This is a genomic window from Amycolatopsis speibonae, assembly GCF_042647925.1.
Taxonomy (GTDB): Bacteria; Actinomycetota; Actinomycetes; order Mycobacteriales; family Pseudonocardiaceae; genus Amycolatopsis; species Amycolatopsis speibonae.
On the sequence record NZ_JBHRWK010000025.1, the window covers coordinates 160683 to 217790 of the forward strand.

50 protein-coding genes and 1 pseudogene (2 of these 51 running past the window's edge) are annotated in these 57108 nt (G+C 68.1%); 19 read left to right on the forward strand and 32 right to left on the reverse strand.

Annotation, left to right across the window (positions count from 1 at the left end; translation table 11 throughout):
* The 3 genes in view from ACFOSH_RS19485 to ACFOSH_RS19495 are tightly spaced (at most 10 nt apart) and all read left to right on the forward strand, a layout consistent with a single transcriptional unit that may run on beyond the window.
* Positions 1-111, forward strand: partial view of an NAD(P)-binding domain-containing protein gene (locus ACFOSH_RS19485; protein WP_378240390.1) — the end only. It extends 657 nt beyond the left edge of the window; 111 of the gene's 768 nt are visible here — the last part of the coding sequence; its start codon lies off the left edge, out of view; its stop codon occupies positions 109-111.
* Entirely contained in the window at positions 108-866 is a 759-nt protein-coding gene (locus ACFOSH_RS19490) for a putative protein N(5)-glutamine methyltransferase (protein ID WP_378240391.1), read from the forward strand. Before ACFOSH_RS19485 ends, ACFOSH_RS19490 begins: the two co-directional genes overlap by 4 nt.
* 10 nt (positions 867-876) lie before the next feature.
* A complete protein-coding gene (locus ACFOSH_RS19495) occupies positions 877-1518 on the forward strand; it encodes a class I SAM-dependent DNA methyltransferase (RefSeq protein ID WP_378240392.1) in 642 nt (213 codons plus the stop codon).
* Position 1519: 1 nt separating this feature from the next.
* Here ACFOSH_RS19495 and ACFOSH_RS19500 read toward each other — a convergent pair whose 3' ends face one another.
* The gene (locus tag ACFOSH_RS19500) at positions 1520-2359 is read right to left on the reverse strand and encodes a class I SAM-dependent methyltransferase (protein WP_378240393.1); all 840 of its coding nucleotides are present in this window, start codon (positions 2357-2359) and stop codon (positions 1520-1522) included.
* 49 nt (positions 2360-2408) lie between these two features.
* A complete protein-coding gene (locus ACFOSH_RS19505; RefSeq protein WP_378240394.1) occupies positions 2409-3248 on the reverse strand; it encodes an SDR family oxidoreductase in 840 nt (279 codons plus the stop codon).
* A gap of 93 nt (positions 3249-3341) precedes the next feature.
* Between ACFOSH_RS19505 and ACFOSH_RS19510 the strand changes: the two genes are divergently transcribed.
* Positions 3342-3707, forward strand: a complete 366-nt coding sequence (locus ACFOSH_RS19510) for a winged helix-turn-helix transcriptional regulator (RefSeq protein ID WP_378240396.1) — start codon at positions 3342-3344, stop codon at positions 3705-3707.
* On the opposite strand, the gene ACFOSH_RS19515 is transcribed toward ACFOSH_RS19510, so the two are convergent.
* On the reverse strand, positions 3696-4289 hold the full coding sequence (locus ACFOSH_RS19515; protein WP_378240397.1) for a CGNR zinc finger domain-containing protein: 594 nt from the start codon (positions 4287-4289) through the stop codon (positions 3696-3698). The genes ACFOSH_RS19510 and ACFOSH_RS19515 overlap by 12 nt on opposite strands.
* Positions 4290-4372: 83 nt before the next feature.
* Between ACFOSH_RS19515 and ACFOSH_RS19520 the strand changes: the two genes are divergently transcribed.
* Positions 4373-5569 (forward strand): epoxide hydrolase family protein, encoded by a 1197-nt coding sequence (locus ACFOSH_RS19520; protein ID WP_378240398.1) that lies wholly within the window; start codon positions 4373-4375, stop codon positions 5567-5569.
* Here the strand turns inward: ACFOSH_RS19520 and ACFOSH_RS19525 are convergent.
* Positions 5551-6075, reverse strand: a complete 525-nt coding sequence (locus ACFOSH_RS19525; RefSeq protein WP_378240399.1) for a DUF4303 domain-containing protein — start codon at positions 6073-6075, stop codon at positions 5551-5553. The genes ACFOSH_RS19520 and ACFOSH_RS19525 overlap by 19 nt on opposite strands.
* A 637-nt stretch (positions 6076-6712) precedes the next feature.
* Here ACFOSH_RS19525 and ACFOSH_RS19530 point away from each other — a divergent pair.
* Positions 6713-7693 carry a tyrosine-type recombinase/integrase gene (locus tag ACFOSH_RS19530; protein ID WP_378240447.1) on the forward strand — a complete coding sequence of 327 codons (981 nt, stop codon included), beginning with the start codon at positions 6713-6715 and terminating at the stop codon, positions 7691-7693.
* 1 nt (position 7694) lies between these two features.
* On the opposite strand, the gene ACFOSH_RS19535 is transcribed toward ACFOSH_RS19530, so the two are convergent.
* A complete protein-coding gene (locus ACFOSH_RS19535) occupies positions 7695-8078 on the reverse strand; it encodes a hypothetical protein (RefSeq protein WP_378240400.1) in 384 nt (127 codons plus the stop codon).
* Positions 8079-8144: 66 nt separating this feature from the next.
* Here ACFOSH_RS19535 and ACFOSH_RS19540 point away from each other — a divergent pair, with 66 nt between their 5' ends.
* Complete coding sequence (locus tag ACFOSH_RS19540) at positions 8145-8924, forward strand: glycerophosphodiester phosphodiesterase (protein ID WP_378240401.1); 780 nt, start codon at positions 8145-8147, stop codon at positions 8922-8924.
* 61 nt (positions 8925-8985) lie between these two features.
* Here the strand turns inward: ACFOSH_RS19540 and ACFOSH_RS19545 are convergent, their stop codons facing one another.
* Entirely contained in the window at positions 8986-9660 is a 675-nt protein-coding gene (locus ACFOSH_RS19545; protein ID WP_378240402.1) for a transglycosylase family protein, read from the reverse strand.
* A gap of 270 nt (positions 9661-9930) precedes the next feature.
* On the opposite strand from ACFOSH_RS19545, the gene ACFOSH_RS19550 reads away from it, so the two are divergent.
* The 3 genes from ACFOSH_RS19550 to ACFOSH_RS19560 all read left to right on the forward strand — a co-directional run bounded on the left by ACFOSH_RS19550 (position 9931) and on the right by ACFOSH_RS19560 (position 12694).
* On the forward strand, positions 9931-11331 hold the full coding sequence (locus ACFOSH_RS19550) for an MFS transporter (protein WP_378240403.1): 1401 nt from the start codon (positions 9931-9933) through the stop codon (positions 11329-11331).
* A 30-nt stretch (positions 11332-11361) separates the two neighbouring features.
* The gene (locus ACFOSH_RS19555; RefSeq protein ID WP_378240404.1) at positions 11362-12120 is read left to right on the forward strand and encodes a thymidine kinase; all 759 of its coding nucleotides are present in this window, start codon (positions 11362-11364) and stop codon (positions 12118-12120) included.
* Between the two features lie 226 nt (positions 12121-12346).
* On the forward strand, positions 12347-12694 hold the full coding sequence (locus tag ACFOSH_RS19560) for an RNA polymerase-binding protein RbpA (RefSeq protein WP_005151365.1): 348 nt from the start codon (positions 12347-12349) through the stop codon (positions 12692-12694).
* Positions 12695-12829: 135 nt separating this feature from the next.
* Here the strand turns inward: ACFOSH_RS19560 and dapA are convergent, their stop codons facing one another.
* Complete coding sequence (dapA, locus tag ACFOSH_RS19565; RefSeq protein ID WP_378240405.1) at positions 12830-13729, reverse strand: 4-hydroxy-tetrahydrodipicolinate synthase; 900 nt, start codon at positions 13727-13729, stop codon at positions 12830-12832.
* Between the two features lie 73 nt (positions 13730-13802).
* On the opposite strand from dapA, the gene ACFOSH_RS19570 reads away from it, so the two are divergent.
* On the forward strand, positions 13803-14687 hold the full coding sequence (locus tag ACFOSH_RS19570; RefSeq protein WP_378240406.1) for a LysR family transcriptional regulator: 885 nt from the start codon (positions 13803-13805) through the stop codon (positions 14685-14687).
* On the opposite strand, the gene ACFOSH_RS19575 is transcribed toward ACFOSH_RS19570, so the two are convergent.
* Positions 14684-15064, reverse strand: coding sequence for a DUF4406 domain-containing protein (locus ACFOSH_RS19575; protein WP_378240407.1), 381 nt, complete (start codon positions 15062-15064; stop codon positions 14684-14686). The genes ACFOSH_RS19570 and ACFOSH_RS19575 overlap by 4 nt on opposite strands.
* A 51-nt stretch (positions 15065-15115) precedes the next feature.
* Here ACFOSH_RS19575 and ACFOSH_RS19580 point away from each other — a divergent pair, with 51 nt between their 5' ends.
* Entirely contained in the window at positions 15116-15913 is a 798-nt protein-coding gene (locus ACFOSH_RS19580; RefSeq protein WP_378240448.1) for a DeoR/GlpR family DNA-binding transcription regulator, read from the forward strand.
* Here ACFOSH_RS19580 and ACFOSH_RS19585 read toward each other — a convergent pair.
* The 3 genes from ACFOSH_RS19585 to ACFOSH_RS19595 are packed head-to-tail and all read right to left on the reverse strand — an operon-like array spanning position 15867 to position 19873.
* The gene (locus ACFOSH_RS19585) at positions 15867-16634 is read right to left on the reverse strand and encodes a polyprenol monophosphomannose synthase (RefSeq protein WP_378240408.1); all 768 of its coding nucleotides are present in this window, start codon (positions 16632-16634) and stop codon (positions 15867-15869) included. The two genes, ACFOSH_RS19580 and ACFOSH_RS19585, sit on opposite strands and share 47 nt — an antisense overlap.
* A gap of 26 nt (positions 16635-16660) precedes the next feature.
* Positions 16661-18253 carry an apolipoprotein N-acyltransferase gene (gene lnt, locus ACFOSH_RS19590; RefSeq protein WP_378240409.1) on the reverse strand — a complete coding sequence of 531 codons (1593 nt, stop codon included), beginning with the start codon at positions 18251-18253 and terminating at the stop codon, positions 16661-16663.
* 9 nt (positions 18254-18262) lie between these two features.
* Positions 18263-19873: an amidohydrolase gene (locus ACFOSH_RS19595; protein ID WP_378240410.1), complete on the reverse strand. Its 1611-nt coding sequence runs from the start codon at positions 19871-19873 to the stop codon at positions 18263-18265.
* A gap of 52 nt (positions 19874-19925) precedes the next feature.
* On the opposite strand from ACFOSH_RS19595, the gene ACFOSH_RS19600 reads away from it, so the two are divergent.
* From ACFOSH_RS19600 to ACFOSH_RS19610, 3 genes are all read left to right on the forward strand, one after another.
* On the forward strand, positions 19926-20606 hold the full coding sequence (locus ACFOSH_RS19600) for a hypothetical protein (protein ID WP_378240411.1): 681 nt from the start codon (positions 19926-19928) through the stop codon (positions 20604-20606).
* Positions 20607-20690: 84 nt separating this feature from the next.
* The gene (locus ACFOSH_RS19605) at positions 20691-22079 is read left to right on the forward strand and encodes a KamA family radical SAM protein (RefSeq protein ID WP_378240412.1); all 1389 of its coding nucleotides are present in this window, start codon (positions 20691-20693) and stop codon (positions 22077-22079) included.
* Positions 22080-22647: 568 nt separating this feature from the next.
* Positions 22648-22776, forward strand: a complete 129-nt coding sequence (locus ACFOSH_RS19610) for a hypothetical protein (RefSeq protein ID WP_378240413.1) — start codon at positions 22648-22650, stop codon at positions 22774-22776.
* Positions 22777-23025: 249 nt separating this feature from the next.
* On the opposite strand, the gene ACFOSH_RS19615 is transcribed toward ACFOSH_RS19610, so the two are convergent.
* The 4 genes from ACFOSH_RS19615 to ACFOSH_RS19630 are packed head-to-tail and all read right to left on the reverse strand — an operon-like array spanning position 23026 to position 26569.
* Positions 23026-23187, reverse strand: a complete 162-nt coding sequence (locus ACFOSH_RS19615) for a hypothetical protein (protein ID WP_378240414.1) — start codon at positions 23185-23187, stop codon at positions 23026-23028.
* Between the two features lie 32 nt (positions 23188-23219).
* Positions 23220-24482: an SGNH/GDSL hydrolase family protein gene (locus ACFOSH_RS19620; protein ID WP_378240415.1), complete on the reverse strand. Its 1263-nt coding sequence runs from the start codon at positions 24480-24482 to the stop codon at positions 23220-23222.
* 44 nt (positions 24483-24526) lie between these two features.
* Positions 24527-25027 carry an anthrone oxygenase family protein gene (locus ACFOSH_RS19625; protein ID WP_378240416.1) on the reverse strand — a complete coding sequence of 167 codons (501 nt, stop codon included), beginning with the start codon at positions 25025-25027 and terminating at the stop codon, positions 24527-24529.
* A 45-nt stretch (positions 25028-25072) separates the two neighbouring features.
* On the reverse strand, positions 25073-26569 hold the full coding sequence (locus ACFOSH_RS19630) for an amidohydrolase family protein (protein WP_378240417.1): 1497 nt from the start codon (positions 26567-26569) through the stop codon (positions 25073-25075).
* 94 nt (positions 26570-26663) lie between these two features.
* Here ACFOSH_RS19630 and ACFOSH_RS19635 point away from each other — a divergent pair, with 94 nt between their 5' ends.
* Entirely contained in the window at positions 26664-27230 is a 567-nt protein-coding gene (locus ACFOSH_RS19635; RefSeq protein ID WP_378240418.1) for a TetR/AcrR family transcriptional regulator, read from the forward strand.
* A gap of 267 nt (positions 27231-27497) precedes the next feature.
* Here the strand turns inward: ACFOSH_RS19635 and ACFOSH_RS19640 are convergent, their stop codons facing one another.
* The 6 genes from ACFOSH_RS19640 to ACFOSH_RS19665 form a co-directional block, all read right to left on the reverse strand.
* Positions 27498-28019: a hypothetical protein gene (locus tag ACFOSH_RS19640; RefSeq protein ID WP_378240420.1), complete on the reverse strand. Its 522-nt coding sequence runs from the start codon at positions 28017-28019 to the stop codon at positions 27498-27500.
* A 3-nt stretch (positions 28020-28022) separates the two neighbouring features.
* On the reverse strand, positions 28023-28175 hold the full coding sequence (locus tag ACFOSH_RS19645; protein WP_378240421.1) for a hypothetical protein: 153 nt from the start codon (positions 28173-28175) through the stop codon (positions 28023-28025).
* Between the two features lie 373 nt (positions 28176-28548).
* On the reverse strand, positions 28549-29901 hold the full coding sequence (locus tag ACFOSH_RS19650; RefSeq protein WP_378240422.1) for a lanthionine synthetase LanC family protein: 1353 nt from the start codon (positions 29899-29901) through the stop codon (positions 28549-28551).
* 138 nt (positions 29902-30039) lie between these two features.
* Positions 30040-37968: a toxin TcdB middle/N-terminal domain-containing protein gene (locus ACFOSH_RS19655; RefSeq protein WP_378240423.1), complete on the reverse strand. Its 7929-nt coding sequence runs from the start codon at positions 37966-37968 to the stop codon at positions 30040-30042.
* Positions 37955-38401, reverse strand: coding sequence for a SpvB/TcaC N-terminal domain-containing protein (locus tag ACFOSH_RS19660; RefSeq protein WP_378240424.1), 447 nt, complete (start codon positions 38399-38401; stop codon positions 37955-37957). The genes ACFOSH_RS19655 and ACFOSH_RS19660 overlap by 14 nt, the downstream gene beginning before the upstream one ends.
* A gap of 841 nt (positions 38402-39242) precedes the next feature.
* A complete protein-coding gene (locus ACFOSH_RS19665; protein ID WP_378240425.1) occupies positions 39243-39932 on the reverse strand; it encodes a nitroreductase in 690 nt (229 codons plus the stop codon).
* A 102-nt stretch (positions 39933-40034) separates the two neighbouring features.
* Here ACFOSH_RS19665 and ACFOSH_RS19670 point away from each other — a divergent pair, with 102 nt between their 5' ends.
* Positions 40035-40628: a TetR/AcrR family transcriptional regulator gene (locus tag ACFOSH_RS19670; protein ID WP_378240426.1), complete on the forward strand. Its 594-nt coding sequence runs from the start codon at positions 40035-40037 to the stop codon at positions 40626-40628.
* 4 nt (positions 40629-40632) lie between these two features.
* Here the strand turns inward: ACFOSH_RS19670 and ACFOSH_RS19675 are convergent, their stop codons facing one another.
* The 3 genes and pseudogenes from ACFOSH_RS19675 to ACFOSH_RS19685 form a co-directional block, all read right to left on the reverse strand.
* Positions 40633-41481 carry a fumarylacetoacetate hydrolase family protein gene (locus ACFOSH_RS19675; protein ID WP_378240427.1) on the reverse strand — a complete coding sequence of 283 codons (849 nt, stop codon included), beginning with the start codon at positions 41479-41481 and terminating at the stop codon, positions 40633-40635.
* Between the two features lie 37 nt (positions 41482-41518).
* Positions 41519-42220, reverse strand: a pseudogene (locus ACFOSH_RS19680) (MFS transporter).
* On the reverse strand, positions 42154-42381 hold the full coding sequence (locus ACFOSH_RS19685) for a hypothetical protein (protein WP_378240428.1): 228 nt from the start codon (positions 42379-42381) through the stop codon (positions 42154-42156). The pseudogene ACFOSH_RS19680 and the gene ACFOSH_RS19685 overlap by 67 nt, the downstream one beginning before the upstream one ends.
* A 337-nt stretch (positions 42382-42718) precedes the next feature.
* Between ACFOSH_RS19685 and ACFOSH_RS19690 the strand changes: the two genes are divergently transcribed.
* Positions 42719-43609: a helix-turn-helix transcriptional regulator gene (locus ACFOSH_RS19690; RefSeq protein WP_378240429.1), complete on the forward strand. Its 891-nt coding sequence runs from the start codon at positions 42719-42721 to the stop codon at positions 43607-43609.
* Between the two features lie 21 nt (positions 43610-43630).
* Here the strand turns inward: ACFOSH_RS19690 and ACFOSH_RS19695 are convergent, their stop codons facing one another.
* The 8 genes from ACFOSH_RS19695 to ACFOSH_RS19730 are packed head-to-tail and all read right to left on the reverse strand — an operon-like array spanning position 43631 to position 51262.
* Positions 43631-44827 (reverse strand): cytochrome P450, encoded by a 1197-nt coding sequence (locus ACFOSH_RS19695; protein ID WP_378240430.1) that lies wholly within the window; start codon positions 44825-44827, stop codon positions 43631-43633.
* A gap of 37 nt (positions 44828-44864) precedes the next feature.
* Complete coding sequence (locus tag ACFOSH_RS19700) at positions 44865-46151, reverse strand: cytochrome P450 family protein (protein WP_378240432.1); 1287 nt, start codon at positions 46149-46151, stop codon at positions 44865-44867.
* A gap of 43 nt (positions 46152-46194) precedes the next feature.
* Positions 46195-47064 carry an acyl-ACP desaturase gene (locus ACFOSH_RS19705; protein ID WP_378240433.1) on the reverse strand — a complete coding sequence of 290 codons (870 nt, stop codon included), beginning with the start codon at positions 47062-47064 and terminating at the stop codon, positions 46195-46197.
* Positions 47061-47930: an SAM-dependent methyltransferase gene (locus tag ACFOSH_RS19710; protein ID WP_378240434.1), complete on the reverse strand. Its 870-nt coding sequence runs from the start codon at positions 47928-47930 to the stop codon at positions 47061-47063. Before ACFOSH_RS19710 ends, ACFOSH_RS19705 begins: the two co-directional genes overlap by 4 nt.
* Positions 47927-48202: an acyl carrier protein gene (locus ACFOSH_RS19715; RefSeq protein WP_378240435.1), complete on the reverse strand. Its 276-nt coding sequence runs from the start codon at positions 48200-48202 to the stop codon at positions 47927-47929. Before ACFOSH_RS19715 ends, ACFOSH_RS19710 begins: the two co-directional genes overlap by 4 nt.
* A complete protein-coding gene (locus ACFOSH_RS19720; RefSeq protein ID WP_378240436.1) occupies positions 48199-48729 on the reverse strand; it encodes a PaaI family thioesterase in 531 nt (176 codons plus the stop codon). The genes ACFOSH_RS19715 and ACFOSH_RS19720 overlap by 4 nt, the downstream gene beginning before the upstream one ends.
* The gene (locus ACFOSH_RS19725; protein WP_378240437.1) at positions 48726-49595 is read right to left on the reverse strand and encodes a ferritin-like domain-containing protein; all 870 of its coding nucleotides are present in this window, start codon (positions 49593-49595) and stop codon (positions 48726-48728) included. The genes ACFOSH_RS19720 and ACFOSH_RS19725 overlap by 4 nt, the downstream gene beginning before the upstream one ends.
* Positions 49592-51262 (reverse strand): AMP-binding protein, encoded by a 1671-nt coding sequence (locus ACFOSH_RS19730; RefSeq protein ID WP_378240438.1) that lies wholly within the window; start codon positions 51260-51262, stop codon positions 49592-49594. The genes ACFOSH_RS19725 and ACFOSH_RS19730 overlap by 4 nt, the downstream gene beginning before the upstream one ends.
* Before the next feature lie 330 nt (positions 51263-51592).
* Between ACFOSH_RS19730 and ACFOSH_RS19735 the strand changes: the two genes are divergently transcribed.
* On the forward strand, positions 51593-57108 hold the 5' portion of the coding sequence (locus ACFOSH_RS19735) for a type I polyketide synthase (protein WP_378240439.1). It continues 1273 nt past the right edge of the window; 5516 of the gene's 6789 nt are visible here — the first part of the coding sequence; its start codon is at positions 51593-51595; the stop codon falls past the right edge of the window.

Consider the following 57108-nt stretch of genomic DNA (forward strand, 5'->3'; position numbering starts at 1 on the left):
ACCCCCGGCGGGCTCAACGAACACTTCCTCACCGACCTGCGCACCAACGGCGTCCCCGACACCGTCCGCCAGGCCCTCGACGCGATCCTCACCAGGCTGCGCGACAAGTGACCATCGTCGCCAGGCTCCGGGCAGCCGGGTGCGTCTTCGCCGAAGACGAAGCCCGGCTCCTCAGCACCGAAGCCCGCTCGGCCGACGAACTCGACACCATGGTCCGACGCCGTATCGACGGCGAACCACTCGAAGTCATCCTCGGCTGGGCGGAATTCCACGGACTCCGCATCACCGTCGCACCCGGCGTCTTCGTGCCACGCCAACGCTCCGAACTCCTCGTCCGCCACGCCCTCACCCTCGCCGAGCCGGGAGCGATCGTCCTCGACCTCTGCTGCGGAACCGGCGCACTCGGCGCCGCCATCGCCACCGAACTCGGCGAAATCCGGCTCTACGCGGCCGACATCGAACCCGCCGCCGTCCGCTGCGCCAGAATCAACGTCGCCGAAGCCGGGGGAGAGGTCTTCGAAGGCGACCTCTACGCACCCCTGCCCGTGTCACTGCGAGGCCGCGTCGACCTCCTCGTCGTCAACGCCCCCTACGTCCCCACCGACGCCATCGCGATGATGCCGCCCGAAGCACGCGACCACGAACCCCGCGTCGCCCTCGACGGCGGGCACGACGGCGTCGACGTCCACCGCCGTGTCGCCGTCGAAGCCCCGCAGTGGCTCGCACCCGGCGGGCACCTGCTGATCGAAACCGGGGAGAGCCAAGCCGCGAACACCGCGGAAGCCATGGCACACAACGGATTGCGGCCCGAGGTGATCACCGACGACGACCTGTACGCGACGATTGTTGTCGGAGCCAGCGGCTAGGGTCCGCGCCGTGACCCACTACCTCGACACCACCCGCACCGCCTACGACACCGTCGCGGCCGACTACGCCGAACTCCTCCGCGACCACCTCGCCGGATCCACCTGGGACCGGGCCATGCTCGGCGCTTACGCCGAGATCGTGCAGGCCGCCGGCGGCGGACCTGTCGCCGAAATCGGCAGCGGACCCGGCCGTATCACCGACTACCTGCACGGACTGGGGCTCGACATCCGCGGCGTCGACCTCTCCCCGGAGATGGTCGCCGTCGCCCGGAAGTGGTACCCGCACCTCGACTTCGAGATCGGGGAGATGCCCGGTTTGTCCATTGAGGACGGTGCGCTGACCGGCGTCGTCGCGTGGTACTCGATCATCCACACCCCACGGGAACGACTGCCGGAGATCTTCGCCGACTTCCACCGGATCCTCGCGCCCGGCGGCCACCTCCTGGTGGCGTTCCAGGTCGGTGACGAAGTCCGCCACATCGAGCACGCCTACGGGCACGACATCACCTGCGACGCGTACCGCCTCTCGCCGGAGAAGATCGCCGGGCAACTGGGGGAGAAGGGGTTCAGCGTGCTGTCCACCCTCGTCCGCGAGCCGTCCGAGGAGTTCGAGAGGACACCACAGGCCTACCTCATCGCCCGCAAGCCGTAGGTCAAGGACGCCGGGCCTCGACGAGCCAGGCCGCCGAGCCGTAGAAGACGCCTCGGTCGGTCTGGTGCCCGGCGAGATCGGCACGCAAAGCCTCGACAGCATCCGTGCGGGCGGCCTCGTCCAGGTCACTCAACCGCCCGCCGTGCTGCTCGACGATGAACTCGGCCGCGTCATCGACGTCCTGACCGAAGTACATCGGCTTGCTCACCGCGCTGCACCGGACATCGGTGTACCCGGCGGAGGTGAGCAGCGCTTCGGTCTCGAGCGAGTCGCTGAGCGCGAGATTCGACGTCGGCACCTCACGGCCGGCGGCGAAGATCGTCCGGAACGTCGTGATCCACTCATTGAGCCCGAACGGCTGCCACGTCAGCAGTACAAGATGGCCCCCTGGCCGGGTCGCCTTGGCCAGATTGGCGAACGCGGCCAGGGGAGTGCCGAAGAACATCGATCCATGCCTGCTGATCACCACATCGAAGCCCGCTTCGGGAAACGCATGGACCTGAGCGTCCACCTGCACGAACGAGACGTTCGGAACACGCTCCTCTCCGGCGATCCGACGAGCGACGCCGAGCATCTCACCGGAGAGGTCGACACCCAGCACGGAACCGTCAACGGCAAGCCGCGCCGCGTCCCGCGTCGTCTGACCGGCACCGCAGCCGACATCGAGAACGTTGTCAGCCGGTCGGATGTCCGCCGCGGAGAAGAACGTGTCGCGGTACGCGGCGACACCGTCGTCGAATCGCTGCGCGCGCCTCGCCCAAAGCGCGCCTTCGTTGCCATTCCACGCCGTCAGCATCCGTTCGTTGGACGGATCGACGCGCACAGCGGTGCTCTCGGACATTTCGGTGACCCCCAGGTTCGATTTCCAGGGATGACCCTAGCGCGACCCGTCAGCGGAACGCGGCGACGTTCCTCGCGGCCCAAACAGCGAACGACCGCGGAGCCCGGCCGAGCACCTGCTCCACGTCCGGACTCACCCGCAACTCGGCCGGACTCGGCGAACTCAGGATGTCCAACGTGTCATCCGCGAGCTCCGCCGGCATGCTCTGGACCATCCCCGCCTTCGCCTCGGCCCGGGTGAGCTCACGGAAACGCACCGGCGAACCCAGCGCCTCGGCGAGCGCCGCGGCCTGCTCGCGCGGCGTGATCACCGCCGGACCGGTCAGTTCGTACACCGCACCGAGATGCCGGTCGTCCACCAGGCAAGAGGCCGCGACCTCCCCGATGTCCGCCGGATCGATGATCGGCACCCCGGTGTCACCGAACGGCGCGGCGACCACCCGCTGCGAGCGGACGGACTCCGCCCACCACAGCGCGTTCGAAGCGAAGCCACCCGGCCGCAGGATCGCCCAGTCCAAACCGGACCCCCGCACCACGTCCTCCAGCTCGCGCATCGCGATCCGTGTCGCGCCGAAAGGCCTGGTCGCCACACCCAGCGTCGAAAGCAGGACAACCCGGCGAACCCCGCTCGCCGCGGCCTGACCGATGATCTCGGCCGGGTTGGCCACGGCGGCATGCAGATCACCGGAAAGCAGGAGGAACAACGCTTTCGCCCCGGCGAGCGCGGGCGCCAGGCCGGCGGGCTCCGCCAGATCGGCCACCACATGCCGCCCGCCTGACGGTGCCGCTGCGGCGTGCCGCGACACCGTCGTCACCTCCTGACCGGCCCTGACCAGCGCCTCGGTCAACGGCCGGCCGATGTTCCCGGTAGCCCCGGTCACCACGATCATGAACAGCTCCTTCGTACGATGTCCTTTGTGGTCCGTGACGTTAGAACCCGGGCTAACTTTTGGTAAGGACATACCTGGAGGTAAGCTCCCGACATGGCAGGAGGCTCGCAGATCACCCAGGCCGACACCGAGACGCGGTATGAGGTGTTTCACACCGACTGCCCCGCCCGGGACGTGGTCGACCACATCACCAGCCGGTGGGGAATCTGGGTGCTGATCTCCTTGCAGGGCAACGACCTCCGGTTCTACGAGCTCCGCGAAAGCATCCGGGGCATCAGCGAGAAGATGCTGGCCCAATCCCTGCGCGCACTGGTCCAAGACGGCCTGATCTGGCGGCACGTCGAGCCGACCACGCCGCCCCAGGTCACCTACGGGCTGACCGAATTCGGCCGCGAGGTCGGCGAGCCGCTGGGGGAGCTGTTCGACCGGATCACCCAGCGACTCGGGTCACGCCCCTAGCGGCGGCGCAGGATCCGAACCGGGGTTCTTGCGCTGATTGGCGTTGAAGCGCGCCTTCTTCTGACGATTCCCGCAGGTACCCATGTCGCACCATTTGCGGGTGCGGCTTTGGCTGGTGTCGAAGAAGGCGGCTTGGCAGGTCGGCGAAGCGCACAGGGCCAATTTTCCGTCTCGTTCGCCGGAGATGATGCCGACCGCGTCCGCGGCGATCACGCTGAGGGCGTCTTCCACGCATGAAGCCGAACTCAGCCGCCATTCACGCTTGCGCTCGGGCGTCAGGATGGCCGCGGCTCGACCCTGAATGCTGCGGTCATTGATGATCTGGACAGCGGACGCAGGGGGAGTGGCTTGGGTCGCGGCCGCTGTCGCGGCGGCGTGAATCGACTCCCTCAGTTCCCGAGCGAGTTCCAGCTGGGCGGTGGTGCAAGAGTCCACGGCGAGACCGTTCACCGCGAGCCAATCGACGAGCCGCTGCGGCGTGGGAATGCGCTCCACCGCGTCGCCGCGACGCTCCGTCAGAGTCGCCGTGAAGCTGGTCGCCAGCACGCTACCGAGGCGGAAGTCAGGGAACCCAGCGGACATGGAACCACCTTAGCCGGTTGCACCCCGACCTGACGACATGTTAGAACCGTCTTAGCCGGTTCCACGATGGTCAGGAGGTTCCCATGCCCCGTTCAACCAGCGAAGTACAAGCATTCGAAGCCCACGCGACCGACGCCGACCTCGACGATCTGCGCGCTCGACTGGCCGCGGCGCGGCTACCAGAAGCCGAGACGGTCTATCGCGCCGCGCCCGACCCTCGCCGATGGGACCAGGGCGTACCTCTCGCCGACCTCATCGACGTCGTCGACTACTGGCGCACCGGCTACGACTGGCGATCGTTCGAAGAGCGCCTCAACCAGATCGGCCAGTTCCGCACGACCATCGACGGCCTGGGCATCCACTTCCTGCACCGCCGATCCGCACGCGCCGACGCCACTCCGCTGATCTTGACGCACGGCTGGCCAGGCAGCATCGCCGAGTTCATCGATGCAGTGGACGAGCTGACAGCTCCGAAAGACGCGAACGCGCCGGCGTTCCACGTCGTGATCCCGTCCCTGCCAGGCTTTGGCTACAGCGACAAGCCGGTCACCACCGGGTGGGGAACCGAAAAGATCGCGGCCGCCTGGGTCGAGCTGATGGCAAGGCTCGGCTACGGCAAGTTCGTGGCCCACGGGGGAGACTGGGGAGGAAACATCACCACGGTCCTCGCCGGCCGGTTCCCGGAGCACGTCCTCGGCATCCACACGACGTTCGCGGAGGGACCGCCCGGCTTGACGACCGACGGCCTGACGGCAGTCGAGCGAAAGTGGACCGAGGAAACCCACGACTTCTGGCACCACCGCGCGGCGTACGCGAAGCAGCAGGCGACCCGGCCACAGACCATCGGCTACTCGCTCGTCGACTCACCCGTCGGACTCCTCGCCTGGATCCTCGACAAGTTCTCCGAGTGGACTGACACCGAAGACAGCCCGTTCGAGACGATTTCCCGAGACAGGATCCTCGACGACGTCACCCTGTACTGGCTGACGCGGACCGGGGCGTCGTCGGCTCGCATCTACTACGAAAGCCACAACTCGCTGGACCCCGAACTCCGGGTCGACGTCCCGTCGGCGATCACCATGTACCCGCGCGACATCGAGAAGTACCCGCGCGCCTGGGCGCAGGAGCGGTACCGGCAGATCGTCCGCTGGAGGTCACCCGAAGCCGGGGGGCACTTCCCGTCGCTGGAGGTCCCCGAATACTTCGTCAAAGACCTGCAAGAGGGCCTGGCCGCAGTGCTGGCCGGGGGAGCAATGGCTGATCAGTCGAGGGCCCAGTAGGCCAGCCAAGCGTCCAGCGCCGGTCCGGGCGGGTTGAGTCGGCGAGCCCGTGCGATGTTCTCCTCGTCATCAGGAACGACCTCGACCAGAGCCAGTGCACCCGTACGAGCCTCGCCGACACCGAACAGTCCTTCATCCGACAGTCTGCGCAGAGCAGTCTCCATCGCACGCAGCCGAAGATCGAACTCCGCGTCGGACGCATCGTCGTCGGCGATGTCGAACACTTCCGGCCGGGCGGCGAACAGCGCGCGGGCGGGCTTCAGGTGCTGCTCACCCAGGATCGAGAACGGCGAATCGGCGTAGGAGTAGCGAACCTCGTCGGCATCCGTCCGCTGAGCCAGCGCCTCGTGCGACCACGCCGACAGCGCTGGACCGAACGCCTCACCGGGCGTGGTCAGCGTGACGTAGTAGAACGTGTGGCCGGGGTTGTCGCGGAACAGATTCGTGACAGCGGCACGAGCGGCCGTGGTCAGTGCGTCCGCAAGGTCCGCTTCGGTCGGAATCACCAGGGCATCGAACCACGCTGTTCGTTCAGGCGAGCGGACAACGGCCCCGGGCAACAGGTGGGGAGCGCCCATATCCCGACTACTTGACATAATGTACATTATCGGCACTTTGGCTGACCTGGATAACGAGGGTCGAGAGGGGCCTCTGGCAGGTTCTGAAGGGGCCTTTCGTCGCATGTCACGAGAGGAAAGCTCCCTTGGCCGCGTCGGACGCGGGCGTGGCTCCCTTCAGTTCTCCCTGGCTCAGACTGTCCGTTGGGTTCAGAGTCGGCCAGGGACGCCCCCGAGGACGCGGATCCGATGTCCGATCACCCGGCCTTAATACGTCACTGTGACGAATTAAGGTAGACATCTCGGTCGCCGAAGATCGACGAAGGCGTCAGTCTTGTGACTCGCTTCGCCGACTCGGCCAGCTGGATCAGCCGCCTTTCGGCCCGAGGTTGCCAAGGCGGGCCCAAATGTCATGAAAGGATCGTTCAGGACGAAAAGCGTCAGGAACGACCCTTTCATGACACTTCGGAAGCGGCGAGCGGCCCGAGATCCCCCGCGAGGGGCTTCCGGACCCATCACTCCGTTTCATGCATAATGGCGATTATGCATGAAACGGAATATAACCCAGTGTAAGACTGTCGGTGCCATACGGTACAAGGTTCCCATGAGGGTTTCCGAGGCACAGCACGCCTTTTTCGCCGCACGTCGTCCCCGTAAGGATTCTCCTCACACCACCGACGCGTACCGTCGCGACCTCGCGGGCATCACCGCTCTTCTGCTCCGCGAGCAAGACCGCTCCCCTGACGACCTCACTGTCGAGATGCTCACCGCGCAGGCGCTCCGCAACGCTTTCGGCGCCTTCGCGGACACCCATGCCAAGAGTTCGGTCCTGCGTGCGTGGTCGACCTGGAACCAGTTCCTCACCTTCTGTGTCTCCGACGGGCTTCTCGCGGGCAACCCGATGGGCGCGGTCGCCCGGCCGAAGGCACCGCCGTTGACGCCGAAACCGTTGCGGGGCGAGGAAACCCCGGAGCAGTTGCTCGCGGCCGCCGCGGACGGTTCGCGCCGGACGCGGGATCCCTGGCCGGAGCGGGACGTCCTGGTGATCGCGCTCGGGCTGGTCGCCGGACTGCGTGCCGCGGAGATGCGGGCGCTGACGGCGCGGTCGCTGGTCGGTCGTCAGGGCGAAATGCGGCTGCACGTCCACGGCAAGGGAAGCCGTGACCGGTCGATCCCGGTGCAGCCGATCATGGAGAAGATCATCGAGGAGTACCTGGCCTCCTGCCGGCGGCGGTTCACCCAGCAGCGGTTCGGGCCCTCCACTCCCCTCCTCCGGGATCGGGCAGGCGAGCCGATCGGCCGCGGCGCGCTGGAGTACCTGGTCAAGTCCTGCTACCGGTGGGCGGGCCTGCACGACCGGGTGCCGGTCGGGGCGAATCTCCACGCGTTGCGGCACACGTTCGCGACGCGGCTGGCCGAGGACGGCGCGACGGCGTCGGAGATCATGGCGCTGCTGGGCCACGCGAGCCTGGCGACCAGCCAGAACTACATCGAGGCGACAGGGCGGGAGCAGCGCGCGGCGGCCGCGAGCAACCGGACGTATCGGGCGCTGGACGGGATCGTGTAGGTCAGCGGAGCTGTTCGAGATCCTTGGCCGCCTGGGCGATTTCGCCGGCGAGACCGCGGAGTTCGGCGAGGGACGCGCCGTCGTCGGCCGCGGTGACGACGTCTTCGGCGGCGCAGCGTAGTTGGAAGAGCCTGTCCTGCAGGGCGGCGATCTCGGTGTCGGAGAGGACGACGGCGTCTTCCGGGAGGCCGCTTCGCTGCAGGGCGGTGCGACGTTCGTAGGCCCGCTGGCGACAGGATTGCCCACAGTAGCGGCGGCGCCTGCCGACGTTGCCGCCCTGTTCGAGCCGTCGGCCGCACCATCCGCAGTGTTTGGGTGCCCCCGCGCGGCGTAGCTCGGACACCTCTTCGGCTGACGTCTTCGGGTGTTCGGCCACTTCCCTCACGGACCAGACCCTAGCTGGCCATCGGACGCTCATGCCGGGGCCACGACCGAAGTGCACACTAGTGGGGTGCCGACACTGTTTCCGTACCTAGCCGACCCGCTCCCCCGTGCCTTCGCCCACCGGGGCTGGCACCTCGGTGACCTGGAGGGACTGGAGAACTCGTTGCCGGCGTTCCAGCAGGCGGTGACGGAGGGTTATCGCTATCTGGAGACGGACGTGCACGCGACGTCGGACGGCGTGGTGGTCGTGCATCATGACGCGTCGCTGGACCGGACGACCGACGGCGCGGGGTTGATCTCCCGGCAGACGTGGGCGCAGTTGCGGGCCGTCAAGATCGGGGGCCGTGCGCCGTTGTCGCGGCTGGAGGATGTGCTCGAGGAGTTGCCGGAGGCGCGGTTCAACATCGACGTGAAGTCGAATCACGCGGTGGTGCCCTTCGTCCGGGTGATCGAGCGGACCGGGGCGCATGATCGGGTCGCTGCGGCGTCGTTCTCGGACGGGCGGTTGGCGCGGATCCGGAAGCTGGCGGGGCCGAAGCTGGTGACGGCGATGGGGCCGCGTTCGGTGGCGGTGATGTGGGCGAACGGGTTTTTGCCGGTGGTGTCGTTGCGGGCCTTGTCGCAGGGTGCGATGGCGCAGGTGCCGGTGCGGCAGGGGCGGCTGAAGGTGGTGGACCGGGCGTTCCTGCGGCAGGCGGCGCGTGGGGGTTTCGAGGTGCACACGTGGACGGTGGACGATCCGGCGGAGATGCGGTCGCTGCTGGATCTGGGGGTGCACGGGATCGTGACGGATCGGCCGGACTTGCTGCGTGAGGTGCTTCGGGAGCGGGGCGCTTGGCCCTCGTGATCCCGCGTTTGGTCCTCCTGAATGCGTACTTGGCGCATCCAGGAGGACCAAACGTGAGGGGTTACCGGGGTGGTTTGCCGGTCCAGGCGGCTTCCCAGGTCTTGGGGCCCAGTCGGCCCGAGTCATTGATGCCGTTGGCGCGCTGGAGGGCGAGGACGGCTTCGCGGGTCTTGTCGTAGTAGCAGCCGGTTCCGGTGAAGCCGTAGCCGTAGGCGTTCATGCGCAGTTGGAACTGCTTGAGCGGTCCCGCGCAGTCGCCGTAGGCGTAGACGACGCCTGGCCAGTCGGGTTTGGGGCCGCCGGGAGGGGCGGGCGGGGTGGGTTTCGGCTTGGGCGGAGGCGGCGGGGCGGGCTGTCCTCCCCCGCCGATGTACGCGGAGTCGTCGTAGGACGGGACTCGTTTGCTGCGGCCGTCGCCGTCGTTGCGGAAGCCGAGTTTGCCGGCGCATTCCCAGGGCTGCCAGCCGCGCATGCGATAGAGGTAGAGGGCCCGGTAGTCCTGTTCGCGGGGGCTGGCCTGGTCGGGTCGTCCTTGGCCACTGACGCTGCGCCAGGTGGGCAGGTCGAACTGATAGGCGCCGTAGTAGCCGTTGCCGGTGTTGATGTTGTAGCGCCCGCTCGATTCACACATGCGGAGCTTGGCCCAGTAGGAGCCGTGGGGATCCGCGGCGGCGGATCCGGTGGTGGCGATCTGCAGGCCCGTCACGGCGAGGGCGAGCAGGAGCGTTCTCGCCACTACGCGGTGTGCTGTGCGAAGGCGATGGGTCCTCATGAGCGGAACAGTAAATAACGGACACTTGCTTCACAAGAGTCACAGCTCGCACACCAGCCTCACATGAAACACACGTGGTTCGTGTCAGCGACACGCCGACGATGGTCGGGCAGGTGGCCGGGAAGGGTTCGTCACGCGTCGAAACGAACACGGTCCGGACTCGTGCCGGACAGGCGGGCGTGATCACCAGTAGTCTCCCGCTGACCTTGACGTTCTCGACTTCAGGAGCAGTGCATGACGGTGGCCGTGACCCGTGAACGCAAGCGGGTGTGGCGGGCTTGGTACCTCTACGACTGGGCCAATTCGCCGTTCTATTCGTCGGTCATCACGGTGTTCGGTGCGCTCTATTTGAGCGAGATCGCGTCTGCGGATGCGAAGGCGAATTTCACCCTTAACGGGGACAGGCCGTGCACCGATTCGAGTGGAGCTTCGAGCACGCTTCAGAGCTGCGACGTCTCGTTGTTCGGGCTGCATTTCCCGGCGGGATCGCTGTGGGGGTATCTGCTGTCGATCGCGACGGTGACGCAGGTGCTGGTGCTGCCGATCGCCGGCGCGATCGCGGACCGGAGCAGGCACAAGCGGCGGATCCTCGGTGGGTTCGCGTTCCTGGGCGCGGTGGCGTCGGCGCTGATGTTCTTGATCTCGGGGACGGACTGGGAGGTCGGGGTCTGGACGTTCATCGTGGCCAACATCGGTTACGGCGGTGCGCTGGTCGTCTACTACTCGTTCCTGGTGGACATCGCGGAGCCGGACGAGCGGGACGCGGTGTCGTCGAAGGGCTGGGCGTTCGGGTACCTGGGTGGCGGCCTGGCGCTGGCGTTGCAGCTGGGGTTCTTCATGGGGCACGACTTCTTCGGGGTGAGTGAGGGTCTGGCGATCCAGATCTGCTTCCTGACGTCGGGGATCTGGTGGGCGGTGTTCACGGTCCCGGCGGTGCGGGCACTCCCCCAGACTCATGTGCCGAAGTCGGCCGAGCGTGGTCTGTCGGTGCTGACGGCCGGGTTCAAGGAGCTGAAGCAGACGATCAAGGAGGCGCGGGCCTTCCCGCTGACGCTGGCGTTCCTCGGGAGCTACCTGGTCTTCACCGACGGGATCACGACGGTGGTGGCGGTGTCGGCCCAGTACGGGAAGGACGAGCTGAAGTACAGCACCCAGGTGCTGATCGTCACGATCCTGGTGATCCAGTTCCTGGCGTACGCGGGGGCGATGATCCACGGTGCGATCGCGGCCCGGATCGGGGCGAAGAAGACGATTTTGGGTAGTTTGGTCGCCTGGGTGGTCGTGCTGTGCTTCGCGTTTTTCATCCAGGCCGGGCAGCCGTTGCAGTTCTACGCGGTGGCTGTCGGGATCGGGCTGGTGCTGGGCGGAACGAACGCGTTGTCGCGGTCGTTGTTCGGTCAGATGATCCCCGAGGGGAAGGACGCGCAGTACTTCTCGCTGTACGTGGTCGGTGAGCGGGGTACGTCGTGGCTCGGTCCCCTGTTGTTCGCGGCGGTCGGGCAGATCACCGGGTCGTTCCGGTGGGCGATCATCGCGTTGGTGGTCTTCTTCGTGCTCGGTTTCGTCTTCGTGTGGCTGGTGCCGGTGCGCCGGGCGATCGAGGCCGCGGGCAACCGACCACCGGCGGTGCTGTGACGGCGGAGCGTGCCGATAGGGTCGACCGTCGTGACCGTACTGAAGGAGAGTGGCCCGGACCCCACGGACGCGTTGTCGTCGGTGCCGGTGGCGGGTTCACGGCGGGGTGTGCCGGTCGTCGGGAAGTTGAAGTTCTGTTACGGGCCGATGGACTGCGGGAAGTCGACGCTGGCGTTGCAGATCGACCACAACCACGCGCGGCAGGGTCGTCGCGGGATGGTGCTGGTGCGGCATGACCGGTCCGGTGAGCCGCAGATCACCAGCCGGATCGGGTTGACGCGCAAGGCGACCGAGGTGGGGAATGACACCGATCTGCGGTTGCTGGTGCGTGAGCAGTGGGCGGCCGGGCGGCATGTGGACTACTTGATCGTCGACGAAGCTCAGTTTTTGTCACCTGATCAGGTGGATCAGCTGGCTGAACTGGCCGATGACGTCCAGATCGACGTGTACTGCTTCGGGATCGCGACGGATTTTCGGAGTGTGTTGTTCCCGGGGGCGGCGCGGTTGTTCGAGCTGGCGGACGAGTTGCAGCCGGTTCAGGTCGAGGTGCTGTGCTGGTGCGGGCAGACGGGACGGTTCAACGCCAGGGTGTCCGACGGCGAAGTGCTGCGGGCCGGGGACACCGTGGTGGTGGCGGATACCGAGCAAGTGCTAGTTGAATCTTCATTGACATCACGTTCTGAGGGCGAACCGAATACGGTCCGTTATCAGGTATTGTGCCGTCGGCACTTTCGACTGGGCGACCTGGGGCCTACCTCGGCTCAACACGGTCAGTTACGGTTGACGTGACAGGCGTACTACTAGCCCATCTGGGGGATATCCGCACCAAGATGGCCGTATTGACGTCACGCCAGAGCGCGAAACCACTCCTACTAGGAGAAGCTGTTGCCACCGGGTGACACAGCTCATCGTGAGCAAGGACATGGTGTCCAGGGAATCCTCTGGCCCTCTTCGTCGTTGCATAGGGTGAGCATCACCCTGGCTCCACCCGGAGCTGACTGAAAGGACCCCCATCATGGCCGACCGTGTTCTCCGTGGAAGCCGGCTGGGAGCGGTCAGCTACGAGACCGACCGCAACCACGACCTCGCCCCTCGCCGCACAGTGCGCTACGCCTGCCCCAAGAACCACGAGTTCGAGGTGCCCTTCTCCGACGACGCCGAGATCCCCTCGGTGTGGGAGTGCAGGCTGCACGGCAGCGAGTCCGAGATCGTGGACGGCGGGCAGCCGGAGCAGAAGAAGGTCAAGCCCCCGAGGACGCACTGGGACATGCTCCTGGAGCGTCGTTCGATTCCGGAGCTCGAAGATCTGCTCAACGAACGTCTCGCCGAGCTGAAGGGACGCAGGACCACCCGGTCCGCCTGACGCACGGCACAAGTAGCTAGCCCCACCACGAACACGGCGAAGCCCCCGCGACCTCCCTCCGCGGGGGCTTCGTCATGTCTCCGGGATGTCAGGCGGCCGCGGACAGGAGTGTCATGAATGAGCCATTCAGGACACTCAAGCGCGGATCAGGCCGGTGATCAAAGGCGCCAAGGCGTCACGAAGCCGCCGCAGATGCTCCGGCGGTGATTCGAGCAGCGGGAGCCGAACTGTCGGATGCGGGATGACGCCGAGGTCGGCCAGCGCGGCCTTGGCCATGATCGCTCCCTGCGAGGTGCGCATGATCGCGTCCACCAGGGGGTGCAGTGTGGTGCTGAGGGCCCGTGCGGTGCCGAGGTCTCCCCCGCGCACCGCACGGATGAGCTCGGCGTTGCGGTCGGCGAAGGCGTTGCCCACGACGCTGACGAGGCCGGTGGCGCCGGCGGCGAGGTAGGGCAGGTTGAGTTCGTCGATGCCGCAGTAGTAGGCCAGCGGGGTGCGTGCCATGACGGACATCGCTTCGAACAGGTCGCCTTTGGCGTCCTTCACGGCCCGTATCCTGGGGTGGCGGGCGAGTTCGATCAGGGTGGCCGCTTCCATGGCCGTCCCGGTGCGGGCGGGGACGTCGTAGAGCATCACGGGCAGTTCGGTGGCGTCGGCCACCGCCAGGCAGTGCGCCACGATTCCGGCCTGGGTCGGCTTGGAGTAGTAGGGGCAGACCAGGAGGAGTGCGTCGGCTCCGGCCGCCTCGGCTTCCTTCGCGCGGTGGATGCAGGTGGCGGTGTCGTAGGTGCCGACTCCGGCGATCACGCGTGCGTGGTGCCCGGTCCGGGTCGCGACGGTATGGACGAGCCGGGCGGCTTCGGTGTCGGTGAGGGTGGGTGATTCGCCGGTGGTTCCGCCGACGACGATGCCGTCGCAGCCGGTGGCGAGCAGGTGGTCGACCAGGCGGGCGAGGCCGGGTTCGCTGAGCGCGCCGCCGGGTTCCATCGGGGTGACCATGGCGGCGAGGTTGGAGCCGAAGAGCGATTCGGTCATGGTGCCCATCCTGTCGGCGCCGATACCTGCGGTCCAGCGATGCTTTTTGGTCGATAGTGCGTAGCCTGGCTTCATGATCGAGGTCGGGGCCTTACGGGCGTTGCGGTCGGTTGCCGCGCTGGGGACGCTGGCGCGGGCGGCGGACGAACTGGGGTTCACCGCCTCCGCGGTGTCGCAGCAGATCAAGCGGCTGGAACGCCAGATCGGGATGCCCGTGCTCGCCCCGGCAGGACGTGGAGTCGTGCTCACCCCGGCTGGGCAGGCGGTCGTCGATTCCTCGCTGGAGGTGTTCCAGGCGCTCGAGCGCTGCGCGGAGGCCGCCCAGTCGGTCGCGGAGGGTGCGCCCCGCGGTGTCCTGCGGGTGGCCGCGTTCTCGACGGCGATCCGAGGACTGCTCTCCCCCGTCCATCCGCGACTGCTGACGCGCTACCCCGACCTCCGTCTGCACATCACCGAGCTGGATCCCGGTCAGGCTCTGCACAGCGTCGACGCCGGGACCGCCGATCTCGCGCTCCTGCACGACGCCGACGGTCTCCCCGCGCCGCTTTCGCCCGCCTTGTCCAGGCGTCTGGTGCACACCGACCTCGGCGACGTCGTCATGGCCGAGACCCATGCGCTGGCGCGAGCCGGGTCGCCGCTGAACAGTGCGGACCTGGCCGGGCACGCGTGGGTGACCAGTCCCCCTGGCACGGTCTGTCACCAGTGGTTCCGGCGGCTGTTCGCCGGTTTGCCCGAGGAGCCCGATGTGCGGCATCTGGTGGACGACTTCTCCACGCAGTTGTCGCTGGTCGCCTCGGGCGAGGTTCTCGCGCTGATCCCGCGTCTGGCGCGCCCGCCCTTGAGCGAAGGGCTCATCGCCCGGCCGCTGCGGCGCCCGCCGACGCGCGAGGTGCACGCGGCGTGGCGGCGCAGCGCCGAGTCCAGCCCCGCTATCCGGGCAGTACTGGCGGAACTCTAGACCGTGGCGGCCTGGTATCCGGGGATGTCCTCCACGCGGTGGTAGACATCGAGGCCGCGGGACAGCGCGATGGTGACGTCCTGATCGGCGCCGGTGGATTCTCCCGGCAGGCGCAGGACGGCGTCGCAGTGGTGCAGCAGCCGGTCGGCTGTGGGGTACATGACCTCCTTGGCGACGGGGTCGGCCACGGTCTTCCCGCCCGCTCCGCGCAGCACCGGGAGTGCGATCCACTCGCCGATCATCGGCACGTGCCCGCTGCGGAAGATCGGCCAGGCGGCCTCTTCGAGCCGGGCGAGGTTGCGGGCGAGGAGTTCGGGGTCGTCGCCGGTGCCGGAACGGAACGGGCCGGCGATGAGGATCATCAGAGGTTTGCTCATGCGCCGGAGCATAATGTGCAACAATCGGCAGCAACAAGGAGGAACGTGCAGATGTTGGCTGCGCAGCGACGAGACCTGCTGATGGAACGACTGAAGACCGACGGCCGGATCGTGGCCAAAGACCTCGCCGCCGAACTCGGCGTATCGGAGGACAGTATTCGCCGTGACCTGCGGGAACTCGCGGACGCCGGACTCTGCCAACGGGTCTACGGCGGAGCTCTGCCGATCTCCCCCGCCACCGCGGACTACGCGACGCGGATGGCGGTCAGCGTCGCGGGCAAGGAAAGGATCGCGAAACGTGCAGCAGCGTTGATCCGGCTGGGGTCGACCGTCGTCCTCGACGGCGGTACGACCGCGCTCGCGCTGGCGAAGGCACTTCCCGTCGACCTCGAAGCGACGATCGTCACGCACAGCCCCACGGTCGCGGCCGCGCTGGTCACGCATCCGAAGGTCGAGGTGTTCCTGATCGGCGGACGTCTCTTCAAGCACTCCGCGGTCACCTGCGGAGCGGCCGCGGCGGAGGCGGCGATGAGCATCAACGCCGATCTGTTCTTCCTCGGCGTCACCGGTGTGCACCCCGAAACCGGGCTCACCACCGGCGACTCGGACGAGGCCGCGATGAAACGCACCCTCGCCAAACGCGCCGCCGACACCTACGTGCTGGCCAGTTCGGAGAAGATCGGCGCGGCCTCGCCGTTCACCGTGCTCCCCCTGTCCGACGTCGCGGGCGTGATCACCGACGCGGCGCCGGACGAACCGACGGTGCGGGAACTGGGGAAACTCGGGGTGAGCGTGCTGGGCGTCAGCCCTTCTTGGCCAGCCCGCGAAGCTGCTGCCAACGACGCTTGATCCCCCACACGCCGACCAGGACGATCGCCTCGCGCACGACCGAACCGCTCATCTTCGACTGACCGACCTCACGTTCGGTGAAGGTGATCGGCACCTCGACCACGTCGAACCCGGCGAGCGCCGTGCGGAACGCGAGGTCGATCTGGAAGCAGTAGCCGCGCGAGGCGATCTCGTCGAGCGGGAGCTTCTCCAGCACCGTGCGACGGTACGCGCGGAAGCCCGCGGTGATGTCGTTGATCTTCGTGCCGAGTGCGACCCTCGCGTAGAAGTTCGCCACCCAGGACAGCGCCTTGCGCTGGAACGGCCAGTTCACCGTGCTGCCGCCGGGAACGTAGCGGGAGCCGATGGACAGGTCCGCGTCCTCGAGGGCCGCCAGCACCCGGGGCAGGTCCTCCGGCGCGTGCGAGCCGTCGGCGTCCATTTCGACGATGGTCGCGTACTCACGGGAGAGACCCCAGCGGAATCCGGCGACGTACGCGGCGCCCAGGCCGGCCTTCTCGGTCCGGTGCATGACCTGGATCCGCTCGTCGGCCTTCGCGAGTTCGTCGGCGATGTCGCCCGTCCCGTCGGGGCTGCCGTCGTCGACGACGAGGGCGTTCACGTCCGGGAGTGCCTTGAGCAGGCGTTCCAGGATCGGGCCGATGTTCTCCCGCTCGTTGTACGTCGGGACCACCACCAGCACCGGATCGATCCCCTGGGCCCCCCGTGGCGCCTGCGCCATCCGCTTTTCCTCCGTGTTCCGGCGGGTCAGCCCGCCGCTTCCCTCGTTGCCTTGGCGGCGCTCGCGCGCCGGGTGCGGAAACGGAGCACGTACCCGCCGGTAACCCCGGCGATCGCCAGGGCCAGCAGCCCGTACTCCGTCGTCACACCGAGTAGATCCGACAGCGTAGTCTGCTGCCTCAGCGGTACGCGCCCCACCAGGGAGTCTGCGGTGAACAGGCTGGTGGAGGCCGTGATCGAACCGTCAGGGGCGACGATCGCGCTGACCCCGCTGGTGGCCGAGACGATCACCGAGCGACCATGTTCCACCGCCCGCAGCCGTGACATGGCCAGCTGCTGGTAGCTCATCTCCCCCGGGCCGTACCAAGCGTTGTTGGTCGGCACGACGAGCAGTTCCGCGCCCTCGGCGACCGATTCGCGGGCCGGGTAGTCGAACGCGGTCTCGTAGCAGATGAAGACGCCGACCTTGGTCCCCGCGACCGACAAGGCGGCGTTGGCGCCGTCGCCCGGCGTCATGTTCGCGACGCTGTCGACGAACGGTGTCACCAGCTTCGCGACTTCGCGGGCCGGGACGTACTCGCCGAACGGGACGAGCTGCTGCTTGGCGTAGCGCTGACCCGGGCCGGTGACCGGATCCCAGACGAGCGCGGAGTTCTGCGCCGAGCCGTCGGGAAGACGGACCAGCGCGCCGATGATCGCCTGTGTTCCGTAGTCACGGACCATCTGGTCGACGCCGGCGTCCCCGGTACGCATGGCCATCGCGGTCTCGGGCCAGATCAGCAGATCGACCTTGGTGTTGCCCGCCTTGAGTTTTTCGAGCAGCCGGGCGCTCTCGGCGAGGTGGTTGCCGCGGAGTTCGTCGCGGCGGCCTTCCAGCGCCAGGCCGATGTCGGGGGCGTTGCCCTGCACCGTGGCGACGGTGAGTTCGCCGTCCTGGGCCTCGGTGCCGACCGTGGGCCACACCGCGAGTCCCGCCACCACCGGCACCAGCGTCAGAGCCGACGCGGCCACCAGCGTGCGCCGCGGGTCGGCTCCCTTGAGTCGCAGGCACAGCGCCGCGAGCCCGAACCCGGTGAGCACGACGGCGAGTCCGACCAGCGGAGCGCCGCCGATCGACGCCAGCGAAACGAACGCGCCCTCGGGCTGGCTGAACGCCACGCGTCCCCACGGGAATCCGCCGAAGGGGAACCAGGCCCGCGGTGTCTCCAGCGCGATGATCACCAGCGCCGCCCACAACGGTCCCAGCGGCAGCCTCCACACCACGGTGGCGAAAGCCCCGCCGAAGCCGAGATACACCGAGAGTGCCATCGCCAGCCCGAGCCACGGCCACGGTCCGAAGTCCGGTCCGAGGAAGTCCAGCAGCCAGGTCAGCAGCGGCAGGAAGAACGCCATCCCGAAGACGAACGCGTAGCCGAACGCGCCTCGGAACCTGCGTCCGTGCACCACCAGGGCGAAGCCGGTGAACGCCAGTGGCGCGAGCCACCACAGCGGACGCGGCGCGAAACTCAGGTACAGCGTGAACCCCGACGCCGCGGCGACGAGGAAACGCAGGAGCCAGGCGCGGGAGAACCGCTTCCCGGTCGCTGCTTCGGGGTCCGGGTTCGTCACGGTCGAGGACACTCCTGAACCCTAGGCCGTCCGGGTGAACACGTCGTGGATGACCTGCCCGTCGCGGACCGTGCGCAGACAGCGGGGCAGTGTCGCCCCCTCTTCCAGGTTCGGCAGCGGGGGCACGCCCGCCCGCGGGTCGGTCGACCAGCGCTGTACCCGCGAGTCCGGGGTCGCGACGACCAGGTCCGCGGCGTCCCAGATCGCGTAGTGCGCGGGGGCGCCCGGGACCAGGCTGCCGGTGACACCGTCGTTGACCCCGGCGGCGCGGTGCCCGGCGCGGGTGTGCGCGGTGAAGGACGCGCGAGCGGACAGTCCCGACCCGGGGGTGCGGTGGTAGGTCCCGGCGCGGACGGTGGCCCACGGGTCGACAGGAGTGACGGGCGCGTCGGAACCGAAAGCGAGCAGGAGCCCTTCGGCGGCCATGGCGGCGAAGGGGTTGAGCTTCGGGGCCCGCGCGGCGCCGAGGCGGTCGACGTACATGCCGTGCGGGCCGCCCCATTCCGCGTCGAACTGCGGCTGGACCGACGCGACCACGCCCCAGCCCGCGAGTTCCCGTGCCTGGTCGACGTCGATCATCTCGACGTGTTCGAGCCGGTGGTGCCGGGCGGCCAGCGCGCGTCGGCCGACGGTCTTCTCCGCGAGCCGGAATCCCGCGACGACCTCGGCGACGGCGGCGTCGCCGATGACGTGGAAACCCGCCTGCAGCTCCGCTTCGGTGCAGGCGCTGACGTGTTCGGCGATGGCGGGGGCGTCGAGGTAGAGCGTCCCGGAGGTGCCGTGGGCGTCGGCGTACGGCTGGTGCAGGGCGGCGGTGCGGGAGCCGAGCGCGCCGTCGACGAACAGGTCGCCCGCCACTCCCCTGGCACCCAGCGCGCGGGCGGTGTCGACTCCGCCGCTTTCGCCCCAGTAGCCGACGACTTCCGGCAGTCCGGGTTCCGTGGCGAGCGCGAGCAGGCCGGTGAGGTCGTCGGCGCCGGAGATGTCCGGTCCCGCGCACTCGTGGACGCTGACGACCCCTCGTGCGGCGGCTTCGGCGAGGAACGCTCGCTGAGCGTCGCGGCGCTGCTGGGGGGTGATCGCCTCGCGCATCGCGGCGCGGACGCGGTGGTGGGCGTCGCGGGTCAGCGGTCCGTCGGGCGACCAGCCCGGCGCGTCGTGCACGCCGGCGGCGAGTGCGACGAGGGCACTGGAGACGAGCGCGGAATGGACGTCGACCCTGCTCAGGTAGACCGGGGCCCCGTTCGAGGCCTCGTCGATCTCGGCGCGGCTGGGCAGCCTGCCGTCGGTCCAGCGGGACTCGTCCCAGCCGTGCGCGACCAGCACCTGGCCGGGACGGACGGCGTCGCGGACCGCGGCCAGCAGTTCGCCGGCACCGCGGATGTGCGCGAGGTTCAGCCCGGTGAGGTGCAGGCCGGTCGCGGTGGCGTGGACATGCGCGTCGACGAAGGCAGGGGCGACGAACGCGCCCTGGAGGTCGGCCACCTCGGCGTCGGGATGCACTGCCTTGGCCGGGCCGTCCTGCCCCACCCAGACGACGATGCCGTCCGTGATCGCCATGGCGGTGGCGTCGGGGGCCGAGGGGCTGTAGATGCGCCCGCCGAGCAGGAGCGTGGTTCGCGCTTTGGTCACCCTTCCGAGTTTGCAGCGTGCGGATGATCACGGCGTGGTTAGGGTCGATGAAATGAGCTGGGGAGCTGAAAACACGAAGTCAGCCGCCGTCGGAACCACTCTGTCGGCGGCCTTGGGGCTCGTCATCGCGTGCGCGATCGCCGGTTCGCGAGCGTTCTTCGCCGCGGCGACGTCGGCGAGTGTGCAGGTGGGCGCGATGGTGCCGCTGCTGCTGGCGGTGTACTCCGTGGCTTTCCAGCCGGTGCTGAGCTGGCTGGCGGCCGCGGTGGGCGTCGCCGCCGGGTGCCTGGTGGGGATGTCGCGCTGGAGGGTGCAGTTCGCCGTCGGCGGGGCGGTGGTGTCCGCGCTCGTGCTGTTCATCCTGGATCTGGGGACCGGCGGGGTGCCGGAGAAGCTGATCGATCACGACGCGGTGGTCCCGGGCGCGTTGCTGCTGGCGCTGCTGTGCGCCACCGTGGTCGCGGCGATCGTCACGACCGGCCCGCGTCTCGCCGAGGACGGCGTCGTCGTGCCCGTGCTCGGTCCGCTGGCGTCGGTGCTGGTGCTCGGCGGCGCCGGAGCGATGACCGCGGTCGGCGTCCGGGAACAGAACGCGTCACCAACACGGCTTGAAGCGGTTCATCACCTCGGCTATTCGGCCGGACTGCTGTTCCTCACCGCCGCGCTGATCGCTGGAATCGCTGCCCTCGAACACCTTCGCGCCCACTCGAAGCAGGAGGCAGTCTCCACCTGACACTCCGAGCAAGACAGGAATATTTACGTCGCCCGAACGATGTGACAGGATATTTTCACGCGTTTCCGACGACGAGGAGTACAAGTGACTGCGATCCAGGAACCGACCTCGCCGGTGGCCGCCTACGATCAGCCCTACGACTACACCCGAGTCGAACTGATCGAACCCGACTGGCGCCGCTTCCCCGGCTGGCACGACGTGACCGAGGCACAGTGGCGCGACGCGCAGTGGCAACGGGTGCACTGCATCCGCAACGCCAAGCAACTGCGCGCCCTGATGGGCGACCAGCTCGAGGAGCGCTTCTACGAGGACATGCTCGCCGACCAGCGCGAGATGGCCACGATGTCGATGCTGCTGCCGCCGCAGATGATCAACACGATGGCGCCCAACGCGGGCACGGACCCGGCGAAAGTGACCGAGGCCTGGTACGCCGACCCGATCCGCCGCTACATGCTCCCGGTGCGCAGCGACCGCGACACCGAATGGCCCAGCCACCCGCACTCCGAACGGGACTCGCTGCACGAGGCCGAGATGTGGGTCGTGGAGGGGCTGACCCACCGCTACCCCACCAAGGTCCTCGCCGAGATGATCTCCACCTGCCCCCAGTACTGCGGGCACTGCACCCGGATGGACCTGGTCGGCAACTCGACCGAGCAGGTCGAGAAGCACAAGCTCTCGCTCAAGCCTGTCGACCGCCAGGACGCGATGATCGAGTACCTGAAGAAGACCCCCGGCGTCCGTGACGTCGTGGTCTCCGGCGGCGACGTCGCCAACGTGCCGTGGCCGCAGCTGGAGTCGTTCCTCATGCGGCTGATGGACATCGACACCGTCCGCGACATCCGCCTCGCCACCAAGGCGCTCGCCGCCCTGCCTCAGCACTGGATCCAGCCGAAGGTCGTCGAAGGCCTCGAGCGCGTCGCCGGCACCGCCCAGCGCCGTGGCATCAACCTCGCGATCCACACCCACGTCAACCACGCGCAGTCGGTCACGCCCCTGGTCGCCGAAGCCGCCCGGACCGCGCTCGACGTCGGCGTCCGCGACGTACGCAACCAGGGCGTGCTGATGAAGGGGGTCAACGCGACCCCGGCGGACCTGCTGGACCTGTGCTTCGCGCTGCAGGGCGAGGCGAACATCCTGCCGTACTACTTCTACATGTGCGACATGATCCCGAACGCCGAGCACTGGCGGGTTTCCGTGCACGAGGCGCAGGAACTGCAGCACGCGATCATGGGCTACCTGCCCGGCTACGCCACGCCGCGGATCGTCTGCGACGTGCCCTACGTCGGGAAACGGTGGGTCCACCAGCTCACCGAATATGACAGTGAGCTGGGCATTTCCTACTGGACCAAGAACTACCGCACCGGGATCGAACACGAAGACCCCGAAGCCTTGCAGCGTCGCTACCCCTACTACGACCCGATCTCCACCCTGCCCGAAGCCGGCCAGAAATGGTGGGCCAGCCAGCACGGCTGACTTCTATATGTAGGTAGTTGAAGCCGGTGGTCCCGAACGTCGTTCGGGACCACCGGCAACGGCGGGCCGCAGGCGAATCGGACAGTGCCTCGCACGGTGAAACACCGACCGGCTTTCGGCCGGAGGCGCCCAGTCTGCAGGTTGGCTGTGTAGAACTTGACTGGAGTGCGCGTCCACGGCCAGCTGGCTTGCCGCGCGTCCGTGCCGCGACGAACGTGTCCGCCGCGGCACGGGCGCGCGGCCTGGACCCTCAGGTGATGAACGCGACCGCGAGTAGCGCGATAGCTGGACCGCTGACGGCGAAGAGCGCGTAGGACGCCAGGAACGTGGCGACTCCGGCCGCGGCCACGAGCAGTGGACCGCGCTTCCCGAGGCGGTCGGAGACCTTCCCTGCGGGGAAGGTCTCCGACCGCCTCGGCGATGTTGTAGGCGGTGTAGCGATCTGCGTGGCCGTCTGGAGCCCGTAGCCCGGCACAATGCCCGCTCGTGTACGTGGCGCGTACACCACGGCGGCATCGAAGATCGCCTGGTCTCGGCCAGGCTGCCCGAGCGCACCCCGCTCACCGAGGTGACCAGCCTGCCGCGGACGGCGGCCTACCTCATCCAGCGCAGCGGCGATGCGACGGATACGGAGCGGGAAGCTTACGAGATCCGCAAGAAAGCGGTGATGGTCAAGCTCAGAGAGGGAGAGACGTAGGTTCCTTGGTAGTCACGGGGGCGGAGGCCGTCATCTGACGGCCTCCGCCCCCGTGCTGTGTGCTATCGGAGCTGCGTGTTCGCCGGGCGTGCCCTCGCCGTGTCCGCACGGGACTACGGCGCGGCGTGCCATCTCGCTCCGAGGACACTCAAACGATCACGCGTTTTCGCTGGTCAAGACAGGCTCCGTCAAGAGCTGACGCGGGCCCGGAATCGCGAGTCCGCAGATCGGTCCAGTTCGGTTCGTGCCCTACGGGGTGACCGATTGACGGGGTCGTCGCACACCTTCGGTGTGCATGGCGGTGGTGATGCAAGTCGCTCTGTCGGTGCACACGGTGGTCGGCATCCTTCGGGCGCCCAGCGCCGACACCACGTTGTGCCCGCCGCTGGCGTTGACGAGCGTGATCTTCATGGGTTGCTCTTTGCCCGGGCATGGCGGTTGAGTCAGTCGAGATCGGTGACGTTGACGGCATCCGCCATCGCGCGGTAGCCCGTGTCGTTGGGGTGCAGGTGGTCGCCGCTGTCGTAGGCCGGGTCGAGCTGCTCTGTGTCGGTGGACCAAGCGAGTGCGCGGTCGAAGTCGATCACTGCGTCGTACACGCCGCTGTTGCGGATCCAGGTGTTGACCTCGTCTCGCTTGGCTTCGGTGAGCGGGGTGTAGTAGCGCGATCCCTTCATCGGCGGCATCGTGCCGCCGATGATCCGCAGGCCCTTGGCGTGGGCTTGGCTGATCAGGTCGCGGTGTCCGGCGATGATCTCGGCAGTTGACACCTCGGTGTAGGGGGCGGCTAGGGGCTGGCGGGCTTCGCTCATGCCGATGTCGTTGATGCCTGCCAGCATGATGACGGTGCCGACGCCTGGCTGGTTGAGGACGTCGCGGTGGAATCTGGCGGTGGCCTTGTCGCCGAGCCAGGCGGAGTCGACGGTCATCCGGTTGCCGCTGATGCCCTGGTTGAGCACGGCGCGCGGGTGTGCGGTGGCGGCCAGCCGTTCTGCGAGTTCGTCGGGATAGCGGTTGTCCGCGCCGGGGGTGGATCCGTAGCCGTCGGTGAGCGAGTCGCCGAACAGCGCGACCCCGTCCCGGCGGCACGTTGTGCCGAGGACGTCGATTCCGGCGAGGTGGTACCAGGAAGAGGTGGATTCGGTGAACGCGGTGGCGCGCTGGTCAGCGGTGTGGTCGCCGGTGGCCCGGTAGCTCGCCGTCATCGCCTGGGCGTGGTAGGTCGCGGGTCCGGTCGGGGCGGCGTAGTACAGCGTGACCGTCACCGAGTCCAGTGCTCTGATGGGCAGGGGCACCGGATCACTCGCGAGTTCGGCGCCGGTCGGGATGGTGAAAGTCGAGGCTCCGCCGACGGTCAGGCGACGAAGTGATCCGTGCCGCACGGCGGCACCGCCCGCGCTGCGCGCGACAGTGGCACCGGTGACGGTCAGCGGGGTGGGGCTGTAGGTGTTGGTCAGTCGGATTCGCACGGCCACGCCGCCGAGACTGAGTCGCGCCGATTGGCGCACGGTGTGGTCGGCGAAACCCTGCCCGGACCAGTTGGGTGTGAAGTTGACGCTCGGGCGCTGCGGCGAGGCCGACCAGGCCGCGGTCCAGCGGACCGCAGTGGCTGCTTCGGTGGGCGCCGCCGAGGCAGCCTCGGTGCCGGCGAGCGCCGTGGCGAGAGCCAGGACCGAGAGGGACGCCAGAGTTCTTACCGGATGCATGAATGATCTCCTGGTGAGTCTGAAGTGGACTGTCGGGGCGGTTGTCACGCCGCTGCGGGAACCGCTGGCCGGCGGTCGGCCTGCCGGGTTCGGGTCACGCGGATGGCGATGGCGATCACGAGCACGAACGCGGCGAGCGCGCTGAGGGTGCGCACGATGTTGAACATCTCCCACCGCTGGAGGTGCGTGGCGTAGTCGGCTGGTGGTGTGGTGACGGCCCACACCTTGATCCGGCCGTTGATCGGCACGTTGCCGAAGCGGGTGATCAGGAACGAGGCCACGACCAACACGCCGGCCGCGCCCGCCAGATACCGCTGTGTGCCGCGAGCAAGGAAGGCCAGGGCGATCGAGCTCAGCGCGGCCAGCGCCATCGTGGTTTGCATGACGGGGCCGTTCATCTGCATGAGTGCGGAGTGGAAGGTCAGGCGCACGTCGAGCGGCACCACGTTGAACGTGGTCGCCACGTTGACCGCGCCGTAGCCGAAAGCGCCCGCGAGCAGGCCGGTGGACAGCAGCGCTAGCCCGGTGGCCAGTCGGATCGGCATGAGAAGCTCCTCAGGTTTGGTTGTGTGACAAGGACTTTGGAAATCTCAGGACGCGGAGTGCTCGGCCGCCGCCGCGGCGATGTCGGCGAGCATTCTGGTGCGTCGTTCCGGGGAGATGACGCGTCCTCGGGTGATCACGGTGTGGATGCGGGTGGTGTTGCGGATGTCGGCCAGCGGGTCGGCGTCCAGCACCACCAGGTCGGCGAGCTTGCCGGGCGTCACCGTGCCGAGCGTGTCGGCCAGGCCGAGCATGCGTGCGGGTTCGATGGTCGCGGTTTGCAGTGCCCGCAGCGGGGAGAGCCCGGCGCGGACGAGCGAGGCGAGTTCGTCGTGCAGGCTGAATCCGGGGATGACGAACGGCATGTCACCTCCGTCGGTACCGGCGACGACCGGCACGCCGGCACGGGCCAACTCGCCAACGAACGCCAGCCGCCGATCGAGCAGGGCGTGGCGCTGGGCGGTTTCCTCCGGTGTCCAGCCGGCCTTGACGATGTTCTCCAGCGCCCAGCGCCATCCCTCGACCACCGACGCCGGCACGTACTTCAGTCGCTCGTCGTCCGGCACGACCTCGTCCGGCCGGTCCAGCACCCGGTACACCACGAGGGTGGGGACGATCCGGGTGCGGTTGCGGGCCAGCGTGGCGAACACCGCCGCCGCCTTCCTCGGGCTGTAACTGCCGGCGGCGTCCCACTCCAGCCGGTGGATCTCGTGCATCCAGGTGCCGTAGTCGCTCTGGCCGACCGTCAGCCCGGCGATCCGGGTACGCAGTTCCGCCTCCCGGACCGAGGTGTCGTACCAGGTCGAGTACAGGTGCTCGACGCTGTACTGGCCCACCGCGCTGGCCGTGCTTAGCGGGACCGCGTCCGGGCAGTGCCCGGCGAACGGGATCCGCTGCCGGCGTGCCTCCTCGGCGATCACGCGATGCAGGCCACCGGGCAGCCGCGAGTACACCTTCACGAAGTCCGCGCCGTCCCGTTTGGCTTGCCGGACCGCGTCCCGGGCCTGCTCCTCGGTGGCGACCTCGACGAAGGCCGCCGGGTCGCCGATGGTCGGTGCGCCGTCGACGATCCGGCTGGCGATGACCGACCGAGGCCCCAGCAACTCACCCCGCTCAGCCCGGTCACGCCACTCGTGCAGCAGCGCCGAGCCGGACATCTCCCGAACCGACGTAACGCCGTTGACCAGGTACAGCGGCGGGGAGATCCGCTCAGCGGGGATGCTGTGCACGTGCGCGTCCCACAGTCCGGGGATCACGAACTTCCCAGGCAGGTCCAGGATCTGCGCGCCAGCCGGCACAGGAACCAAACTCCGGCGTCCGACAACAACGATGCGCCCTGCGCGGACGAGCACGGTCATATCGCGCATGGGTGGGCGCCCGGTGGCGTCGATGACCGTGACGCCGGTCAGCGCGAGGACGCGTTCCCCCGCCGCCGCGGCAGCCCGGTCCGGCCGCGCGGCTGCGACTGCTGTCCCCGTGGCCACTATGACCGCGCCCGCCCGCAGCACGTCGCGGCGACCAATCCCACCCGTTAAGTCTGACATGCTGTCAAATATAACGACTGTTGTTAATCTTGACAACGTGTCCGAGATAACGACTCCCCGGCGTCGGCGGCGCCGCTCCGACGCCGACCGCAGCTTGAGCGCGATCCTGTTGGCCGCGAAGGAGGTCCTGGTCGCCCAACCTCACGCGGGCGTCGAGGACATCGCCGCCGCGGCCGGCGTGAGCCGGCAGACCGTCTACGCCCACTTCAAGACCCGCGAGGCACTTATCGCCGCGGTGATCGACGTGATCACCGGTGAGGCAGTCGCGGAAATGGACGCCGCGCACCTGGACGAGGGCCCCGCCGCTGCCGCCTTGCTCCGCCTGCTCGACGCGAGCTGGCGAACACTCCAGCGCTATCCACAACTGCTGAGCATTGCCGCCACCGCGGCCGACGTCGATGCGGACCACACCCGCCACCAACCAGTGGTCGACCACCTCGACCGACTGCTCACCAGAGGCCGGCATTCCGGCGAGTTCACCGACGACGTCCCCACGTCATGGCTCGCAACCACGGTTGTCACACTCGGCCACGCCGCCGGAGACGCGGTGAACGCGGGACGGATAGCACTACCGGACGCCACCGAAGCGCTCGCCAGAAGCGTTCTGCGCGTTTGCGGGGTCGACCCGACCACGATCACCGACCTCGTCTCAGGGTGCTGAGTCCGGGACCTGATCAATCACGTCGCGACAGGGACAGCCGGGTGAGGCAAGACACCCGGCCGGACAGTCGTCAATTGTGCCGATACAGTCGCTCAAACCCACTCGGCGGGGGAAGGGTGTCGCGCAGCCTGACGGGTAGCCATCAGCGCGGTCGGGACCTCGTGCTCGACGTCGACGAGGAAGCTCGTCGCGCCGTCCCCGCGGGTCATATCCACTGCCGGTCCGAGGTCTCGGCGGGCTCGCGGTCCTGGTCTTCACGCTGCTCGGTCACTCGTCGACTCTCGCAATCGGCGCCACCCGGCACAGATCGCTGGCCGGGCGGCGCCGTCGGGTAACTATGGGCGAGCGGAGGCGCGGTCGCGGGTGGATGACAGGGTGCGGATGTTGGTTGCGCTGGTCAGAGCGGCACGGAGCCGGCTGATCTCGTCGTGCTGAGCGGCCAACTGTGACACGGCCTGGGTCCGAAACGCGGTCAGGTCGGCGTTCTCCTGTTCGGCGGTGACAGCCGCTGCTGGAGTGGCCGACGTGCTCCTTGAGCCGGTCGATCTGGGCGTCGCGCGGATCGGCGATGACGCTGGCTTCGCGAAGCTGATCGCGCCGTCGCTCGAACTCCTCCTTCAGGTGCAGGTAGGTGCTGTAGAGCGCGGCGCGGGTGACCCCGCTGGCCGCCGCGAGGGTCTTGCCGTCGCACTTGCCGCCAGGCGGGATCTCTCCGCACAGCAGACGGTCCATCGCCGCCCGGCTCGTGGTCTCCTTCTGCGCGCGGGTCTGGTCGGCGAGTCGTCCCATCGGTCAGTTGCCCTCCGCGCCGGAGCCTGCCGGGCCGCTCGCGGCGTCGATGGCGGCCAGCGCTCGTTGGGCGCGGTCCAGTTGCGCCTCCAGCCGCGCCCTCTCGGTCTTCTGCCCGCGACCGAGATTGCTGAGGAACACCGTCGTGCCCGTCATCCAGACGAAGATCGCGCGCCGGTCGACCGGACACAGCGACAAGCGCACCTCACCGAAAACCGTGGCGCGACCAGCCGCCGATGGCCCGACCGTCAGGCAGGTCCCGGAGGGGCGTTCAGGCCCATGTGCGGGCTTTGAACGCCCCCTCCGCCGTACCCGCTGTTTGTGCTGGTAAGAACCGGTCACTACCGGTTGCGACCGGACCTCAAACTGCCCGGCGCCGATGGCACGGGAGGAACACGAACCACACCCAGGATCATTCTGTTAGGACCCCTTAGACCGGCCCGGCAGCAGGACACCGCCGGGTCTGGTTGGCAGTGCCACTATCAAAACCCAAACCGCGATGGGACTGCCAAACGCCCCCGCTGCCGGCTCAGCCCCGAGGCCCTCGACCAGTGTCCGGGCTGGAACTAGGGGTGGGGAGTGCCCACCAGCTATCCATGCGTGTGACAGGGGTGGCGTCGCGCCCGTCGCGCAGGACGCGGCTGATCCGGAAGAGGAACGCCGCGATGCCGGCCGATCCTTGCATCCAGCCGACCCCCGGTGGCAGCAGCGGTTCCGGGCCGAGGTGTTCGATGAACCGCCAGTAGGCGTGCGGTCCGTCCCGCACCGCGCGCTCGACCAGGGTGTCGGCCAGGTGCACGGCGAACTCGAGGTCGTCGGTGCGGCCGAAGCGCTGCCAGGAGTCCAGAAAAACCTCACCAACGCCGGTCGTCCCGCAGCAACGTCCGTCGTTGTCCCAGAAGCCGGGGTGCCGTCTGGCGGGCAGGCCAGAGCTACGCGTGCTGTGCAGGCATCGGCGATGCCACGCCAGTGGCGGTTCACCCGCCACGTCCTCGACTCCGGCGAGATCGAGGGCGAGGAAGAGCAGCGAGGTGCCGGCGGGGCCGTGGCACCAGTTGTAGGTGTAGACGTCCTGGCCCGGTTTGCTGGGGATGGTGCGCGGCACGACAAATCCCCCGCCACCGGTGTGGCCCAACGTCACCAGATGTTCCGCGCCGAGGGCGGCCGCGCCGGTCAGGTCAGGCCGGTCGAGCTCGGTGCCGGCCAGGGCGAGGGACGCCGCGATACCCGCAAGGCCGTGCGAGAAGTTGGGCATCTGCCTGGCCGGCTCGGCATGGAACCGGTGCGGTACCCAGTGCCAGTTGACCCCGGTCGGCACCTGCTCCCGGTCAGCCATCAGCACATCGGCAGCCTGCGCACCGAGGTCGCCGGCGTTGGCCAACCCCGCGCGTCGGGCCCACAACGCGCCGAGCAAGATCCCGGCCGTGCCGAGAGTGGCATCGTTGACCAGGGCGTCCGACAGGAAACCTGGTGGCCCAATGGCTGTTTGTGGCCAGCCGTCCCGGGTGCGCAGCGCGATCAGCCGGTCGACGGCCGCCTGTGCCCCGGGAACCTCGAGCGCGGTCAGCACGCCGATGGAGCTGACCAGCCCGCCGAAGAGGCTGCAGTCGATCTCGTCCTCGATTCGACCGGTGAGCCGTTTGACGATCGCCTCCGCGACACCCCGCTCCTCGGTCGTCCAACCCCGGGCGAACCGAATCTCAGCCATCACGTAGGCCAGCCCACCCACCCCGCTGTACATGGTGTCCCGGTACTCCGAGATTTCCGGAATTCCCGCCGATTCGGGAATCCATGGCCCATTGTCCCAACGCACCTGATCCAGCACCCACCGCCACGCGGCTTCGGCCACATCGCGATAGCCCTGCGCGTTACCCGAGATCACCCGTCGATCATCGCATCCGCATGGCGGAACCCGGCCCTCGGCGGCCAACCGCAGTCGTAGTGGCCGCGGATGGTCTCATTTGACTTTCGCAGGCGTCTAGCGAGGCGATCTGCGTTCACCGAAGCTTGCTGCTCAGGGTCAGCATGGCGTGCTTTGTCCTGATGTTCGTGTGCATGGGTTGGGCGCCGCGCCTGTCCACTGGAGGCCGCGCATGGGGTCGCTCGGGTCGAGCAACATGACAGCATTGCCCGCGTAGATCACCCCCTTGACCGCATTGACGATGGACGTGTAGTCGTAGTAATAGCTGTAATTCTCGCCAGCGGATTCAATTTTTCTTATTTGATCGAGACTGAACATGCTGCCGATGGTTCGGCCTACCGAGTTGTTGTACAGGTCCATCCACTGGAGATTGGCATTTTTCGGACTCCCGTTTCCGGCGTACATCTCATGGGCGTCAGTGAATTGCTTCGCCCTGTCCCAGCCGAAGTGCACGGTCAGCAGGGCACTCCAGTACACATGTTGGAACGCGTTGCCGATCGTCCCGTCCGGCAACGGGTCCTCGCCACCATAGGTGGCGCCGAAGAGTTCGGCTGCGCGGGTTTGAGCCTCAACCTTGATCCGGGCAAAAGTTATCTGGTCGGCACCGTTGAGACCCCAGAACAGATCACTTTCCTTCTGGCTCAGGTCTATGGCTTTTTTGCCGAGCCCAGGAATGCTGACTTCGTAATTAAACCTCGCGGGCCCGCTGAACAATGGGAACTGCTTCTGCAGCATCGCCGTGTCGTCGGCGTTGAGGGGCCCACTTCGGGGACTTTTTCCGGTGGGGTCGGCGAGCTTGACGGGGTTGTTGTGGACGTAGGTGTGAGTGGCGAGGTTGCGAGGATTCATGATGCCCCCCGCGACCTTGGAATCGAGGTAGTCAGGCAACGCTGGATCCGCGCTGGCCCAGAGTTGCGTTCTCGGGTTGTAGTAGCGAGCGCCGTGGTAGTAGAGGCCGGTTTCGTCGTCGAGTTCCTTGCCGGTGAACTTGTACGGCGTACCGCTTCGGCCGGTTTGCTCCTCCACCCAAGTTTCACCAAAGGGCATGTACTCGAGGTGTTCGGTGACGTTGCCTTGCCTGTCGGTGACGTAGCCGGATGAGCCGAGGTGGTCGGCGTGGAAGTAGGACTGGGTGTTCTCAGGGCCGCTGGGGGCGACGGTCTTGGTGGTGAGGCGGCTGTCGCCGATGAAGATGTGCTTGAAGCCGATGCCGTCACGTTCGCTGTAGCCGCGGTTGGGGTAGAGGGATTGGCCGTCGCCTTGTTTGATGACGCGTTCGCCGGCCGCGTCGTAGGTGTAGCCGACGGTCGCTGCCTGGCAGCCTGCCGGCGTTTGAGGGACTGTCGCCGTGGTGGTGTCCTGATTGCAGGCGAGCCGGTTCTCCTCGTCCCACACGTACTGGCGTCGTTTGCCCTCGGCTTCGGCGTTCACCGTGTCGGTGAGGTTGCCGCTCGCGTCGTAGACCTGGGTGATCGGGCCGACCGTGCTCGGCGCGTGGGGTTTTCCGCTGCCGTAGTCGTACTTGTAGTCGTAGCTCCCAGCGGTCTCGATCGGGCCGGCAGACAGCGGCCCCAGCGCTGCCGGGCTCCCTCCACCACCCTGGACCGGCGATGTGGTGCCGCGGTTCAGCGACGCCGCTTGAGTGGTCGTGCCGGTGATCGCGTGGTGCTGGGTCTTGCTGGTGGTGTTGTGGATGGAGTCGTAGCCCAGCGCCAGGGTGTACTTGTCCTGCTGGTTGCTCTTGGTCGTGTACTGGCCGCTGGCGGAGGTGAGCTGGTAGAGGTCGTCGTAGCCGAAGGTCTGACTGCTCGGCCCACCGATCGTCGGGTTCTGTGCCGTGCTGTTGGCCAGCTTCGTGATGTTGCCGACGTTGTCGTAGGTGTATCCGAGGTTCTGGAACTCGGTGGCACTCGGCGTCTTCGACTTCAGAGTGGCGAGCCTGCGGTCGGCCTGGTCGTAGGTGTAAGTGGTGCGCACCCCGTTCCCGGCCTGCTGCAGCACCTTCTGGCCGAACTTGTCGTAGTCGAGGCGACCAAGGTAGGTGTAATCGGTGCCGTTCTTAGCCCCGGTGGCGCGGGTGACCTCGCCACCGCTGTCGTAGTCGTAGCGGAGGACCTCGCCGTCCGGGTAGGTCATCCGCAGGACACGGTTGAAGGCGTCGAAGCGCCATCCGGTGGTGTAGCTGCGGTCCGCCTGCCCGGCGATCTTGATGGTGCGGGTCTCCCGAGTGGTCTCGCCCAACGGGCCGTAACCACGGGTGAGCGTCCCGGCCGCGTCGCGGATCTCAGTGATCCGTCCGGCGGCATTGTCCGGCGCACCGGGTGCACCATGGAGGTAAGTGACGTTGTTGGCCGGGAAGGTCGGATAGCGGACCGCCTTGAGGCGGCTGTGGTCGTAGTCGTACTCGACCTGCTTGCCGTTTGCGGTGATCTTCGCCGTCGGATTCCCCGCCAGGTCGAAGCGCGTCTCGGTGCGACCCGCATCGGGGCTGTCGAGCACGGTTCGGCGGCCGAGGGCGTCGTACTCGGACCGAGTGGTGTTGTTCTTGTCGTCCACCACGGTGGCGATCTGCCCCAGCGCGTCGTAGCCGTAGCTGGTCCAGATCACCGGCTGCCCACCAGGAGGGTTGAACTCCTTGACCGCGGTGGTCTTCTCCCGCAGGTCTGTGTAGCTGCGCTTCTGTTTGCCGTTGCCGTCGGTCGCGGTCGTCTCGAACCGGGTGACGCCGGCCCGGTCAGGGCCGAATCCATAGGCCATGGCGGTCGTGACCTCGTCCGGTGCGACCGTCTTGACCGGCCGGTCAAGCACGTCGAACGAGGTTCTGGTGGGCGCGACGGTGTCGAAGGCGGCATTGAACCTGGTGTTGCCGTCACCCTTGGGCTCGGTCACGGGGTGGTACTGCTCCACCACGCGGCCGAGGAAGTCGAACTTGGCGCGCCCGGACACGGTCATGACCTCGTCGGGGGTGTCACCGGGATTGTTCGCGACCGACGCGTCCTTCTTCGTCTGCAGGACGCGCTTGAGACCGTCGGTGAAGGTGACCGTGTCGATGGTGTCCTCACGGACTCCGGTGGCGTCGCGATCAAGGTGACGCGTCGTGGCGTACGGAACGGTGGCTTCAGGGTGGTAGTCGAAGTCGATCGTGGCCTTGCCCGATCCGATTTCGTACGGTCCGGTGACCGTGTCCAACCGGCCGACACTGTCGTAGCCGCGCAGCACCTGCTGGCCGTTCTGGTCGGTGGTGCGTTCGGGTTGCCCGTATTTCAGGTTGTGCGTCGAGCCTGACCGCAGTCCGAAGTTGTCGGTGATGGATTCGATGTGGACGCCGACGACGGTGTCGTAGCCGTAGTCCAACCGGGACCGCTGACCGGTCCTGTTGGCAGGCTTGGTGACCGACTTCAGGTTCCCGTCCGGGAAATACTCCAGGTCGATATCGGCCGAGGTGGTGTCCGTGAGGTACGCGCGGACCTGCCGCACGGCGCCGGTTCCGCAGTCCACCGTGGATTCGCTGTGCCGCGACACGGCGCCGCCGTCGGTGCCGCGCTGTTTGTGCATGTTGGCGGTACCGACGAGGTTGCGTGCCCGGCAGGCCGGATCGGACGCGGTGTAGCCGTAGGTGGTCTCGACGTCGTCGGCGGTGCCCTCGTCTGCGGCGTCGAACGAGCGGATCAGGTTGCCGAACTCGTCATACGACATTTCGGTGTAGGTCGACTTGCCAGGCTCCTCGGCGCCTTCGTGGAAGCGCTTGTCCACCCGCGACAATGCGGCGAACACACTGCCCGGTGCGGTGTCGCGGAGCTGATAGGTGTTGACGGTTTCGGTGAACGGCCGTCCCGCACCATCGGTGCTGAAGGTGCGGGCGAGCAACCCGCGGGTATACGGGCCGTCGGTCCGGTATTCGTCGGTGGTCGAGCGATAGAGCGCCTCGGCAGCACCAGGGTCGCGCTGTTCGGTGACGACCTTGCCGAAGCCGTGGAACTCGCGTTCGAGCCGGTCGTACTTCCCCTGTTCGTAGCGATAGGTGGCGAGCTGGGTGTCGGCACCATCGCCGCGATGACCGTCGGACACGCTGGTGCGGGACAGCACCCAGTGGGACTCGGGCATGGCCTGGGTGTTGCCGGTACGGGTGTAGTCCAGATCGACTCTCCCGCCCAACGGCCGCGTCACCGTGCGGAGCAGGTTCGTACGGCCGGTTTTGTTGACCGCGACCAGCAGTTCGTTGTCCCGGGTGGATTTGACGTGGTCGGCCAGGCCGTCGCCGTTGATGTCACGAAGGCCGATCTCGGCGCGGCCGATGCCGGTGGAGGCGTTGACGCCGGGGTTGAACACGAACGTGCCGATCGGGGTGGGGACGGGGAACGTGAAGTAGACGCCCGCACCGAGGGTGGCGTTCTTGTCGACGGCGATGTCGGTGAAGCTGCCGCGGAACGGAGTGGGCGCGGTGAAGCCGGTGCCGGTGTTGATGGCCACCTTGATCGGGTTGGCGCCATCGGTGAAGACGCGGTCGGTGAGACCGTCCCCGTTGACGTCGAGCATGCTCGCGTTGGTGATCGAAGTGCCCAGTTCGGCGGACAGTCCCCCTGCGAAGCCGTAGTTGTCGACGTTGAAACCGAGGTTGACGCCGAGGTTGCGGGTTGACGCGTCGTTGATCGGCCCCGCCGACCAGGGTTCCTTGGCGGCGAAGCTGTAGCCGAGGTTGAGTTGGGCGTCGCCGTTGGCGAAGACCTTGTCCGGCAGACCGTCGCCGTTGATGTCGACGAGGTCGACGCGGGTGTCGGACTCGCCGCCGCCGACGCTGCCACCGATCCCGAGTGCCGGTTGGACCGGGCCGGAGGTGGCGGTGTTGTTGCTGCTCCCGGCTTCCGGAGCGGCCAGGCCCTGTGCGCTGGCGAGGGTGGCCGACTCACTGCCGGCGGAGTAGGACACGTTGCCGGACAAGTTGTCGGACTCGCGGACGTTGCCGCCGAGCGTGCCGCGCCGGGCGCCGAGCCCGCCGTTGGCGTCGGTGAACTGGATCTCCTTGGCGCCGACGACATCGGGAAAGCGGTCACCGTTGAGGTCGACATAGTCGACGGAACCCGCGGTGATCCCACCGACGACCGTGCCCCCGAACGGACCGGCGGACAGCGTGCCGGACACCTGACCGGTCACGCCGCGACGCATCACCGTGCGGTCACCGGCGACATCGGCGTCGGTGACCACGTCGATGGTGTCCGCGCCGAGCCGGGAACTGGTCGCCATGGTGGCGGTGAACCAGGAAGACTCGTCCTGCGCGGCCCAGCCGCCTTTGGCCGGGTTCGGAGCGAAGATCGCCAGCCGGGGCATGGTGATCCGGGGATTCGCGGCGAACCCCGGGATGTCGGCTTCCTTGGGTTCCTTGGGAAGGGCGTTCTTGAAGCTCTCGTCGATCGCGAGCTCGGCCTGCTTGATGGGCTGGGTGGCGCGGTCGCGGTTGGCCTGGTAGCCGATCACGCCCCAGCCGCGATAGGGCTGCGGGAACGCACCCTGCTGAGCGGAGCCGTGTGCCGCGCTCGGCGCCGGGCTGAACGCCGGCCACGGGGACGAGAGGTCGTAGGTGACCTTCGCGGACTGTTCGGCGACCAGCCCGTACAGATAGGAATCCGTTGTGGAGTGGTCGAAATACAGCTCGTCGCCTTGAGTGACCGGGACGACCACGTCCAGGTCCTGGCCAGGCGAGCCGTACTGCCCGTTGACGATGTCGACGACCCGCTTGCCCAGCAGTTGCCCGCCGCGTTTCTTGATGGTGAACGCGATCTTGGTCGCCCCGGGAAAGCCGAAGTTGAGCTTCACGCTCGGCCGGACCCGCAGCTTGCCGGTCTTGGTCACCTTGTAGGTCTGCTGCGGCGCCGCGAGGGTGTCGGCGGGGTACATGTCCACGTCGAACGGCGGGCTGATCACCAGGGACGGCTGCCCCTTGTCGTCGACCAGAGACTCCACCCCCGGCGCCTCCGTGTAGTGCGCCTTCGGTACCCAGGACACCGCGGAAACGTCGATCGAGGAGTCGGTCTTGATGTGCCATGACATCTTCTCGAACTGGCTGACCGGGAGGCTCATGTCGATCTTGGTGGTCCCGGTCGAGTCAGCAGGCAGAACCTTGCGATACACCTCCGCCGGAGCGTGCACCCCGTTGCCCTTCGTGATCACCACGGTCACGTCGTCCGAGGTCGCCTTGCTCTTGACCACGTCGCCGGTCAGCTGAAGCTTGCCGGTCACCGGCACCATCACCTGCGACGAGCGGCCGCCGAGCGTGAAGTCCGCCGACGCACGGAACACGGTGTTCGCCAGCCCGTTCACGTCCGTACCGGCCGCCAGGTCGGTGTAGGTGATCGCCGGATCCCACGCCACCGTGTCGTACTTTCCGTCCAGAATGGACTGTGTGTGGAAGTAGAGCGCGTCGCCCTTCTTCACCGCGACCGCCGACACATTGGCCGGGGTGAACTCGGTGTGGTCGTCCGGGCCGATTCGCTGCGCCCAGAGTTCGGCGTCCTTGGCCTGGATGGTGACCCGCACACCGTCGGCTTTGGTGTACGCGGCGCGCGCCGGCGAGGGGTCAACGGTCAGTTGCACCCGGCCGTCGACGCGGACGGTGCCGTCGAACGGCGCGACCCAGCGGCGCACCGAGTCCAGCAGCGGTGAATTGTCGACCTGCTGGTTGAACTGCGCGGTCTGGTCACCGACGATCTCGCCGGTCACCGCGCCACCGCCGACCGGCACCGGGGTGCGGGTGGAATCCGCGCTGTAGGCGGGCTGCCCGTTGGCGTCCAGGTAGCCGAACAACACGCCGCCGTTGTCGACCAGGTCGGTGATGCCGTCACCGTTGACGTCGCTGAAGAACCGATCCGACGTGGTCGTGGTCCCCACGAAGTCCAGTTGCGCGGCGATAGCGGCGACGAACGCCTCGACACCGATCGTGCCCGACAACGTCCGCTCGGTCGAGATCCCCGGGAGGTCGCGCAACCTGATCGGCGTGTCACCGAACTTCGGCACACCGCCAGGGGTGCTCAGATTCGGGCGGAAGTGGACGTCGTTGTTCTTGCGGAAAACCTTGTCCGGCAGGTTGTCGCCGTTCACGTCCACCAGCGCCGACAGTCCGTCGGACTGGCCGGCGTTGAACCCGACCTTCAGCCCGACGCCACCCTGCTTGACCGGCAGCCCCTGCACGTTGTAGCCGGCGAACAAGTGCGCACCGAACCCGACGGAGGTGTTCGCCGAGATCGCACTCGCCTCACCTTCACGGATGTTCACGCCCAGATCGTCATCCGGGACCGACCAGCCGGCGGCGTCGGCGAACCCGGTGTAGTTGCCCGCCTGGTCACGCACCTCGTCGAAATAGTCGAACGAGTGGGTGTTGAACAGCTTGTTGTCCTCACCGAACTGCGACACCGACGCCAGCAACGTCTTCGCGAACGCGCCTGCCCGGTAGTTCAGCTCGTAGGCCCGGATCAGCTGGTCGTCCAGTTTGACCTCGACCCGCCGCAGCAGGTCCGCGGTCACCTTCTTGAACCCGCCACGAGCGTCGATCTGCACATCGCCGCGCCGCGGCTCACCCCGGTCACGGTCCCGCAGGAACGTCACCGAGTATTTGCCCTCGGTCGCACCGTGGCCGGTGTAGGTGATCCGCCGCGGATACAGGTTGCTACCCGGCACCGTCGACTTCTCGGTCCCGCCGTCGTCCACCCGGGCGTAGTGATAGCGCAGCACGTTGTCGTCGGTGTCACGGACCTCGCGCGCCGCCCACGTCGCCACACGACCCGAGGCATCGGTCAACGTGGTGTTCTCCGCACCGCCGAACACCGTACGAGTGCCCGACTTGTCAGTGACCTCCCACCAGTAGTTCGCGGGCTTGTCCCCATGGCGCACGATCCGATCGAACCGGCTCTCCACCTTCGCGTGGAACACCTTTTCCGCCGTCCGGGCCTGCAACGCACCCCGATGGGCCACCGGCGTCAGCTGCTCACCGCCCAGCACATACGTCTCGGTCTCCAGCCCGGCGTCAAAGCGCGGCACCCCCCCAACGGGTGTCCACCGAGATGGACGGCATGGAGACGTCCCACCCGACGCCCAGCCAGCCGTTCCCGCCTCCGGAGCTGTACGACACCGCCAGTTTCGGCTCCAGGCCCGCTCTCCCTTTGGGTACCTCCAGCGGATACGACATCCGGGCATCGCCCATGGAGTTCGCCGTCGGTGGTCCGATCAGGTTCACCCCGGCCCCCGGATCGGCCGCCTTGATGTCCTTGATCCGATTCGGATCGAACGCCGTTCCCTCCGGATGCTCGGGAGCCGTCACCGCCCCGTCCGCACCCGAAGCCAGCCCCGCCTCACGCACCGAGGCAGGCGGACCCGCACTCGGGACGGCCATCGCCACCAACGCCAGTAACAACACGACCACCACGGCCTTGCGGCGATGACGAACCGGACGAGCCCACGCGAAGGCAGACATGCCCCCGACCCCCTCTGGATCAATGGATTCGACTATCGGGTCCCGGCAAAGAGCGACGTTCCTTGTCGCGCGCGGGATCGAGCGGTGACTCGGGTGACGAAGACATTCGATCGAATAGCCGAACGAACTAGTGCATTCGGGCGAACTTCGCCCGCCGGGATCAGCGCATAATCCCTGCAAAAGACGAGACTTCGATCTCCGGTGACGCTATCGGCGGCTCATTAAATTTCGATGAAACGCCTGTTTTTGACACAAGAACTACCTGCGACCCGACCAGACAGCTGCGCTCAACCGTCTCCCTCACTGGCGGCCTCGACCAAGTGCGGCGAGCCGCCATCGTCAACCAGGCCCGAGGCCGAGCCGTTCCCACACCACTTCGCAGACCAGCGTGGGAAGGGCGGGAAGCGTCATCGTCACCGACCGCGCCGTCCGGAAACCCGCAGGCAGGCGCCTACGACCACTTCGAACGCGGTGCGACGTTCGAACAGCGCTGCGGCAACCCCACGTCACCTGCCCTGCGGGGTGAGATCCACTACCGGCGCTGAGCGCGATGCAGGTGTCCGGTTCAGGGGCTTTGCGTATTTCGCGACCGGATCGTGAGTGACAACGAGGGCTAGTGGGCCGTAAGGCAAATGTGACATGCCACATTCGGGGCATCATTCCTGCCAGGAAACTTTGCTTTTCGGCCCGATGCGACGGCACTTGCCACTCGCGACCGGTCGCAAAGCGTGCCTATGGATATCAATCAGACGTTTATCCGCACTTCGACCGCCTCTTGTCGACCGGTCCAGATCCGCACTGCGACCAGCTCGGGTATCGGCAACGTCAATGGTCAGTACGCCTAGGCGTGAAATGCCGTGGTCGCCTCAAGCGCTGCTCGCCCGGTCGTGACCCGATTTACCGGTGCGGTCTCGTCGGCGTAGCCGAAGGAAATGCCCAGGAGCAGCTTTCCCGCAGTGACACCGAGTTCCCCGCGGACAGTGTCGGCGTAGAAGCTCAACAAGCCCTGCGGACAGCTGGCCACACCGTACGCGGTCATCGCCAGGAGCAACGTCTGCATGTAGGCGCCGACGTCCGCCGCCAGTCGCGGCCCGCCGTCACCGGTGACGAACAGGAACGCGACGTGTGGCGAGCCGTAGAAACGCAGACTCTCCGCGTCATAAGCCGCACGCGCCGCCGAATCGTCCGAGGCTATGCCCAGCGCCCCGTACAGCTCCGCGCCGAATACGGCCCGGCGCGCGTTATGCACTTCTGAATACATGTCCTCGGAGTACGGGAAGTCCACCGAGATGCGCTTCTCGGCGTGGGCCGCCTGCAAGGCATTCGCCAAGCGCTCACGCACCGCACCGCTCACCACCTCCACCTGCCATGGCTGCGCGTTGGAATTGGACGGTGCGGCACCGGCCAGCGAGAAGATCGCACGCATGGTGTCCTCAGGCACCGCTTCAGGACGGAAAGCGCGCGTCGCGTGACGACCGCCTATCAGCTTCTCCGCGCTGTACTTCAGCTCGACAGGGACCGACACGCTCATGAAACACTCCTCAACGGCAACTTAGGTAAACGCTTGTGTTTACCTCTGAGTCGACCTTAGCAACCCAATCGGTCGAAGTAAACACAGGCGTATACTTGTCCGATGGGAACGACACCTACGGCCGCTCGACGACAGGGACGAGGCGGCCGAGAGCGCATCCTGGCCGCGGCCGCCCGGTTGTTCGCGACTCAGGGAATCAACGCGACCGGCATGGAACAGGTCGCGGAAGAAGCGCCGGTCTCCAAGCGCACGCTCTACGTGCATTTTCGGACCAAGAGCGACCTGGTCATCGCGCACCTGCAGGACCTCGCGTCGTCGGGCGCGACGCTGGAAAGCAGCTTGACCCGCGAAGATGTTCCCGCACGGGAACGGATCCTCGGGCTGTTCGGCCAGCCCTCGGCGACCACGTCTCCGGTACGCGGATGCCCGTTCATCGATGCCGCCGCGGAGTTCCCCGACGTGGAGAGCGCGGTTCACTCCTACGCCCGCGAGCAGAAACTGCGGATGGTGCAGCTCGTCTCCGCACTGGTGACGGAGCTCGGCTGCCACGACCCCGGCGCACTCGCCGAACACTTGGTGATCCTCGCGGACGGGGCCGCCAGCCGGGCCATGGTGCTGAACGACGCCGATTACGGCAGGCATGGACGGGCGGCGGCGGAGATCCTCCTCGATCGCGCTCTGCTGCGCACGGCCTGACCAGCTACTCCGCGCCGCCCGATACGAAGGTATGCCGCATTTCGCCGATGCCGTCGATGCGGGTACGGACGACATCGCCGGCGGCGAGGTACCGGGGTGGCGTACGCCCCATGCCCACACCGGCAGGGATCCCGGTGAAGACGAGATCACCGGGATAGAGCGTGCACACCGCCGAGATCCGCTCGATCAGCGCACCGACGGGCAGGATCATCTGCCCGGTGTGCCCGTCCTGGACGAGCTCGTCGTTGACCCAGCAACGCAGCCTCGTCGGTACCGCGAGGTCGATCTCGTCGGGTGTCACCAGCGCGGGCCCGATGGGGCCGAAGCCGGGGTAGCTCTTGCCGAGCGAGAACTGCGGTGGCGTGCCGCTCATCTGTACGTCACGGTCGCTGAAGTCCTGCCCCGCGGTGAGTCCGGCGACGTAGGCCCAGGCGTCCTCCTCGGCGATGTGGCGTGCTTCGCGCGCGATCACGACGACCAGTTCGACCTCCCAGTCGACAGACGGCCCGCTGAGCACGATCCGGCCGTGCGGGCCGGTCAGTGAATCGGCGAACTTGGTGAACACCGAAGGCGCACCGCCGGCGCTTAAGCCGGTCTCCGCCGCATGTTCGGCGTAGTTGAGGCCGACGGCGAAGACCTGACGCGGCCTCGGTACCGGCGCGCGGAGATCCTCGATCCGATAGGGCACGGCGATGTCGGTGCGCGCGGTGGCCGACCACTCCAGGAATTCCTTCCAGCGGGCGAAGAGATCCCCGTGCTCTGGTCCGAAGGCCCCGCCACTGGCCTTCGCGATGTCGATCGCGGTGTTCCCGCGCAGCAGGTGGGCACGGCCGGCCAGGTTGCCGAGACGCATGTGGTTTCTCCAACCGTCGGTTCGCGGTCCGTTTCCTTCATGCCCCCGGCACCAGGATCGCCCGCCCCCTGATCCAGTTCAGCGCCAGATCGTCGAAAGCGTCGGCGGCCGCTTCGAGGGGCTAACGACGGGTGTGCAGGTTCACCTTCCCGCTTTCGGCGAGCACCATGAGTTCGACCAGGTCGCGATAGGTGCCGACCATGTTGCCGATGACGTTCTTCTCCCCCGCCACGGCGGATACGGTGGGGATCCGCAGCTCCCCGCCGTATCCGACGAGGTGAAGGGAACCGCCCGCCGCTGTCATGTCCCAGGCGTCGTTCTCCGCGCCCTGCTCGGCGACGAAGCCGAACACGACCTCGGCGCCGAGGTCGGCGGCGAGCGCGAGTGCGGCCGGATCACGGTCCACCACGACGATCTTCGTCGCGGTCAAGGCGGACAGCACCTGGATTCCGATGTGGCCCAGTCCTCCTGCTCCCTGCACGACGGCTGTGCTCCCGGGCGGCAGTAGCGGAACCGCCTTGCGCACGGCGTGATAGGCGGTGAGGCCCGCGTCCGCCAGCGCGGCGACATCGGCGGGATCGGTGGCGGGGACGAGACGACCTCCCGCGAGCATGGTGAACCCGGTGCTGAGTCCGGCCAGCGCCATTCCGGCGGTGCACAAGGCCAGGCAGATCAGCGTGAGAGGTCGCCGGCCGATGCGGTCGGCCAGCGGAGCGACCACGGCCGAGCCGAGCGCCATTCCCACCAGGCCGCTGCTGAGCAGCACTCCCAGCCGGGAGCCGCGAAGGGCATCACGAGGACGTCGAAACCGTCGACGAGATTGATGACGAGACAGATCGCGACGACTCTGATCTGGAACCGGCTCATCCCCGACCGGTCGATGGAATCCCGCACGGACATGCGCTAACCCTTCGGCCGGTACGCGGTCGTGCCGATCTCGACCAGAAGGTCTTCGCGCAAAAGTCCCTGGACGATCAGCAGCGTGTTCGGCGGGTACTGCTTCCGCGGATAATGCCGGGCGAGCGGTTACCCGGCGGCCGATCCGGGTATCAGAAGGATCATGTGGATGGTGCTGGTGATCCCGTTGCTGGTCATGTCGTTCGCGCTGCTGATGGAGCGTGTCGAAGCGAATATGCCCGAACGGGGTCCTACCTGACGGGCGCCACTATGGGTGCGTAGCCCGGCGGGGTACCAGCAGTACCTCCCTCCGCCTGCAGACAGTGCCTATGGTGAAGGGGTGACCAAGATCGATCCGCGCACCGAGATCAAGGAATTCCTGAGCTCCCGTCGCGCGCGGATCACGCCCGAGCGGGCCGGGCTGCCCGCCTACAGCGGCAACCGCCGGGTCAAAGGTCTGCGTCGCGAAGAGGTAGCTCTCCTGGCAGGGGTATCGGTCGACTACTACGTGCGCATGGAGCGCGGCAGCCTCGCCGGAGCCTCCGACGGGGTGCTCGACGCGTTGGCCTCCGCCTTGCAACTCGACGAGGCCGAGCGCGATCACCTGTTCCACCTCGCGCGGCAGTCCAGGGCGCCCAGCGGCCCACGCCGTCGTCGACCCGCCGTGACGGTGCGTCCGGCGCTTCAGCAGGTACTCGACGCCATCGCCGACGCGCCGGCGTGGATCTGCAACGGCCGTTATGACGTGCTGGCCATGAATCACCTTGCCCGTGCGCTGTATTCACCGATGCTGGCCGACACGCGACGGCCGGCGAACACCGCGCGGTTCGTGTATCTGGATCCCGAAGCGGCGAAAACGTTCTTCGTCGACTATGACCGAATCGTCTGCGATCTGGCCGCGAAGCTCCGCATGGAAGCCGGCCGCACTCCGCACGACAAGGAGCTGATCACCCTGGTCGGCGAACTATCGACACGCAGTGAACTCTTTCGGCAGCGATGGGCATCTCAGGACGTCCGGCTCCACCGGTCCGGACACAAGCGGATACACCATCCGGTCGTGGGCCGGCTAGACCTGGACGTCGAGTCGATGGAACTGCCTGCCGACCCCGGCCTGCTCCTGATCGTCTACACCACGCCCGCCGGCACGGCGACCGCGGACGGTCTGGCCCTACTGGCGTCATGGGCGGCCAGCCAGGAGCAGTTGGCGACCGAGATTCAAGCACTCAGCTGACATTCCGGCCACTTCAGTCCGTCAGCGGAGGAGTCGTAGCGGGAGCCGCTCGAGACCGCGGAAGCTCACGTTGGACCGCCAGCCGAGTTCCTCGCCGGACAGCTCCATCTTGCTGTAGCGCCGCAGCAGTTTCGTCAGCACCACGGCGGTCTCCATCTTGCCGAGGGCGGCGCCGAGGCAGTAGTGCGGGCCGCCGCTGAAGGCCAGCGTCTTGATCCCGGTGCGAGTCACGTCCAGGGTCTCGGGGTCGCTGTACCGCGCCGGATCCCGGTTCGCCGCCCCGAACAGCAGCATCACTTTGGCCCCCGCGGGGAGTACCGCGTCGTCGAGCATGACCTCTTCGTCCAGGAGCCTGGAGACGATCTGCACGGGTGCGTCGTACCGGGCGATCTCCTCGACGGCGCCCGGCATCAGCTCGGGGTTCTCGCGCAGCAGTTGGAGCTGATCGGGGTGGCGCAGCAGTGCCAGCACCCCGTTGCCGACCAGGTTCACCGTGGTCTCGTGGCCCGCGACGAACAGGAACAGCACGTTGGCGATGATCTCGTGGTCGGTCAGCCGCACGCCGTCGACCTCCGAGTGCACGAGCAGGGACAGGATGTCGTCGGTCGGTGCGGCCCTGCGGCGGTCGAGCTCGCCGGCGACGTACTCGCGGAATTCGGTCTCCGCCCGGTTCATCTCGGCGACGTCGCCCGCGGTGATCGACGGGTCGATCACGCGGCTGATCTGTTCGGTCCACTGCCGGCACTGGACCCGGTTGTCGGTGGGCAGGCCGAGCAGTTCACAGGTCACGGTGACCGGCAGCGGCAGGGCAAGGCTTTCGATCAGGTCGGTCTCGCCATCGCCCATGGCGTCGAGCAGGTGGTCGGCCTCCGCGGTCACGCGCGGCCGCAACCGCTCGACGGCACCACGGGTGAACACTTTGCCGAGCACACCGCGGATCCGCCGGTGCGCCTGCCCGTCCAGCATGAGCATCCAGTTCCGCACGCTGCGCACGAGCGGGCTGTCCAGTCCGCCCCTGCGTTCGGCCCAGACCTGGCTTCGGTAGAACTCGCTGGAGACGCCCGGAGCGCGCAGCACAGCGTCCACGTCGGCGTAGCGAGAGAGCACCCAGTAGCCGAAATGGGACTGGTGCACGGGATCGGCTTCCCGCAGGCGGCGGTAGATGGGGTACGGATCTGTCCGCACCGCGGGATCGCGTGGGTCGAAGAGCGCGGTCATGTCCGTCCTGTCCTGTGTCGGTGCCCGTGCTCCCCGCTCATCCGTCCGTGCCGACAGGAAGGGCGACGAGTCCGCGGAGGAGGATGCTGTTGTGCCAGCGCAGTTCGCCGGGGTCCACGGCGAGGGTGAGGCGGGGGAACCGGTCGAGCAGCACGCGAAAGGCGACTTCCCCCTCGATCCGGCCCAGCGCCGCGCCGAGGCAGTAGTGGACGCCGTGACCGAAGGCCATGCTGCCGCGTGTCGACCGCTCGATGTCCAGCTCGTCCGGCCGCTCGAACCGGCCGGGATCCCGGTTCGCCGAACCGATCGCCAGCAACACGATCTCCCCGGCCGGGATCGTCGTGCCGCCGATGGTCACCTCCTCGTCGGTGAACCGCATGGTGCTCGTGGTGACCGGGCTCTCCAGCCGGAGGAACTCCTCCACCGCACCGGGCAGCAGTTCCGGGTTCTCCCGCAGCCGCGTCAGCTGTTCCGGGTTGCGCAGCAGCGCGAGGGTTCCGCTCCCGATCAGGTTCACCGTGGTCTCGTGCCCGGCGACCAGCAGCAGGGAAGCCATCGCGGTGGCCTCGGCGTGCGTGAGGCGGTCCGCGTCCTCGTCCGGGGCCAGGATCTCGGAGAGGATGTCCGTGCCTGGGTCGGCCGCTTTGCCCGCGACCAACTTGTCGAGGTACTCCTCCAACGCCTCCGTCGCCACCAGCTTCTCGTACGGCTGCGCGGTGGACAGCATGGTGCGCGACCAGCCGCCGAACTCGGCACGCCGATCATCGGGAACACCGAGGATTTCGCAGATCACGGTCGTCGGCAGCGGGAAGGCGTAGTCCTCGATCAGGTCGACGGACGGCTCCCCGGCCGCGAGCCTGGCCGCCATCGCGTCGGCCAGTTCGGCGGCCAGCGCCTCGATCCGCGGGCGCAGCAGAGCGGCGGCCCGCCCGGTGAACGCCTTGCTGACCAGTTTCCGCAGCCGGGTGTGCTCGGGCCCGTCGGAGTGGAGCATGTGGTCGTGCAGTCCCATGTCGAAGGCGTCGGCGTCCTCGGGGATGCCGGCGGCGCGACGAAGGATCCGGGCCAGTTTCGTGGCGTCCTTCGCCAGCCGGGGATCAGCCAGCCCGGCGCGGACGTCGTCGTACTCGGTGACCAGCCAGACCGGCGGATTCATCCCCATCCGCACCTTGGTCACCGGGCGCCGCGCGCGCAGCAGCTCGTACATCGGGTACGGGTTGTCGGTGAAGCTCTCGTCGAGCACGACAACGCCGTCGGCGATGTCGAGCACCGCACCGGCCGGTCCTGGCTTCCCCGCCGGGCATGAAGGTGTCGGCCTGGCCACGGTTCTCCTCGGGTGGTGGGTGTCGAGACGGGCCGGGCAGGACTCAGATCGCGCGGATCCGGTGCACGAACTCGGTCAGGTCCACCGCGGCGGCCCGGCCGCCGGCCGTCGCGAAGTCGGTGACCAGGCGCACCAACGACTCGTACGCCTCGGTGTGGTCGTACGAGGTGGCGTCGGTGATCTTCATCGACCACCGCCAGTACCCGTTGAGCGTGTCCGCCAACGGCATCCGGAAGGTGGCCAGCACGTCCTTGAGGTCGTGCACCGTCGACTCCAGCCCGTGCCGTCGGACATAGGCGCCGACCAGTTCGCTGTAGAACGCGAAGTGCCGTGCCTCGTCCCTGGCCAGCCGATGCAGCAGGTCGCGCAGCACCGGCTCCTTGGCGACGGACTTGAAGCGCTGGTAGAACAGCTGCGTGGCCTTCTCCTGCACCAGGGTGTAGGTGAAGGCCTGCACCGGCGTCTCGTAGGGCAGCGCGAACTTCTTGCGCCCCTCCTCCGCCAGTTCCCACATCAGCGTGTCCGGATCGCTGATACCGGCTTCGATCTGGTACCTGGTCAGCACCGAGGCGTGCCGCTCCTCGTCGTTGGCCCAGGAGATCAGGAACCGGAAGTACTCCCGGTTGAAACAGAACTCCTCGATGGCCTGATCCCCGTCGGCGACAGGGAACGCCTGGAGGAAGTAGGTCAGGTAGCCGGGTATGTGATCCTCGATGAAGGTGATGAACTTGACCACCGAGCGGTCGGTGCCGGTGAGTTCCTCCGGCCGCAAGGAGGTCCACGGCAGGTCGTCGATGGACCACTGCTTGGTTCCCGCCCGGCTGACGGCCTTCTGCGTCAGCTCGCGCATCTGCGAGGGCTCGATGGTCAGGGGTGCCGGTGGTGTCGCCTGCCCGGCGAAAGGGTCGTTCACGGTGCCTCCACCGGCCCCATCCGGGATTTCAGCGCGCTGAGCGCGTAGTGCTTGGTGGTGTAGCCCCAGCCCGCGTTGGCCGTCTGCAGGTACCGGATCAACGGTTCGCCCATTCCGGGCGCCACCTCCTCGACCCGGTCCCAGGCGGCCTGCGCGCGCTCCTCCCACTGCTCGATGGTGCGGTGGTAGTGCGCGGTGAGGTCGGTGAGCCCGGTGAGGCTGAACCCGGCCGATTCGATCGCCGCCACGAGCGCCGAGACCGGCACCATGTCGGCGAACCCGAAGATGGACTCGGTGACGTGCACCGTGCCCGGTCGCCGGGAGAACTCCCGGTAGGTCGCGTCGTCGCGGAAGCAGCTCTCGGACAGGTACAACGATCCGTTGCGCCGCAACAGACCGTGCACCTTGCGCAGCACCTGCGTCCGGTCCGGCATGTGCACGATCGAACCGAGCATGGTGACCGCGTCGAACTTCCCGGCCAAGTCGAGTTCGCCGAACGAGCCGGACCGCAGTGTCACCAGGTCGGCGACACCGGCCTCCTCCGCCCGCTGCCTGATGTACTCCGCCTGTGGCCGGGACGGGGTCACCCCGGTGGTGTGGCAGCCGTATTCCTTCGCCATGAAAAGGATCAGGCTGCCCCAGCCGCAACCGACATCGAGCAACTGCTCGCCGCCGCGCAGTCCCAGCCGCCTCGCCACGAAGTGCAGCTTGTCCGTCTGCGCCTGGTCCAGGTCGGTGCCGGTGCCGGAGTAGAGCCCCGCGCTGTACTTCAGCCGCCGGTCGAGGTAGAGCTCGAACAACTCGGCAGGCAATTCGTAGTGTTTGTTGGTCGCCTGGTAGGCCTCCTGCGGAGTCAGCGCGGTCATGACGCCGCCAGGTCCCCGCTGACGCTCTTCTCCACCATCAAGACCAGCTCGTCGACGGTCTTCACCGCGAAGATGGCCTCGTCGTCGAACTCCACGTTCCAGCGACGCTCCAATTTGGACACGACGCGCAGCATTTTCATGGAGTCGGCGCCGGGCAGCTCCCTGAGCACGTCGGTACCGCCGATCCCGGTGGCGGGGATCTTCAGCTCGGCGGCGAGGTACTCGGTGGTGACCGAGACGATCTGCTCGCGGCTGACGGACTCGCTGGTCATGACTCTCCAGTTCCATGGTCGAAGTAGTGCCGGACGCGGCCGAACGTGGCCTCGTCCAGTTCCATCAGGTTCCTGGCCTGCTCCGAGCGGATCGGCTGGAAGGTGCCGCCCGCCATCACATGCAGCTCGCCGTCGGGCCCGGTGATCTCGGCCTCGGTGTGCAGCACCCCGTTGCCCTGTCCGGTGATCCGCGCCGTGGTCAGGTACGGCAGGCCGACCCGCAGCGGCAGCAGCATCTTGCTGCGCAGGGTCACGGAGAACGCGAGCATCCCGTGCACCAGCGCCAGGGTGTCGCCCATCACCTCGTCGAGTAGCACCTGCACGATGCCGCCGTGCACGATCCCCGGGTAGGAGGCGTAGTCCGCGGAGAACACCGTTTCGGTCGCGTAGTCCCCGTCAGGCAGCCGCCGCATCTTCAGCTTGAGCCCGACCGGGTTACGCGGGGAGCAGCCGAAGCAGTTGAACGACGGTTCGGCGTGCCAGGGGAACTCCACCTCCTCGCCGGTGGTGTGCGCGGCGACGCTCATACCGTGACCTCGGCCTTGATCGACTCCTCGGCGATGGCGCGCCGGACGTCGGCCATCTTGGTCAGCTTGTAGCCGGTGAGCACGGAGAAGTACTTGAACAACTGCTCGCAGCACTTGGCCCATTCGCTGCCGTCCTCGTCGACCTCGGCGAAGTAGGCGAACATCTCGTCAATGGTCTCGTGGTTCTCCAGCTCGGGCAGGTTGCCCTTGAACCGGCTGACCGGGTGGCGGTACAGGTCGCGGGTGGTGCCCATGTAGATGTACAGGGTCTCCACCACCGACGCGCACTCCTCGGGCCTCTCCGCCAGCTGCTGGGCGGTGTAGTGCACGAACTCGCGCGCGTGCCGCGCCTCGTCGCCACTGGCCTTGCGCAGGATCGCGGCGAGCACCGGCTCCTTCATGCTGCGGGCGACGCATTTGTAGGCGTGGGTGGCGAGCACCTCGCAGATGACGTTGGTGGCCAGCGTGGCCGCCTTGGTCACGCCGGGCGGATACGCCTCACGCATCGAGGCGATCGTGCGGTGCTCGATGCTGTGCCCGGCCAGCTGCAACCAGGTCGAGAAGGCCAGGTGGTGCTGGATCTCCTGGTAGCCCCAGATACAGGTGAACTGGGAGAAGTCGTAGTCCATGCCGAACTCGTTGAGCAGGCCGTGGGTCGCGGCGACCACATTGGACTCCCCGACGATCGCGCCCTTGGCGAACACGATGTGCTCCGGCAGCACCAGATCCGGCCGGAACTCGTCCCACGGGATGTGGTGCAGCTCCCAGGTCGCGTGCTGGTAGCCCGCGAAGATCCGGGCGCTGTGCATCTGCTCGTCGGCGAGCAGCGGAACCCCGGCTGGGGAGGTCGTCGTCTTGCTGTTCAAACCCGTTCTCCTTGGTCGGTCTCGCCAGAGGTGACACGCTGGGCGGCCAGCACCCGCTGCCATTTGCCGCTGGTGGTCCGGGGGATCCACCTCGGCTTGACCGCGTAGACCGCCACTTGGGCCAGATCGAGTTCGGCGGCGACCCGCCTGCGGACCTCCTCACGCACCGCGGCGGGGTCCTCCCCCGTCTCCACGATCACCCCGATCCGCTCGCCGCCGTCGGCGCCCGTGTCGGAGAAGGCCACGCAGCGACGGCGGTAGACCCCGGGTACCTCGCGGGCGACGGTCTCGACGTCGTCCGGGAAGTAGTTCTGGCCGTGCACCACGACCATCTCCTTGCGCCGCCCGGTGACATACAGCTCGCCGTCGAGCTGGAAGCCGAGGTCCCCCGTGCGCAACCAGCCGCGGTCGAACACGGCGGCGGTCGCGTCGGGGTCGCGGAAGTACCCGGTGGTCACCGATTCGCCGCGGATCTGGATCTCCCCGAGCGCGCCGTCGGCGACCACCGATCCGTCCTCACGCACGACGCGCAGGTCGACGCCGTGCACCGGACGGCCCACCGACACCACCGGCTTGGCCGACGGCGCGGTTTCCGCCACCGGGCGCACGTCGCCCGTCCTGGCCAGTTCGTCGCGGTCCACCGCGCGGAGGCGTGCGGTGGCACCGGGATCGGGGAAGCTGATCGACAGGGTGGCCTCGGCCATGCCGTACACCGGGAACATCACCGAGGCGTCCACCCCGCTGGGCGCCAGTGCTTCGGTGAAGCGCCGCACGGTGGCCGCGCTGACCGGTTCGGCGCCGTTGAACGCCAGGCGCCAGCGGGACAGGTCCACCGCGGCCAGCTGTTCCGCCGGAACGTTGTCCAGCAGGTAGTCATAGGAGAAATTGGGGCCGGTCAGCACCGTGCCGCCGTGCGCGGCGAAATGCTCCAGCACCTTGCCCGGCCGCCGCAGGAACGTGGTCGGGGCGAAGACGTGCACGTCGGCACCGTTGAGCCAGTGCGACTGAAGGCCGATCAGGCCCATGTCGTGGAAGGTCGGCACCCACTGCACGAAAACGTCGTCGGGGCTGAAGCCGCCGGAGACGACGCACGCCCGCAGCCCGGCCATGGTCGTGCGGTGCGGCAGCATCACTCCCTTGGGCAAGCTCGTGCTGCCTGAGGTGAACTGCACGATCGCCAGCGCGTCAGGGTCGACGGTGGGCAGGGCCCGCTTTTCGCCGGTGCCACTGGGCGCGGGCGGAAGCAGCAGACTCACCTCGGTGCCCAGTGCGCCGAGTGCGCTGCCGAGGTCCGCGTGGCCGGCGTCCAGCACGATGTGGCGCATCCCCGCGGCCACGGCGATGCGGGACAGCCGGTGAGCGGTGCCGTGCACGTCGCCGAACCCGGCCTGGACCGGCAGCACGCTGACGGCGGCACCGGCGCGCCAGAGCCCGTAGATCGTGGTGAGGAACCGGGCGGCGGCAGGCACCAGCACGCCGACCACGTCGCCGGGGCGTACCCCGGAGCGCAGGAACTCGTGCGCGGCGGCCGTGGCGGCCAGGTCCAGCTCGGCCGCGGTGATCTCGTCGCCGGCGGTGGGGAATCTCGCGCGGGAGCCCGGGGTGGCCTTCGCCAGCCGCGTGAGGCTTTCCTCCAGGGTGCTCCCGTCCAGCAGAGCAGGTCGCATGGGATTTCCCTCAGTGGCAATTGATATCGATGTCAATTGGTGGATTCGAAGGTTCGGCTCGGATTCCGTTTGCCAATGCCACACCGTAACCCCGGTCGGCGACGATTCATAGAGTCGACCCGCGAGATTAGGGGTCGACTGAATACAACCCCTGTTCTCGACAATCGCCCCCTAGCGCAAATGGATGATCTTGACAGCGTTTACGCGAGCTGACTACGTTCAGCGAACCCCGCATTCCGCAAATGGCGCCTCTTGGGCATGTCCCGGTATTATTCCGATCGGACTTTGCCGAGATCGCGCCGGGTGAATGACGACTGGACGGGCGGTTTCATGCAGTTCGACAGCACCACGAATTCCTCCTCGGTCGCGCTGGTCGGTTTGTCGCGCGCGCCCTTGTCCGTGCCGCCCGCCGCGGTGGCGCGACAGGCGCTGGAGAATGCCGGTATCACCCCGGAATCGCTGGACGGCGTCACCGCGGGCGTGTTCGCCACAACGCAGGCCGAACCGGTCGCGGTGGAGTTCGGTCTGCTGGGCCCCGTGGTGACGGCGGAAATCCAGCCCGCGGCCCTAGTGCACCTTTGCCTCCAAAGTATTCACATGGGTGAATCAGCGCTCGCCATCGCCGGAGTGGTTTCGCCCGGCGACTGTGCGTTTCTGGTGCTGAAACCGATTGCCTCCGCGATCACCGACGAGGACCCGATTCATTGCGTGTTCGACGGCAGTGCGCTGGGCAGGGGGCCCGTCGTGCGGCTGGCTTGCGAGCGAGCCGGGGTAGACCCCGGCGACGTCGACCCGGTCGACGAGAACGACGTGGTGTCGGCACTGTTCGAGTTGCCCGCCTTGCTCGGTCGTGGGCAGGACCGCCGGACGCCCATCGTGCTCAGTTCGGCCGACGGCACCGGGGCCGCCTGCGCGCTGGTGCTGTCCGAACCGCCCGTCCGGACGCGACCGCCCGAGCGCCGCGCGGTGCCGGTCCTGCCGCTGATGCTGTCGGCCGACAGTGCGGAGAGCCTGCGCGGTAAGGCGGAGACCCTGCGCGCCCACCTGGACGGGGCTGCCGCGCCGGACCTGCTCGACACCACACACACGCTGGCGCTGGCGAGGTCACACCTGCCGCACCGGGGCGTCGTGCTGGGCGAGGACCGGGCGGAACTCGTCGCGGGCCTCGCCGAACTGGCCGGCGGCCGGGCAGGTGCGGCAGAGGCCGGGACCGGGCGCAAACTGGCGCTGATGTTCCCCGGCGAAGGCGGACAACGGCCGGGGATGGGCCGCGAGCTGTACCCGCTGTTCGACGTGTTCGCCGACGCGCTCGACGAAGTGTGCGACCACCTGGACGCGGCGTCCACCTGGTCGGTGCGCGACCTGCTACTGGGCGACCGCGGCACCGAAGTGGCGCCCGCCGACGAAGCGATGTACACCCAGGACGCCCTGTTCGCCCTGCAGCTGGCGCTGTTCCGGCAGTTCGAGCACTGGGGCGTTCGCCCGGACTTCGTGGTCGGCCACTCGGTCGGGGAACTGGCCGCGGCCACCGCGGCCGGGGTGTACACCCTCCCGGACGTGTCCGCGCTGCTGGCCGAGCGGGTCCGGTTGTTCCGGCACCGGACGCCGGTCGGCGGCGCCATGGTGGCGCTGCGGATCACCGAGGCCGAAGCACAGGAGTCGCTGACCGGGCTGACGGAGCTGGCGGCGATCTCCGCGGTCAACTCACCGAGCTCCGTCGTCGTCTCCGGCGACCGCGACACCGTGCTCGGTATCGCCCGGCTCTGGGCCGACCGTGGGCGCAAGGTCAAGCAGCTGCCGGTGGACCGGGCCTTCCACTCCCCGCACATGGCCGCGATGGCAGGCGAGTTCGAGCAGTTCGCGCGCGGCCTGACCGCGTACCCGCCGCGTATCCCGATCGTCCCGGTGCACACCGGGCTCGGGACCGATCCCGGTGTGGTGTGCCTGCCCGAGTACTGGGGCGCGCAGGTACGCGGCACCGGGCACTTCCTGAACTGCGTCACCACCCTGGCGGCCGCCGGCGTCGACACCTACGTCGACATGAGCGCCAACGGGGTGCTCGCGGCACTGGTCGAGGAGACCCTGCCCGGCGCGGCCACCGGCGACCTGCTCGTCACCGCCGCGCTGCGCGGCGGCCAGTCCGACCTGCGCGCGGTGCTGGGCACCCTCGGCGAGCTGCACGGGCACGGGGTGCCGGTCGCCTGGCCGGAGGTGCTCGACGGCTGGGGCGGCCGCCGCGTGCACCTGCCCACCGAGGTCGCCGAACCCACCGGCGCCGTCGACACGGACCTGCCCCGGCTGATCCGAGCCGAGACCGAGTCGCTGATCAGCGGCGGTTACCGGCCGGACCGGACCTTTTTCGAGCTGGGCATGGACTCGGTGCGCGCTGTCGAACTGGTCAACCGGCTGCGCAGGCGGACCGGGCTGAAGATCGCCACGACCGCCCTGTTCGACCACCCCACCCCGAACCGGCTGACCGCGTACCTGGACGGCAGCGCACCGAAGTCACCGGCCGTCGTGCGCCGCCGGGCAGGTTCGGACGAGCCGATCGCCATCGTCGGCATGAGCTGCCGCTTCCCCGGCGGCGTGCAGTCCCCCGAAGACCTGTGGCAGCTGCTCACCGAGGGCGGCGACGTCATCACGCCGATGCCGGCCGACCGCGGCTGGGACCTGGAGACGCTGTACGACCCGCAGCGGCAGCGGCCGGGCACGAGCTATGTGCGCGAAGGCGGGTTCCTGCACGAGGCCGCCGAGTTCGACGCCGCGTTCTTCGGTATCGGCGGCCACGAGGCCCTGGAGATGGACCCGCAACAACGCTTGCTGCTGGAACTGTCCTGGGAAGCCTTCGAGCGGGCCGGCATCGACCCGGCCACGCTCCGAGGCAGCGACACCGGGGTCTACGCGGGGCTCACCCACAGCGAGTACGGCATCGGTCCCGGGCACGCCGGAGCCGCCGAGCGGCCGAACCTGGCGATCGGGACCGTGTCCAGCGTGGCCTCCGGCCGGATCTCGTTCACCTTCGGTCTGCAGGGCCCCAACCTGTCGATCGACACGGCGTGCTCCTCCTCCCTGGTCGGCGTGCACCTGGCCGCCGCGGCGCTGCGCCGGGGCGAATGCTCGCTGGCGCTGGCCGGAGCGGTGACCGTGCTGGCGTCGCCCTTGGTGTTCGTGGAGTTCAGCAGGCAGGGCGGGCTGGCGCCGGACGCGCGGGCCAAGCCGTTCGCCGAAGACGCCGACGGCACGGCTTGGGCCGAGGGCGGCGGCATGTTCGCGCTGGAGCGGTACTCCGACGCGCGCCGGAACGGCCATCCGGTGCTGGCGCTGATCACCGGGTCCGCGGTCAACTCCGACGGCGCCAGCAACGGGCTCACCGCGCCCAACGGTGCCGCCCAGCAGCGGCTGTTGTCCACCGCGCTCGCGGACGCCGGGCTGCGACCGTCCGATGTGGACGTCGTGGAGACGCACGGCACCGGGACGAAACTGGGCGACCCGATCGAGGCGGGCGCGCTCCTGGCGGCCTACGGCGCGCATCGGCCACCGGACCAGCCGCTGCTGGTGGGCTCACTGAAGTCCAACCTGGGGCACACCCAGGCCGCCGCCGGGGCCGCCGGCCTGATCAAGATGGTGCTGGCCATGCGGCATCGCACGGTCCCGGCCACCGTCAACGTCGAGGCGCCCAGCTCGCACGTGGACTGGGCGGCCGGGCTGCACCTGGTCACCGAACCCACGCCGTGGCCGGACCGGGGACCGATCCGGCGGGCCGGTGTCTCCTCCTTCGGCATCGGCGGCACGAACGCCCATGTGATCCTGCGACAGCCCCCGGCCGAACCGGACGGACCGGCGGCCCCGCCGAGCGAACTCCCGTTGCTGTGGACCGTCTCGGGCGGTTCGGAGACGGCATTGCGCGCGCAGGCGGCCCGGCTGCTCGCGCACTGCGACACCCACCCCGGGGCCGAAGCGCACGACCTGGGTTTCTCCTTGGCCACGACCCGTTCCGCGCTGACCGACCGGGCCGTGCTCACCGGCGGCGACCGCGAACAGCTCGGCCGCGCGCTGAGAGCGCTGGCCGCCGGCAGAACCGATCCCGGTCTCACCACGGGGGTGGTGGCCGAGGGCGGCCTGGCCTTCCTGTTCGCCGGGCAGGGCAGTCAGCGCGCCGGCATGGGCCGTCTGCTGCACGAGCGGTACCCGGTGTTCGCCACGGCCTTCGACGAGGTTTGCGCGGAGTTGCCGCCGCAGGTACGGGCCGCCGTATTCGGTACGGACCAGGAAACCCTGGACCGGACGGAGTTCGCGCAGACCGGGCTGTTCGCGTTCGAGGTCGCACTGTTCCGCCTGCTGGAGAGCTGGGGCATCCGGCCGGACCTGCTGCTGGGGCACTCCGTCGGTGAACTGGCCGCCGCCCACGTCGCCGGGGTGCTGTCGCTGCCGGACGCCTGCCGCCTGGTCGCGGCGCGAGGTTCGCTCATGCAGGCGTTGCCGCCGCACGGTGCGATGTACGCGGTGGCGGCCTCGGCGGACGAGGTCGAGCACCTGCCGCCAGGGGTTTCGCTGGCGGCGGTCAACGGCCCGCGTTCAGTGGTGCTCTCGGGAGTCGAGGATGCCGTCGCCGCGGTGGACCAGACCTTCCGCGCGCAGGGGCGCAGGAGCAAGCGCCTGCGCGTCAGTCACGCGTTCCACTCCGCGCTGATGGCTCCGATGCTCGACCAATTCCTTTCCGTGGCAAGGAGTCTGAGCTATCGGCCGCCCCTGATCCCGATCGTGTCCGGCTTGACCGGCCAAGTGGCCACCGAAGAACAGCTGTGCTCTCCGGAGTACTGGGCGGACCACGTGCGTCACACGGTCAGGTTCGCCGACGGGGTGCGGACCCTCCAGGACCGAGGGGTGAGCACGTTCCTGGAGCTGGGGCCGGAGACCACGCTGACCGAGATGGCCGCGGACTGCCTCGGTGAAGCCGCGGACACGGCGGTGATTCCCGGCGTGCGGGACGCGGACGTACTCGCCGCCGTGGCGGCACTGCACGTGCGAGGACGCGGGCCGGACTGGTCGAGGTGGTACGCGGGCAGCGGGGCACGGCGGGTGGACCTGCCGACCTATCCTTTCCAGCGCAAGAGGTTCTGGCTGCTGCCGGAGGCACCCTCGGAATCCCGCTCCCCGGATTCGGCGTTCTGGGACGCCGTGGCGAGCGGAGACCTCCAGCGTCTCGGCGACCTGCTGGGCACCGGCACCGAGCCGAAGGTCACCGAACTTCTGCCCGCGATGGCGCGGTGGCGGCGTGAGAACGACCAGACCGCCGCGACGGATCGGTTGCGGTACCGCATCTCCTGGCAGCCCGTGGCAGGACAGGTCGCCCGCAAGCGGAACTGGGTCGTGGTGCACGCCGCGGACCTGCCCGTGCCGGAACCCCTCCGCGCGGCACTCGGGGCCGTGGTGCTGGGCGTCGGCACCGATGACGGTCGTGCGGAAATCGCCGAACTGCTCGCCCCCGTCCGGGACGGCGAACCGATCGACGGAGTGCTGTCCCTGCTGGCACTGGACGAACGGCCGCACCCCGCCGTCGCCGGGGTGCCCGCCGGGCTCGCCTCGACCACGGCGCTCATCCAGGCCATGGGGGATCTCGAACTCGACCTGCCCTTGTGGTGCGTGACCCAGTCGGCGGTGTCCACCGGGCACGGCGATCGGCTGGGCTCCCCGGTACAGGCCATGGTGTGGGGCCTCGGCCGGGTCGCGGCCCTGGAACACCCGGCACGGTGGGGCGGACTGGTGGATCTTCCGTCCACTTTGGACCCTGTCGCGATCGAACGGCTGGCCGGAGTGATGTCGGCGACGGAGGATCAGATCGCCGT

Bases quoted from the DNA above. Each gene is read 5' to 3' on its own strand.
- ACFOSH_RS19715 (WP_378240435.1), bottom strand. From the start codon at position 48,202: ATGACCAGCGAGTCCGTCAGCCGCGAGCAGATCGTCTCGGTCACCACC.
- ACFOSH_RS19710 (WP_378240434.1), bottom strand. From the start codon at position 47,930: ATGACCGCGCTGACTCCGCAGGAGGCCTACCAGGCGACCAACAAACAC.
- ACFOSH_RS19675 (WP_378240427.1), bottom strand. From the start codon at position 41,481: ATGCGTCTCGGCAACCTGGCCGGCCGTGCCCACCTGCTGCGCGGGAAC.
- ACFOSH_RS19695 (WP_378240430.1), bottom strand. From the start codon at position 44,827: ATGACCGCGCTCTTCGACCCACGCGATCCCGCGGTGCGGACAGATCCG.
- ACFOSH_RS19520 (WP_378240398.1), top strand. From the start codon at position 4,373: ATGCCCCGTTCAACCAGCGAAGTACAAGCATTCGAAGCCCACGCGACC.
- ACFOSH_RS19620 (WP_378240415.1), bottom strand. From the start codon at position 24,482: ATGCATCCGGTAAGAACTCTGGCGTCCCTCTCGGTCCTGGCTCTCGCC.
- ACFOSH_RS19660 (WP_378240424.1), bottom strand. From the start codon at position 38,401: ATGTCTGCCTTCGCGTGGGCTCGTCCGGTTCGTCATCGCCGCAAGGCC.
- ACFOSH_RS19575 (WP_378240407.1), bottom strand. From the start codon at position 15,064: ATGAGCAAACCTCTGATGATCCTCATCGCCGGCCCGTTCCGTTCCGGC.
- ACFOSH_RS19730 (WP_378240438.1), bottom strand. From the start codon at position 51,262: ATGCGACCTGCTCTGCTGGACGGGAGCACCCTGGAGGAAAGCCTCACG.
- ACFOSH_RS19665 (WP_378240425.1), bottom strand. From the start codon at position 39,932: ATGAGCGTGTCGGTCCCTGTCGAGCTGAAGTACAGCGCGGAGAAGCTG.
- ACFOSH_RS19510 (WP_378240396.1), top strand. From the start codon at position 3,342: ATGGCAGGAGGCTCGCAGATCACCCAGGCCGACACCGAGACGCGGTAT.
- ACFOSH_RS19570 (WP_378240406.1), top strand. From the start codon at position 13,803: ATGATCGAGGTCGGGGCCTTACGGGCGTTGCGGTCGGTTGCCGCGCTG.
- ACFOSH_RS19630 (WP_378240417.1), bottom strand. From the start codon at position 26,569: ATGTCAGACTTAACGGGTGGGATTGGTCGCCGCGACGTGCTGCGGGCG.
- ACFOSH_RS19500 (WP_378240393.1), bottom strand. From the start codon at position 2,359: ATGTCCGAGAGCACCGCTGTGCGCGTCGATCCGTCCAACGAACGGATG.
- ACFOSH_RS19615 (WP_378240414.1), bottom strand. From the start codon at position 23,187: ATGAAGATCACGCTCGTCAACGCCAGCGGCGGGCACAACGTGGTGTCG.
- ACFOSH_RS19600 (WP_378240411.1), top strand. From the start codon at position 19,926: ATGAGCTGGGGAGCTGAAAACACGAAGTCAGCCGCCGTCGGAACCACT.
- ACFOSH_RS19585 (WP_378240408.1), bottom strand. From the start codon at position 16,634: ATGGCGCAGGCGCCACGGGGGGCCCAGGGGATCGATCCGGTGCTGGTG.
- ACFOSH_RS19625 (WP_378240416.1), bottom strand. From the start codon at position 25,027: ATGCCGATCCGACTGGCCACCGGGCTAGCGCTGCTGTCCACCGGCCTG.
- dapA (WP_378240405.1), bottom strand. From the start codon at position 13,729: ATGACCGAATCGCTCTTCGGCTCCAACCTCGCCGCCATGGTCACCCCG.
- ACFOSH_RS19560 (WP_005151365.1), top strand. From the start codon at position 12,347: ATGGCCGACCGTGTTCTCCGTGGAAGCCGGCTGGGAGCGGTCAGCTAC.
- ACFOSH_RS19685 (WP_378240428.1), bottom strand. From the start codon at position 42,381: ATGTCCGTGCGGGATTCCATCGACCGGTCGGGGATGAGCCGGTTCCAG.
- ACFOSH_RS19720 (WP_378240436.1), bottom strand. From the start codon at position 48,729: ATGAGCGTCGCCGCGCACACCACCGGCGAGGAGGTGGAGTTCCCCTGG.
- ACFOSH_RS19580 (WP_378240448.1), top strand. From the start codon at position 15,116: ATGTTGGCTGCGCAGCGACGAGACCTGCTGATGGAACGACTGAAGACC.
- ACFOSH_RS19505 (WP_378240394.1), bottom strand. From the start codon at position 3,248: ATGATCGTGGTGACCGGGGCTACCGGGAACATCGGCCGGCCGTTGACC.
- ACFOSH_RS19550 (WP_378240403.1), top strand. From the start codon at position 9,931: ATGACGGTGGCCGTGACCCGTGAACGCAAGCGGGTGTGGCGGGCTTGG.
- ACFOSH_RS19645 (WP_378240421.1), bottom strand. From the start codon at position 28,175: ATGACGGGCACGACGGTGTTCCTCAGCAATCTCGGTCGCGGGCAGAAG.
- ACFOSH_RS19640 (WP_378240420.1), bottom strand. From the start codon at position 28,019: ATGGGACGACTCGCCGACCAGACCCGCGCGCAGAAGGAGACCACGAGC.
- ACFOSH_RS19515 (WP_378240397.1), bottom strand. From the start codon at position 4,289: ATGTCCGCTGGGTTCCCTGACTTCCGCCTCGGTAGCGTGCTGGCGACC.
- ACFOSH_RS19670 (WP_378240426.1), top strand. From the start codon at position 40,035: ATGGGAACGACACCTACGGCCGCTCGACGACAGGGACGAGGCGGCCGA.